This window comes from Bacillus sp. M6-12 (assembly GCF_002860285.1).
Lineage (GTDB): Bacteria > Bacillota > Bacilli > Bacillales > DSM-1321 > Peribacillus.
The window spans coordinates 109,655-157,513 of the sequence record NZ_PGVF01000001.1 but is presented as its reverse complement, the minus strand read 5'-3'; the positions used below and the strand labels follow the sequence as shown (position 1 = coordinate 157,513).

99 protein-coding genes (2 of these 99 only partly in view) are annotated in these 47,859 nt (G+C 32.9%); 29 read left to right on the top strand and 70 right to left on the bottom strand.

All coding sequences use genetic code 11. The features are described 5' to 3' along the window. Positions 1-579, bottom strand: the start of a protein-coding gene (locus tag CVD28_RS01200; protein ID WP_101590432.1) for a ComEC/Rec2 family competence protein. 744 nt of this gene lie to the left of the window's left edge; the window shows 579 of its 1,323 coding nt (coding positions 1-579); it begins with the start codon at positions 577-579; its stop codon lies off the left edge, out of view. A 169-nt stretch (positions 580-748) separates the two neighbouring features. On the opposite strand from CVD28_RS01200, the gene CVD28_RS01195 reads away from it, so the two are divergent. Continuing rightward, on the top strand, positions 749-1,054 hold the full coding sequence (locus tag CVD28_RS01195; protein WP_101590431.1) for a hypothetical protein: 306 nt from the start codon (positions 749-751) through the stop codon (positions 1,052-1,054). Between the two features lie 57 nt (positions 1,055-1,111). Here CVD28_RS01195 and CVD28_RS01190 read toward each other — a convergent pair whose 3' ends face one another. From CVD28_RS01190 to CVD28_RS01155, 8 genes are all read right to left on the bottom strand, one after another. Beyond that, complete coding sequence (locus CVD28_RS01190) at positions 1,112-1,492, bottom strand: hypothetical protein (protein WP_180953831.1); 381 nt, start codon at positions 1,490-1,492, stop codon at positions 1,112-1,114. 155 nt (positions 1,493-1,647) lie between these two features. Beyond that, positions 1,648-1,935 (bottom strand): hypothetical protein, encoded by a 288-nt coding sequence (locus CVD28_RS01185; protein ID WP_101590429.1) that lies wholly within the window; start codon positions 1,933-1,935, stop codon positions 1,648-1,650. Between the two features lie 27 nt (positions 1,936-1,962). Then, positions 1,963-2,328, bottom strand: coding sequence for a hypothetical protein (locus CVD28_RS01180; protein ID WP_142384705.1), 366 nt, complete (start codon positions 2,326-2,328; stop codon positions 1,963-1,965). Continuing rightward, positions 2,297-2,638 carry a hypothetical protein gene (locus CVD28_RS01175; protein WP_101590427.1) on the bottom strand — a complete coding sequence of 114 codons (342 nt, stop codon included), beginning with the start codon at positions 2,636-2,638 and terminating at the stop codon, positions 2,297-2,299. Before CVD28_RS01175 ends, CVD28_RS01180 begins: the two co-directional genes overlap by 32 nt. Before the next feature lie 17 nt (positions 2,639-2,655). Continuing rightward, entirely contained in the window at positions 2,656-3,156 is a 501-nt protein-coding gene (locus tag CVD28_RS01170) for a hypothetical protein (RefSeq protein WP_101590426.1), read from the bottom strand. Between the two features lie 62 nt (positions 3,157-3,218). After that, entirely contained in the window at positions 3,219-3,461 is a 243-nt protein-coding gene (locus tag CVD28_RS01165) for a hypothetical protein (protein WP_257985721.1), read from the bottom strand. 17 nt (positions 3,462-3,478) lie between these two features. Next, on the bottom strand, positions 3,479-4,066 hold the full coding sequence (locus CVD28_RS01160) for a hypothetical protein (protein WP_101590425.1): 588 nt from the start codon (positions 4,064-4,066) through the stop codon (positions 3,479-3,481). A 24-nt stretch (positions 4,067-4,090) separates the two neighbouring features. Continuing rightward, on the bottom strand, positions 4,091-4,291 hold the full coding sequence (locus CVD28_RS01155) for a hypothetical protein (protein ID WP_101590424.1): 201 nt from the start codon (positions 4,289-4,291) through the stop codon (positions 4,091-4,093). A gap of 236 nt (positions 4,292-4,527) precedes the next feature. Between CVD28_RS01155 and spoVG the strand changes: the two genes are divergently transcribed. Both spoVG and CVD28_RS27685 read left to right on the top strand, forming a co-directional pair. Next, entirely contained in the window at positions 4,528-4,776 is a 249-nt protein-coding gene (gene spoVG, locus CVD28_RS01150) for a septation regulator SpoVG (RefSeq protein ID WP_101590423.1), read from the top strand. Positions 4,777-5,024: 248 nt separating this feature from the next. Then, positions 5,025-5,201, top strand: a complete 177-nt coding sequence (locus CVD28_RS27685; RefSeq protein WP_180953830.1) for a hypothetical protein — start codon at positions 5,025-5,027, stop codon at positions 5,199-5,201. Positions 5,202-5,244: 43 nt separating this feature from the next. On the opposite strand, the gene CVD28_RS01145 is transcribed toward CVD28_RS27685, so the two are convergent. Beyond that, a complete protein-coding gene (locus tag CVD28_RS01145; protein WP_101590422.1) occupies positions 5,245-5,559 on the bottom strand; it encodes a single-stranded DNA-binding protein in 315 nt (104 codons plus the stop codon). A 175-nt stretch (positions 5,560-5,734) separates the two neighbouring features. On the opposite strand from CVD28_RS01145, the gene CVD28_RS01140 reads away from it, so the two are divergent. From CVD28_RS01140 to CVD28_RS01130, 3 genes are all read left to right on the top strand, one after another. Continuing rightward, on the top strand, positions 5,735-6,532 hold the full coding sequence (locus tag CVD28_RS01140) for a DUF4652 domain-containing protein (protein WP_101590421.1): 798 nt from the start codon (positions 5,735-5,737) through the stop codon (positions 6,530-6,532). Positions 6,533-6,600: 68 nt separating this feature from the next. Further along, positions 6,601-7,191, top strand: coding sequence for a hypothetical protein (locus tag CVD28_RS01135; protein ID WP_101590420.1), 591 nt, complete (start codon positions 6,601-6,603; stop codon positions 7,189-7,191). Between the two features lie 89 nt (positions 7,192-7,280). Further along, positions 7,281-8,141, top strand: a complete 861-nt coding sequence (locus CVD28_RS01130; protein WP_101590419.1) for a hypothetical protein — start codon at positions 7,281-7,283, stop codon at positions 8,139-8,141. Positions 8,142-8,441: 300 nt separating this feature from the next. Here the strand turns inward: CVD28_RS01130 and CVD28_RS01125 are convergent, their stop codons facing one another. The 4 genes from CVD28_RS01125 to CVD28_RS01115 all read right to left on the bottom strand — a co-directional run bounded on the left by CVD28_RS01125 (position 8,442) and on the right by CVD28_RS01115 (position 10,855). Then, entirely contained in the window at positions 8,442-8,798 is a 357-nt protein-coding gene (locus CVD28_RS01125; RefSeq protein ID WP_180953829.1) for a DUF2085 domain-containing protein, read from the bottom strand. Then, complete coding sequence (locus CVD28_RS27435; protein WP_142384703.1) at positions 8,767-9,135, bottom strand: hypothetical protein; 369 nt, start codon at positions 9,133-9,135, stop codon at positions 8,767-8,769. Before CVD28_RS27435 ends, CVD28_RS01125 begins: the two co-directional genes overlap by 32 nt. 172 nt (positions 9,136-9,307) lie before the next feature. Continuing rightward, positions 9,308-9,691: a hypothetical protein gene (locus CVD28_RS01120; RefSeq protein WP_101590417.1), complete on the bottom strand. Its 384-nt coding sequence runs from the start codon at positions 9,689-9,691 to the stop codon at positions 9,308-9,310. 111 nt (positions 9,692-9,802) lie between these two features. Next, positions 9,803-10,855: an AI-2E family transporter gene (locus CVD28_RS01115; RefSeq protein WP_101590416.1), complete on the bottom strand. Its 1,053-nt coding sequence runs from the start codon at positions 10,853-10,855 to the stop codon at positions 9,803-9,805. Between the two features lie 212 nt (positions 10,856-11,067). Here CVD28_RS01115 and CVD28_RS01110 point away from each other — a divergent pair, with 212 nt between their 5' ends. The 3 genes from CVD28_RS01110 (at position 11,068) to CVD28_RS01100 (ending at position 13,029) form a co-directional block, all read left to right on the top strand. Beyond that, a complete protein-coding gene (locus CVD28_RS01110) occupies positions 11,068-12,027 on the top strand; it encodes a hypothetical protein (protein WP_101590415.1) in 960 nt (319 codons plus the stop codon). A gap of 80 nt (positions 12,028-12,107) precedes the next feature. After that, positions 12,108-12,518 carry a DUF4430 domain-containing protein gene (locus CVD28_RS01105; protein ID WP_180953828.1) on the top strand — a complete coding sequence of 137 codons (411 nt, stop codon included), beginning with the start codon at positions 12,108-12,110 and terminating at the stop codon, positions 12,516-12,518. Between the two features lie 4 nt (positions 12,519-12,522). Then, positions 12,523-13,029 (top strand): ECF transporter S component, encoded by a 507-nt coding sequence (locus CVD28_RS01100; RefSeq protein WP_101590413.1) that lies wholly within the window; start codon positions 12,523-12,525, stop codon positions 13,027-13,029. A gap of 171 nt (positions 13,030-13,200) precedes the next feature. On the opposite strand, the gene CVD28_RS01095 is transcribed toward CVD28_RS01100, so the two are convergent. Continuing rightward, entirely contained in the window at positions 13,201-13,731 is a 531-nt protein-coding gene (locus tag CVD28_RS01095; protein WP_101590412.1) for a hypothetical protein, read from the bottom strand. A gap of 143 nt (positions 13,732-13,874) precedes the next feature. Between CVD28_RS01095 and CVD28_RS01090 the strand changes: the two genes are divergently transcribed. Next, positions 13,875-14,807: a hypothetical protein gene (locus CVD28_RS01090; protein ID WP_101590411.1), complete on the top strand. Its 933-nt coding sequence runs from the start codon at positions 13,875-13,877 to the stop codon at positions 14,805-14,807. Positions 14,808-14,859: 52 nt separating this feature from the next. On the opposite strand, the gene CVD28_RS01085 is transcribed toward CVD28_RS01090, so the two are convergent. The 18 genes from CVD28_RS01085 to CVD28_RS01000 all read right to left on the bottom strand — a co-directional run bounded on the left by CVD28_RS01085 (position 14,860) and on the right by CVD28_RS01000 (position 23,736). After that, on the bottom strand, positions 14,860-15,177 hold the full coding sequence (locus CVD28_RS01085) for a hypothetical protein (RefSeq protein WP_101590410.1): 318 nt from the start codon (positions 15,175-15,177) through the stop codon (positions 14,860-14,862). Between the two features lie 220 nt (positions 15,178-15,397). After that, positions 15,398-15,625, bottom strand: a complete 228-nt coding sequence (locus tag CVD28_RS01080; RefSeq protein ID WP_101590409.1) for a hypothetical protein — start codon at positions 15,623-15,625, stop codon at positions 15,398-15,400. A gap of 8 nt (positions 15,626-15,633) precedes the next feature. Then, the gene (locus tag CVD28_RS01075; protein ID WP_101590408.1) at positions 15,634-16,662 is read right to left on the bottom strand and encodes a 5'-3' exonuclease; all 1,029 of its coding nucleotides are present in this window, start codon (positions 16,660-16,662) and stop codon (positions 15,634-15,636) included. A 98-nt stretch (positions 16,663-16,760) separates the two neighbouring features. Further along, positions 16,761-17,132, bottom strand: a complete 372-nt coding sequence (locus CVD28_RS01070) for a hypothetical protein (RefSeq protein WP_101590407.1) — start codon at positions 17,130-17,132, stop codon at positions 16,761-16,763. Positions 17,133-17,341: 209 nt separating this feature from the next. Next, entirely contained in the window at positions 17,342-17,770 is a 429-nt protein-coding gene (locus CVD28_RS01065) for a hypothetical protein (RefSeq protein ID WP_101590406.1), read from the bottom strand. Positions 17,771-17,904: 134 nt separating this feature from the next. Beyond that, the gene (locus tag CVD28_RS01060; RefSeq protein ID WP_101590405.1) at positions 17,905-18,360 is read right to left on the bottom strand and encodes a nucleotidyltransferase domain-containing protein; all 456 of its coding nucleotides are present in this window, start codon (positions 18,358-18,360) and stop codon (positions 17,905-17,907) included. A 36-nt stretch (positions 18,361-18,396) separates the two neighbouring features. Beyond that, entirely contained in the window at positions 18,397-18,777 is a 381-nt protein-coding gene (locus tag CVD28_RS01055) for a hypothetical protein (RefSeq protein WP_101590404.1), read from the bottom strand. Positions 18,778-18,794: 17 nt separating this feature from the next. Next, complete coding sequence (locus tag CVD28_RS01050) at positions 18,795-19,400, bottom strand: serine/threonine protein kinase (RefSeq protein ID WP_101590403.1); 606 nt, start codon at positions 19,398-19,400, stop codon at positions 18,795-18,797. 181 nt (positions 19,401-19,581) lie between these two features. Continuing rightward, positions 19,582-19,833, bottom strand: a complete 252-nt coding sequence (locus tag CVD28_RS01045; protein ID WP_101590402.1) for a hypothetical protein — start codon at positions 19,831-19,833, stop codon at positions 19,582-19,584. A 39-nt stretch (positions 19,834-19,872) separates the two neighbouring features. Next, entirely contained in the window at positions 19,873-20,118 is a 246-nt protein-coding gene (locus tag CVD28_RS01040) for a hypothetical protein (protein WP_101590401.1), read from the bottom strand. Between the two features lie 239 nt (positions 20,119-20,357). After that, positions 20,358-20,849, bottom strand: coding sequence for a protease complex subunit PrcB family protein (locus tag CVD28_RS01035; RefSeq protein ID WP_101590400.1), 492 nt, complete (start codon positions 20,847-20,849; stop codon positions 20,358-20,360). A gap of 84 nt (positions 20,850-20,933) precedes the next feature. Continuing rightward, positions 20,934-21,518 (bottom strand): hypothetical protein, encoded by a 585-nt coding sequence (locus tag CVD28_RS01030; RefSeq protein WP_101590399.1) that lies wholly within the window; start codon positions 21,516-21,518, stop codon positions 20,934-20,936. Between the two features lie 4 nt (positions 21,519-21,522). Continuing rightward, complete coding sequence (locus tag CVD28_RS01025; RefSeq protein ID WP_101590398.1) at positions 21,523-21,846, bottom strand: hypothetical protein; 324 nt, start codon at positions 21,844-21,846, stop codon at positions 21,523-21,525. Between the two features lie 20 nt (positions 21,847-21,866). Then, positions 21,867-22,115: a hypothetical protein gene (locus CVD28_RS01020; RefSeq protein WP_101590397.1), complete on the bottom strand. Its 249-nt coding sequence runs from the start codon at positions 22,113-22,115 to the stop codon at positions 21,867-21,869. 14 nt (positions 22,116-22,129) lie between these two features. Next, a complete protein-coding gene (locus CVD28_RS01015) occupies positions 22,130-22,447 on the bottom strand; it encodes a hypothetical protein (protein ID WP_101590396.1) in 318 nt (105 codons plus the stop codon). Positions 22,448-22,639: 192 nt separating this feature from the next. Beyond that, positions 22,640-22,840: a hypothetical protein gene (locus tag CVD28_RS01010; RefSeq protein WP_101590395.1), complete on the bottom strand. Its 201-nt coding sequence runs from the start codon at positions 22,838-22,840 to the stop codon at positions 22,640-22,642. Positions 22,841-22,862: 22 nt separating this feature from the next. After that, positions 22,863-23,294 carry a hypothetical protein gene (locus CVD28_RS01005; RefSeq protein ID WP_101590394.1) on the bottom strand — a complete coding sequence of 144 codons (432 nt, stop codon included), beginning with the start codon at positions 23,292-23,294 and terminating at the stop codon, positions 22,863-22,865. Positions 23,295-23,433: 139 nt separating this feature from the next. Beyond that, positions 23,434-23,736 carry a hypothetical protein gene (locus CVD28_RS01000; RefSeq protein WP_101590393.1) on the bottom strand — a complete coding sequence of 101 codons (303 nt, stop codon included), beginning with the start codon at positions 23,734-23,736 and terminating at the stop codon, positions 23,434-23,436. Positions 23,737-23,910: 174 nt separating this feature from the next. Between CVD28_RS01000 and CVD28_RS00995 the strand changes: the two genes are divergently transcribed. The 6 genes from CVD28_RS00995 to CVD28_RS00975 are packed head-to-tail and all read left to right on the top strand — an operon-like array spanning position 23,911 to position 26,512. Further along, complete coding sequence (locus CVD28_RS00995) at positions 23,911-24,741, top strand: hypothetical protein (protein ID WP_101590392.1); 831 nt, start codon at positions 23,911-23,913, stop codon at positions 24,739-24,741. 35 nt (positions 24,742-24,776) lie between these two features. Further along, the gene (locus CVD28_RS00990; protein WP_101590391.1) at positions 24,777-25,574 is read left to right on the top strand and encodes a hypothetical protein; all 798 of its coding nucleotides are present in this window, start codon (positions 24,777-24,779) and stop codon (positions 25,572-25,574) included. A 16-nt stretch (positions 25,575-25,590) separates the two neighbouring features. Continuing rightward, positions 25,591-25,842 carry a hypothetical protein gene (locus CVD28_RS00985; protein ID WP_101590390.1) on the top strand — a complete coding sequence of 84 codons (252 nt, stop codon included), beginning with the start codon at positions 25,591-25,593 and terminating at the stop codon, positions 25,840-25,842. Positions 25,843-25,861: 19 nt separating this feature from the next. Beyond that, on the top strand, positions 25,862-26,035 hold the full coding sequence (locus CVD28_RS27680) for a hypothetical protein (protein ID WP_180953827.1): 174 nt from the start codon (positions 25,862-25,864) through the stop codon (positions 26,033-26,035). 3 nt (positions 26,036-26,038) lie between these two features. After that, positions 26,039-26,281: a hypothetical protein gene (locus tag CVD28_RS00980; RefSeq protein ID WP_101590389.1), complete on the top strand. Its 243-nt coding sequence runs from the start codon at positions 26,039-26,041 to the stop codon at positions 26,279-26,281. 15 nt (positions 26,282-26,296) lie between these two features. Continuing rightward, positions 26,297-26,512, top strand: a complete 216-nt coding sequence (locus CVD28_RS00975; RefSeq protein WP_101590388.1) for a hypothetical protein — start codon at positions 26,297-26,299, stop codon at positions 26,510-26,512. Positions 26,513-26,931: 419 nt separating this feature from the next. On the opposite strand, the gene CVD28_RS00970 is transcribed toward CVD28_RS00975, so the two are convergent. Continuing rightward, complete coding sequence (locus CVD28_RS00970; protein ID WP_101590387.1) at positions 26,932-27,336, bottom strand: hypothetical protein; 405 nt, start codon at positions 27,334-27,336, stop codon at positions 26,932-26,934. 462 nt (positions 27,337-27,798) lie between these two features. Here CVD28_RS00970 and CVD28_RS00965 point away from each other — a divergent pair, with 462 nt between their 5' ends. Then, positions 27,799-28,128: a hypothetical protein gene (locus CVD28_RS00965; protein ID WP_101590386.1), complete on the top strand. Its 330-nt coding sequence runs from the start codon at positions 27,799-27,801 to the stop codon at positions 28,126-28,128. A 36-nt stretch (positions 28,129-28,164) separates the two neighbouring features. Here CVD28_RS00965 and CVD28_RS00960 read toward each other — a convergent pair whose 3' ends face one another. From CVD28_RS00960 to CVD28_RS00925, 11 genes are all read right to left on the bottom strand, one after another. Next, positions 28,165-28,722 (bottom strand): hypothetical protein, encoded by a 558-nt coding sequence (locus CVD28_RS00960; protein WP_101590385.1) that lies wholly within the window; start codon positions 28,720-28,722, stop codon positions 28,165-28,167. A gap of 35 nt (positions 28,723-28,757) precedes the next feature. Then, positions 28,758-28,928: a hypothetical protein gene (locus CVD28_RS27675; RefSeq protein WP_180953826.1), complete on the bottom strand. Its 171-nt coding sequence runs from the start codon at positions 28,926-28,928 to the stop codon at positions 28,758-28,760. Between the two features lie 34 nt (positions 28,929-28,962). After that, positions 28,963-29,121 carry a hypothetical protein gene (locus CVD28_RS27670; protein ID WP_180953825.1) on the bottom strand — a complete coding sequence of 53 codons (159 nt, stop codon included), beginning with the start codon at positions 29,119-29,121 and terminating at the stop codon, positions 28,963-28,965. 1 nt (position 29,122) lies between these two features. Further along, positions 29,123-29,752, bottom strand: coding sequence for a hypothetical protein (locus tag CVD28_RS00955; RefSeq protein ID WP_101590384.1), 630 nt, complete (start codon positions 29,750-29,752; stop codon positions 29,123-29,125). A gap of 30 nt (positions 29,753-29,782) precedes the next feature. Then, on the bottom strand, positions 29,783-30,085 hold the full coding sequence (locus CVD28_RS00950; RefSeq protein WP_101590383.1) for a hypothetical protein: 303 nt from the start codon (positions 30,083-30,085) through the stop codon (positions 29,783-29,785). Positions 30,086-30,099: 14 nt separating this feature from the next. Beyond that, positions 30,100-30,441 carry a hypothetical protein gene (locus tag CVD28_RS00945; RefSeq protein ID WP_101590382.1) on the bottom strand — a complete coding sequence of 114 codons (342 nt, stop codon included), beginning with the start codon at positions 30,439-30,441 and terminating at the stop codon, positions 30,100-30,102. Positions 30,442-30,476: 35 nt separating this feature from the next. Beyond that, positions 30,477-30,815, bottom strand: coding sequence for a beta barrel domain-containing protein (locus CVD28_RS00940; protein ID WP_101590381.1), 339 nt, complete (start codon positions 30,813-30,815; stop codon positions 30,477-30,479). Between the two features lie 74 nt (positions 30,816-30,889). Continuing rightward, entirely contained in the window at positions 30,890-31,030 is a 141-nt protein-coding gene (locus tag CVD28_RS27665; protein ID WP_180953824.1) for a hypothetical protein, read from the bottom strand. Beyond that, a complete protein-coding gene (locus CVD28_RS00935; RefSeq protein WP_101590380.1) occupies positions 31,030-31,434 on the bottom strand; it encodes a BC1872 family protein in 405 nt (134 codons plus the stop codon). The genes CVD28_RS27665 and CVD28_RS00935 overlap by 1 nt, the downstream gene beginning before the upstream one ends. 41 nt (positions 31,435-31,475) lie before the next feature. Then, positions 31,476-31,736, bottom strand: coding sequence for a hypothetical protein (locus CVD28_RS00930; protein ID WP_101590379.1), 261 nt, complete (start codon positions 31,734-31,736; stop codon positions 31,476-31,478). Positions 31,737-31,750: 14 nt separating this feature from the next. Continuing rightward, positions 31,751-32,020 carry a hypothetical protein gene (locus tag CVD28_RS00925; RefSeq protein ID WP_101590378.1) on the bottom strand — a complete coding sequence of 90 codons (270 nt, stop codon included), beginning with the start codon at positions 32,018-32,020 and terminating at the stop codon, positions 31,751-31,753. A gap of 291 nt (positions 32,021-32,311) precedes the next feature. Between CVD28_RS00925 and CVD28_RS00920 the strand changes: the two genes are divergently transcribed. The 9 genes from CVD28_RS00920 to CVD28_RS00890 all read left to right on the top strand — a co-directional run bounded on the left by CVD28_RS00920 (position 32,312) and on the right by CVD28_RS00890 (position 35,631). Beyond that, positions 32,312-32,746: a hypothetical protein gene (locus CVD28_RS00920; RefSeq protein ID WP_101590377.1), complete on the top strand. Its 435-nt coding sequence runs from the start codon at positions 32,312-32,314 to the stop codon at positions 32,744-32,746. A 135-nt stretch (positions 32,747-32,881) separates the two neighbouring features. After that, a complete protein-coding gene (locus CVD28_RS00915) occupies positions 32,882-33,286 on the top strand; it encodes a hypothetical protein (protein WP_101590376.1) in 405 nt (134 codons plus the stop codon). Positions 33,287-33,372: 86 nt separating this feature from the next. After that, complete coding sequence (locus CVD28_RS00910) at positions 33,373-33,633, top strand: hypothetical protein (protein WP_101590375.1); 261 nt, start codon at positions 33,373-33,375, stop codon at positions 33,631-33,633. Between the two features lie 28 nt (positions 33,634-33,661). Further along, positions 33,662-33,859, top strand: a complete 198-nt coding sequence (locus CVD28_RS00905; RefSeq protein WP_101590374.1) for a hypothetical protein — start codon at positions 33,662-33,664, stop codon at positions 33,857-33,859. Between the two features lie 229 nt (positions 33,860-34,088). Further along, entirely contained in the window at positions 34,089-34,256 is a 168-nt protein-coding gene (locus tag CVD28_RS27660) for a hypothetical protein (RefSeq protein ID WP_180953823.1), read from the top strand. A gap of 30 nt (positions 34,257-34,286) precedes the next feature. Further along, positions 34,287-34,451 (top strand): hypothetical protein, encoded by a 165-nt coding sequence (locus CVD28_RS27655; RefSeq protein WP_180953822.1) that lies wholly within the window; start codon positions 34,287-34,289, stop codon positions 34,449-34,451. Between the two features lie 40 nt (positions 34,452-34,491). Further along, positions 34,492-34,722, top strand: coding sequence for a hypothetical protein (locus CVD28_RS00900; RefSeq protein ID WP_101590373.1), 231 nt, complete (start codon positions 34,492-34,494; stop codon positions 34,720-34,722). A 16-nt stretch (positions 34,723-34,738) separates the two neighbouring features. After that, positions 34,739-35,044, top strand: a complete 306-nt coding sequence (locus CVD28_RS00895; RefSeq protein ID WP_101590372.1) for a hypothetical protein — start codon at positions 34,739-34,741, stop codon at positions 35,042-35,044. Between the two features lie 185 nt (positions 35,045-35,229). Continuing rightward, complete coding sequence (locus CVD28_RS00890; RefSeq protein WP_101590371.1) at positions 35,230-35,631, top strand: hypothetical protein; 402 nt, start codon at positions 35,230-35,232, stop codon at positions 35,629-35,631. Between the two features lie 138 nt (positions 35,632-35,769). Here the strand turns inward: CVD28_RS00890 and CVD28_RS00885 are convergent, their stop codons facing one another. The 25 genes from CVD28_RS00885 to CVD28_RS00760 all read right to left on the bottom strand — a co-directional run bounded on the left by CVD28_RS00885 (position 35,770) and on the right by CVD28_RS00760 (position 47,294). Beyond that, complete coding sequence (locus tag CVD28_RS00885) at positions 35,770-36,696, bottom strand: hypothetical protein (protein ID WP_101590370.1); 927 nt, start codon at positions 36,694-36,696, stop codon at positions 35,770-35,772. Between the two features lie 46 nt (positions 36,697-36,742). Beyond that, on the bottom strand, positions 36,743-37,393 hold the full coding sequence (locus CVD28_RS00880) for a dual specificity protein phosphatase family protein (protein WP_180953821.1): 651 nt from the start codon (positions 37,391-37,393) through the stop codon (positions 36,743-36,745). A gap of 5 nt (positions 37,394-37,398) precedes the next feature. After that, the gene (locus tag CVD28_RS00875; protein ID WP_101590368.1) at positions 37,399-38,058 is read right to left on the bottom strand and encodes a suppressor of fused domain protein; all 660 of its coding nucleotides are present in this window, start codon (positions 38,056-38,058) and stop codon (positions 37,399-37,401) included. A 17-nt stretch (positions 38,059-38,075) separates the two neighbouring features. Beyond that, positions 38,076-38,336 (bottom strand): hypothetical protein, encoded by a 261-nt coding sequence (locus CVD28_RS00870; RefSeq protein WP_101590367.1) that lies wholly within the window; start codon positions 38,334-38,336, stop codon positions 38,076-38,078. Further along, positions 38,320-39,078: a metallophosphoesterase family protein gene (locus CVD28_RS00865; RefSeq protein ID WP_257985720.1), complete on the bottom strand. Its 759-nt coding sequence runs from the start codon at positions 39,076-39,078 to the stop codon at positions 38,320-38,322. Before CVD28_RS00865 ends, CVD28_RS00870 begins: the two co-directional genes overlap by 17 nt. A 39-nt stretch (positions 39,079-39,117) precedes the next feature. Further along, entirely contained in the window at positions 39,118-39,297 is a 180-nt protein-coding gene (locus CVD28_RS00860) for a DUF4177 domain-containing protein (RefSeq protein ID WP_101590366.1), read from the bottom strand. 17 nt (positions 39,298-39,314) lie between these two features. Continuing rightward, positions 39,315-39,590, bottom strand: coding sequence for a hypothetical protein (locus CVD28_RS00855; protein WP_101590365.1), 276 nt, complete (start codon positions 39,588-39,590; stop codon positions 39,315-39,317). Between the two features lie 16 nt (positions 39,591-39,606). Further along, positions 39,607-39,978 (bottom strand): ASCH domain-containing protein, encoded by a 372-nt coding sequence (locus CVD28_RS00850; protein ID WP_101590364.1) that lies wholly within the window; start codon positions 39,976-39,978, stop codon positions 39,607-39,609. A gap of 110 nt (positions 39,979-40,088) precedes the next feature. Continuing rightward, positions 40,089-41,009, bottom strand: a complete 921-nt coding sequence (locus tag CVD28_RS00845) for an MYG1 family protein (RefSeq protein ID WP_101590363.1) — start codon at positions 41,007-41,009, stop codon at positions 40,089-40,091. Beyond that, positions 40,996-41,634 (bottom strand): hypothetical protein, encoded by a 639-nt coding sequence (locus tag CVD28_RS00840; RefSeq protein ID WP_101590362.1) that lies wholly within the window; start codon positions 41,632-41,634, stop codon positions 40,996-40,998. The genes CVD28_RS00845 and CVD28_RS00840 overlap by 14 nt, the downstream gene beginning before the upstream one ends. Further along, positions 41,627-42,076 (bottom strand): hypothetical protein, encoded by a 450-nt coding sequence (locus CVD28_RS00835; protein ID WP_101590361.1) that lies wholly within the window; start codon positions 42,074-42,076, stop codon positions 41,627-41,629. The genes CVD28_RS00840 and CVD28_RS00835 overlap by 8 nt, the downstream gene beginning before the upstream one ends. Next, a complete protein-coding gene (locus tag CVD28_RS00830) occupies positions 42,069-42,317 on the bottom strand; it encodes a hypothetical protein (RefSeq protein ID WP_101590360.1) in 249 nt (82 codons plus the stop codon). The genes CVD28_RS00835 and CVD28_RS00830 overlap by 8 nt, the downstream gene beginning before the upstream one ends. A gap of 263 nt (positions 42,318-42,580) precedes the next feature. After that, positions 42,581-42,823: a hypothetical protein gene (locus CVD28_RS00825; RefSeq protein WP_101590359.1), complete on the bottom strand. Its 243-nt coding sequence runs from the start codon at positions 42,821-42,823 to the stop codon at positions 42,581-42,583. A 52-nt stretch (positions 42,824-42,875) separates the two neighbouring features. Next, positions 42,876-43,286 carry a hypothetical protein gene (locus CVD28_RS00820; protein ID WP_101590358.1) on the bottom strand — a complete coding sequence of 137 codons (411 nt, stop codon included), beginning with the start codon at positions 43,284-43,286 and terminating at the stop codon, positions 42,876-42,878. 58 nt (positions 43,287-43,344) lie between these two features. Next, positions 43,345-43,860, bottom strand: a complete 516-nt coding sequence (locus CVD28_RS00815) for a hypothetical protein (protein ID WP_101590357.1) — start codon at positions 43,858-43,860, stop codon at positions 43,345-43,347. A gap of 15 nt (positions 43,861-43,875) precedes the next feature. Then, positions 43,876-44,424, bottom strand: coding sequence for a hypothetical protein (locus CVD28_RS00810; RefSeq protein WP_101590356.1), 549 nt, complete (start codon positions 44,422-44,424; stop codon positions 43,876-43,878). 145 nt (positions 44,425-44,569) lie between these two features. Beyond that, positions 44,570-44,749 (bottom strand): hypothetical protein, encoded by a 180-nt coding sequence (locus tag CVD28_RS00805; protein ID WP_101590355.1) that lies wholly within the window; start codon positions 44,747-44,749, stop codon positions 44,570-44,572. Positions 44,750-44,767: 18 nt separating this feature from the next. After that, positions 44,768-44,971, bottom strand: coding sequence for a hypothetical protein (locus CVD28_RS00800; RefSeq protein WP_101590354.1), 204 nt, complete (start codon positions 44,969-44,971; stop codon positions 44,768-44,770). Positions 44,972-45,001: 30 nt separating this feature from the next. Further along, positions 45,002-45,253 (bottom strand): hypothetical protein, encoded by a 252-nt coding sequence (locus CVD28_RS00795; RefSeq protein WP_101590353.1) that lies wholly within the window; start codon positions 45,251-45,253, stop codon positions 45,002-45,004. A 63-nt stretch (positions 45,254-45,316) separates the two neighbouring features. Further along, a complete protein-coding gene (locus tag CVD28_RS00790; RefSeq protein WP_101590352.1) occupies positions 45,317-45,553 on the bottom strand; it encodes a hypothetical protein in 237 nt (78 codons plus the stop codon). Positions 45,554-45,926: 373 nt separating this feature from the next. After that, the gene (locus CVD28_RS00780; protein WP_101590350.1) at positions 45,927-46,403 is read right to left on the bottom strand and encodes a hypothetical protein; all 477 of its coding nucleotides are present in this window, start codon (positions 46,401-46,403) and stop codon (positions 45,927-45,929) included. Continuing rightward, the gene (locus tag CVD28_RS28525; RefSeq protein WP_101590349.1) at positions 46,403-46,582 is read right to left on the bottom strand and encodes a GTP-binding protein; all 180 of its coding nucleotides are present in this window, start codon (positions 46,580-46,582) and stop codon (positions 46,403-46,405) included. The genes CVD28_RS00780 and CVD28_RS28525 overlap by 1 nt, the downstream gene beginning before the upstream one ends. A 2-nt stretch (positions 46,583-46,584) precedes the next feature. Beyond that, a complete protein-coding gene (locus CVD28_RS00770; protein WP_101590348.1) occupies positions 46,585-46,806 on the bottom strand; it encodes a DUF3797 domain-containing protein in 222 nt (73 codons plus the stop codon). A 17-nt stretch (positions 46,807-46,823) separates the two neighbouring features. Then, complete coding sequence (locus CVD28_RS00765; RefSeq protein ID WP_101590347.1) at positions 46,824-47,021, bottom strand: hypothetical protein; 198 nt, start codon at positions 47,019-47,021, stop codon at positions 46,824-46,826. A 21-nt stretch (positions 47,022-47,042) separates the two neighbouring features. Continuing rightward, a complete protein-coding gene (locus CVD28_RS00760; protein ID WP_101590346.1) occupies positions 47,043-47,294 on the bottom strand; it encodes a hypothetical protein in 252 nt (83 codons plus the stop codon). A gap of 148 nt (positions 47,295-47,442) precedes the next feature. Here CVD28_RS00760 and CVD28_RS27650 point away from each other — a divergent pair, with 148 nt between their 5' ends. The 3 genes in view from CVD28_RS27650 to CVD28_RS00750 are tightly spaced (at most 14 nt apart) and all read left to right on the top strand, a layout consistent with a single transcriptional unit that may run on beyond the window. Further along, on the top strand, positions 47,443-47,586 hold the full coding sequence (locus CVD28_RS27650; RefSeq protein ID WP_180953819.1) for a hypothetical protein: 144 nt from the start codon (positions 47,443-47,445) through the stop codon (positions 47,584-47,586). A gap of 14 nt (positions 47,587-47,600) precedes the next feature. Continuing rightward, the gene (locus CVD28_RS00755) at positions 47,601-47,816 is read left to right on the top strand and encodes a hypothetical protein (protein WP_101590345.1); all 216 of its coding nucleotides are present in this window, start codon (positions 47,601-47,603) and stop codon (positions 47,814-47,816) included. Beyond that, on the top strand, positions 47,813-47,859 hold the beginning of the coding sequence (locus CVD28_RS00750; protein ID WP_101590344.1) for an ATP-grasp domain-containing protein. The gene runs 682 nt beyond the window's last position; only the first 47 of its 729 coding nucleotides appear in the window; its start codon is at positions 47,813-47,815; its stop codon lies beyond the right edge, outside the window. The genes CVD28_RS00755 and CVD28_RS00750 overlap by 4 nt, the downstream gene beginning before the upstream one ends.

The following is a 47,859-nucleotide window of genomic DNA, read 5'->3' as shown; positions in this document are numbered from 1 at the left end:
TGTAACTGGTGCAAGGAAGGTTGCATGGATTCCTTCTACTCCTAAATCTAATCCCGCTTTTGCTTCTTTCAATTTTAAGCCTTCGTTTTTAACTGCTACAACAAAATCCTCAAAGGTTTCTGTTGTATGTGTAATTTTCGGCATATAAACCGATTCTACTTTCATTTTTTCAAGTACAGCATCTAACCCTCCGATATGGTCAGCATCAGGGTGTGTCGCAATCATGATTTCAATATCATCCACACCATAGTTTTTCAAATATTGAACGACTTCATCCCCTTTGTCATTGTTACCCCCATCTATTAGAATATCGTCTCCTCTTGGAGTCTGAATATAGATACTATCACCTTGTCCTATATCTAAGTAATACACCTTTAAATCGCCTGATGATATAAATTTATTGGTTTCCGTTTTACTTTCTTGATTGGATTTTCCACTATCTAATTGTGTTGAAACCTCAGTTTTATTATTTGTCGTTGATTCTTGTATCGTTTCATTAGAAACTTCGCTTTGACAAGCTACTAACGAACTTGAAAGAAACAATGTCGTTAAAAGCCATCCTATTTTTTTCTTTATCATGTTATTTTCTCTCCCTTGTATATCTCTATTATTCATTATCCAACAGATTTATTATTTTGTCAATTATAATTGACATATATAAAGAATATAGAATCTTTTATTATCTAAAATATAGAGAATGTATATACAAAAGGCGTTTATATTCTAACACTTTTAGGAGGTCATGGATATGTTAAAACCAGGTAGTTTAATGAAGATTCAAAAGGGTATTTTTTATATTCTTCCTTATGAGAATATAGAAGTGGATTGGGAGAAAGTCTCAAAAGAGTTTCAATCACAATTTATATTTGCTTATGAAGAAGGGAAAATCTTATTAGAAACAAAAGGTCAGGAAAAAGAAGGTCTGAACCGTTTTGTTTTATTAGACCGTATAGCAGAAATGATAAATCAAAAGAAAATCACTATCCAACATTCTTTTAGTGATATCGTTGACGATATTCTTGAGCCTACTATGGTCGAATTAGAAATTGCGTAAGAAAACAAAGATTTGCTATTGTGTAAACAGAAAAGGCACTACAACCGTAGTGCTTTTTTATATACCTACATATTCAGGGTCATACATAATATCTTCAATGACTTTCCCCATAGGTCGTGTATTTAATTCAAATTTCTCATACGTTTGAAGCAACAGTTCTTGAATATTCATTTCTTTTAATGTTTGAATCAAAACATCAAAGTCACTTTCTTTTACATGAAAGAAGATTTGAATAAACTTGTGATTCTTTTCTACTAACCCCTTTGCTTTTTCAGTTAATTGAAAAGATGATTTTTCTATTAACTCCTTTTGTAGAAGAAAGTGAATATCTTCATGTAACTCTTTGCTGTACGCTCCTAAGTTCCAACGAACAAATTTGTAATTAAATGTTTCTGTACTTCCAATCGTTCGGATAGATTTTTGTAATCTATACACCATACACTGAAGTCGTGTTTCGCTATTCTTACATTCGTTCATAAGGAATAAAAGATACAATAAGAGCATTTTGTTTGAATATTTTCGTGATAACATTTCTTACCACCCTTTTCTACTAAAAAATCGGGAAAGCTGTTCTTTAGGACAACAACAATCCCTTACATTTTACATTCTTTTACTTTGAACTCATTTAAAGAATGATATGTCATCTGACCAGCAAATGACTGTAATAGAGCATCCCTTACAAGTTCTCCCCATTCACTTAATATTTTTTGATATTTTTTTGTATTTGGATTCCCTTTTAGTTTTACACTAAATCCATCTAAAGCATAAGTTACACTATACCCAATCACTTCACGTTTTTGATTGGGAATAGCCATTGAATAGATGGGAGCGTCTATGTTTGTCAATACGGTTAAAACGTCTGATAATTTTGTGTTAGTCATAATCTTACTCCTTATTTACTACTATTCTTATTGTGATTTTGTTAATTCTTCATATGGTGTAGGTGGGTCAAACTCTGTATCCTCTAATCGAACCAACGATACACGTTTTGCATACTGGTTCAATAAATGTTTTAATTCATCCACCGCTTCCTTAATATTTTCCTCTTCTCCATCTACGACTAAACGAATAGTGAAGTTATCTGTTTTACGACCATAATTTTCAGCTAAAATGACACATGATTGTCGTGTAATTAGTTGATGATTTACTAATTCAATAATAGAAGGAATGGTTAAGTTGGATGCATAGTACACCAATAATTCAATTTCTTTCGGGTATTTATTCATGTTATAAATTCTCCTTTTACTCTTCAATGAAGACAATCTGTTCTTCATTTGTAAAATGTAATCCTGGTTTAAATCCAAGCAATTCAGTTAGTAAGTAATTAAAGTTCGGAAAATATACTTTAAATAACTGTCCTTCATAGTCCTCTCTCACTTCATTTACTTCCTCTTGAATTTGCCATTCTGTAAAAATATGAGGAGGCACTTTTTCTAAATCATAAAAACCTACCCACAAGATACAATCTCCTTCAAATCGGTCAACAAATACCTTTTTCAAAAATGATAAGTTTCTCATAAGATGAAAGTGTATATCTGTATTTGCTTCGTTCCAAGTAAAGATAGCACTCTTTTTAATTTTCATGGTTCTTCCTCCTTTTATTAAATGGATACTGGCATTTGTTTTCCAATAACCATAGGGTTTAGAATTAAACAACTTTCACAATCCCAACCAGTGAGTTTGTATTCACGCTTTGAGAATGGATTTCTTGTTTCTTGTTGTCCTTTACTTGTTAGATAAATGACATCATAGTATTCTTTTGCTTTTTCAAATTCAAGAATGGTCGTTGTTTTGATTGGGAAGGGGTTTTCAACACTACCCACTTCATTGATTAATCGGATTAAATCTTCTTGTGAATCAATGCTATACACTCTTGCGTTTCTTTTTAAATAGAAAATAACCGCTTTTTCATTTTTAGTTTTTCCCCATATATATTCACTAAACCCTTGCCATTCGCTGTAATAATCTGTTCCAAAACGAAATGGGGAAGCCCAAAATCCACCGTCTGGTTTTGGAAAAAGAGGTGCATTTCGTATATCTTCGATTAGGTTAATATCTATATGGTTGTTTCCTATATGTAACCATTGTTTTGGTATATCCATTACAATATCTCCTTGACTTAGAAAGAGAGCAGTAACAACTACTCTCCTAATTTCTCTCTCTTTTATGTTCCTGCTTTGAATTTCTTATTCGGGTCAATAGGTTTAACCTCGACATATCCATTCTCTAAGCATATCAATTCATGATTATCACGCAAGTCGATTGCTCCAGAAGCCTCTAAGCGTTGTTCATAACAGCTTTTATCATTACAGAAGGGATTTGCCATAAGTGCTCTATGACTTCCCTTCATTTCTTTTCCACAAAACTTACACGTCATGTTGCTTTGCGTAATCGTTAGTTTTTTCAAATTCTCACTCCTTTCTTTTAATGAACTGTGTTAATATAACCTAACATTAATTCCACGAAATATCGTGCCTTACTTGGCGTTAAGAAAGTCCAATAATCATCTTGGTCATTGTCTGTGTAGCAAATATAGGAAATCTTCCCACCACCGACAGAAATGCTTCTTTCTACTTCGTCAGCAAAGACATTAATTTCTTCATGATACGCTTTATCCTCTGCTGTATATTCCAAACCCCATGCTTTTACATAAGGAATAATAGCGTTAGTTAAAGCCATTGCGTTTTCTTTACCTAAATCAAAACGGAAATGTCCTGATTTTTCTGGAATACGATTTTTTGATTCTAATATAATGGCTTTTCCATCTTCTCTTGCACGAACAATCAATTTGTCATCAGAAGATTGACAGTTAATTTCAACTGGTTCAAAGGCAATTCCGTTTTTCGCCAATCCTTTCTTTCCAGTCAATTTTCCTTTTATCTCCGTTACACCCTGAATGATTTCTTCGATATTTCCTTTAACGGATGGGTCTGCATGTTGAATCAGTTCGTCTGCAGTATCTAATAATACATGTAAAACTTTCTCTTGTTTTTTTGATAAGTATAAGTTCATGAACGCCCTTCCCCTTTTCTCTCTCTATTTTAGTCGTTCGCCTTTTTCATCAAATAAAGCAACTTCTTTTTCTTTCCCTTTTTCTGTTGTTGATACAGATACATAGCAATTGCTTTCTAATGACCAAGATTTTGCTTTTTCTAATGCTTCTTTTAATGTATTAGCAATAGTCCAGCATGGAATATGTCTATGGGAACGGTCTATGTAATAAGCTCCAATTATCATAAAAATCTCTCCTTGTGATTAGATAAAGAGGGAAACACGTCTACTAATATATAACATTATACCTCTGATTCATTAATTTGTCAATTATTTTTTACAATTAATACTGTATGTTTCATATAGTTTAGACTAAAACGGTATTCGACCATATCCCTACCTATAATGAAATATTTAAGAAACTCTTTGTATAAGATAAAAACAGACCATAAGGTTAAATTTTGAAAGAAGAGGTGTTTTAATTGAAAATTACAGAAGTTAGAATTACAAAAGCAGAAGGTCAAGGTACGTTGAAAGCATTCGCATCTGTTACATTAGACGGAGTATTTGCAGTTCATGGTATTCGTGTCGTAGAAGGGAAAAACGGATTGTTCGTTTCTATGCCAAACCGTCAAGTAAAAGAAGGCGAATACAAAGACATCGCTCACCCTGTAACAAAAGAGTTCAAACAAGAACTTTCTGACGCAGTTCTCGCTGAATTTAATAAATAAGAAGAAACAGTCCCTATCATAAGGGACTGTTTTTTTTACTCCTCTAATATACTTCGATTTTATTCGGTCTCCAAGATGCAAATCTTCCATTTATAGTTTTTTATCTCAATTCTGATAATGTACATAGAATGTTCATACTTATGGTTCATACAGTCCTAACCATTTTTAGAAGAGGTTTTTAACGAATCTCTCCCTTTAGACTATCTATAATATAAGGAAAATAAATCCTTTAAGGAGGGAATTTTTTAATGAGTTATGTAATCTTGTTTATTATTGTATTTAGTATCTGTATGTCCTTGTTTAGTATGGAACAAGATGGTTTTGATGACATTCCAAGTGAATTTGATTATATCCCTGAAATCGCTAATCTAAAGTATCAACGACAGACATATTCTTATCCTCTTTATTTAAAATATATGATATAAATAAAAAAAGAAGCTGACATAAAATCAGCTTCTCTTTTTTTGGTTACGCAAGTTTTTCAACGGAAGAAGCAAGAAGCGTTTCGTAAGTTTTACCTTCGTGCTCTCTTGTACCAAACTCACCTTTAACAGCTACTACAGAGCCTTTAGCAAGTTTTTCTACACGTTTTACTTGGTCTCCAATAACAGTTACTTCGTAGAATACAGCTTCAGAAGGAAGATTGTTTGCTACTGTGAAGTAAGCTACATCCTTTTTACCTTCACGACCAGTAAGAAGTTTAGGTTCGTTGACGATACGCCCTGCAACCACTCCTTCTACTTTTTCTACTTCGTTCACCATAGTTTTTGTTGAAAATTTCATAATTAACACACTCCTGTTTAATGTAGTTTATTTTTAAACACCTTTTACATTTCTGTATCTTCTATAATATACAGGTCATACTAAAATAATAACTTCCTTACTACAATTTTTATTGTATATAGTGCGTATAATATGTTATCTTGACTATAAACAAATAAAAGGAGATGACAAAAACGTGAAACATTTAAAAAAGACACTTATGGTTACAGCTTTGGTTTCCAGCACCCTTCTCTTTACAGCTTGTGATGCAACAGAAAACGAAGGAAAAGGAACGGAAACTGCACAAGCTCCTTCTACACAAGAGAAAGATAAGAAGGAATCGACTTCTTCTATTGTTACGGATAACAAAGAAACAGTAGCAAAAGAGGAAGAAACGAATGTTACAAAGGTAGAAGGAAATGCAAAAGAAGCTACTCCTACTCCTACTCCAACCAAAACGGATAATAGTAAACCCCCTACTACTCAAGTAGAAAAAAAGAAAACAGTGGATTTATTTAATGTAGAAGAAAACAAAGAATATGAAGCCAGTTTCCATTCTGGTTGGAAAGCCTCCCCTTCTGCTAAGAAACAAGCAACGATTGACGGAAGAGGTGAAGGTGCTGTAGAAGAAGGTCAAGCTCTTCTTGTTGTTCAGGATAAGGAAAAGGGCTACTCCAATCTCTACTCCATGAAAGAAAGCTCAAATGGTCAAAGCAGTCCTAAATATGTAGAGTGGATTGATGAAAACCGACTATATGTAATCATTGGCTTTGCTTATGGAACAGTATCAAAAGGTGGAGAATTGTATGAATTAAATCTTAGAGACCATTCGCTCACACCTGTTATTACTGGCTTGAAAGATAACGAAGAGGTTGTTTCTATTAAACAAGACAAAAAAGGAAACTTCATTTACGAAAAACACATTTATGATGATGAAAACTTAACCGTTGGACATTTTGAAGAAGGAACACTTCCGATTTCGACTACTAAATAAAAAAGGAAGGGGTATCTCAATGGGGTATCCTTTCTATTTCTTTTCACAAAGGGATAAGGAGAGATAAAATGTTGCCACATAGTTATTACATAGCCAAAAGAAAACGAAAGAAGTTTCGATTAGATAAAAAAATGTATCGTGATATTTGTGATTTAACTAAACAAATTTGGGAATCCCAAGAAGTAGAAAATTGTAAACTATTCATTAACAAAAAAGGAAATTCAGCCCTTGTTCATGGTGGTTTTGATAAAAGCGGTACAAATGCGATTATGATTGGACTTTCCCAAGACTATGAACATTATGAGAAGTTAGTTTTAACTGAACAATTTAAAGGGAGTTTCCTTCAACTGGTAAAGTTTACGATTTATCATGAAATTGGACATCAAAAGGATACTCTTCTTGCTACAATAAAACAAGAACGCTCCAAGATTAGAAGAAGTATGTTTCAAGCTCCTGATAAAGAAACCTGGGAAAAACTACGAGATGAAGTCTGGAAGAAAACGTATGAATTAGAAATGAACGCATGGAATTATGTATTACCTTATCTTTCAATGAATGAAAAAGAAGACTTTAACGCCTATGTTCAATATTGCATAAAAGGTCATAAAGAGGACTGGTATCAACATTCTTGTAAGCATTTTGGTTTTCATTTCTATTAATCTACCTATCTCTTCTTCATTGTAAGGGTTTTTATGAAAAAGGATAATTGCCATATGATATAAAAATCTAAATAAAAAGGAGATGTTTTATGAGAGCAGAAAGGGAAACGATGAAAAGAAAAAGTAAACTCCCCTATCTATTAGTGACCATTGTGATTTTTGGCATTGTGTTCTTTATGTATCATTCCCATAAAGAAAAACAAGAACGTAAGGAAGTCACACAAGCCTTACAACAATTTAAGGATGAACACAAAACCATTGAATTTCCAGAGGCGTATGACTTAAAAGAAGGCAAAGAGTGGGATTCAGGGGTTCTGGAATATGAACTGAAATCTTCTAAGAAAGATTATATTGCTCGTATTGAAAATGGAAAAGTCGTTAAATTTTTGATTAAAAAACCTGAACAACAATTATATCCTGTTGTCGTAGTAGAAAAAGAACCCTCTATTCTTGATAAAATTTTTAACAAGGATATAGATAAAGAAAAAGAGCCTGAAAAAGCCCCTGCTCCTGTTGAGAAGGAAGAACCCATGAGTAAGGTACAATATACTATTGTTATCTCTAAATTGTTAGGAGAAACATTAGTAAATATTGATGATATTCAAGTGTTAGTGGATACACCCAATGTTTCACTCAATCAGGATACACTTGATACTGCTTCTAAGTTATTGAATGAATCAGCAAATCTTTACTATGAAGCAAAACAAATTGTTCCTCCTGTTGAATGGCAACAGCTTCATCAAGATATTTTAGTTACGTGGGAGAAATATATTGTTGGAGAAAAAGGATTCGTAGATAGTATGGAGACCGCCTGGACTGCCACTACTGACGAACGAGCAAAAGCGTTGGAAGTCGTGAAGGAGAAAGGTGAACTAACAGGTGAATATAGCTTAGAATTAGGAAAGTTGATTACACGATTCTTAGGTGAATTAACTGGATTATCGAATTAAGAAAGTAAAAAAGGCATAGTCAACGTATCTTTTACGATTTCTATGCCTTTTCTCTTTAAAAGACTGTTTTTGTATAAGTTGATATAATACGGTTTCGGGAGGCGTTCAACTACCTACCGCATTCTTTTTTGACTTTAATTTTACTACAGCTATTGTTGCAGTAGCTACACTTACTAATAAGCAAAATATTGAACTGAAAATAGCAATCAAAAAATACACCCCCTTTTACCATTATTATACTATTAAATTATATTTGTAAAAACCCTTCATAAAACAACATACTTTACGATAACCAGCCTTTTAAAAGGATATTAATAATCGCACTACTTCTACAATCCCTACGGATAATCCAAATCCACTAATGAGACCTGTCATAGTACGTAAAAAATTATTACTCATTCTCCACCCTTTTAATTGGGTGTATCCGTCTAATACCATAGGAAACTGTAATAGTATCCCTACCCAAAACGGAATATCAACGAAAAACAGGAAAGGAATAAAGAGATACCCTAACAAAATGCTCAAACAACGTGAACAAATTGGCATAGGCTTCCCTTTAATATGATAACATCTTTCTGGTTTTCGATGACAAGGGACATATAAAAATAGTTCTCTTATCGCCTTTTTAAAAACTGCACCCACCACAATCCGCTCCACCACAATCCGCTCCTCCGCAATCACATTCAAAGATTTCAAAGTTTCCACATTCAATGTCAATACAATCCGCACCATCACGCTTATCCATATCAAAACCGAATCGGAAGCAATCACCTACGTCTGGACTTCCGCAATCACACGTTCCAGAATCATCATCTTTCTTTTTCTTCTTCTTTTGGTATCTCTTTTTCTTGTTTTGATAAAAATTAATAGTAAGTAAGGTAAATAGAAGTGCAATCACTCCATAGATAATCGCCATTTTTGTATTCCCATTGTAATAAGACATACCAGTGGCAATATAAAGAGTGAGGTTAATACAAAGCATAATAAAAAACAACCCGATTCCTCCTTTCCACGTATTCATAGTTTACTATATCTTTATTTCATAGACAATAGTCAATGGAAATTGTCGTGTACTTTTCTATCTAAATAATCTATTTTCTCTATCTACATACAATGTTTGTAATAAAAAAGAGACTATCTAAAAAACAGATAGTCCTTTTTTGTGATTATTTTTCAGCGATAAACAAATTACATACATATGCTTCTTGTAGCTTTTTCATTCGCTCTTCCGCTTCTTCTCTTATATCATAAGTTTTACTTTCCACTCTCATTAATCTTCCATTTTCCGCAAAAGCCACAATGCTATATTGCGTATGCTTTACTACTTCTACTTCCCCATTATTTTTTAATAGAATCGTAAACGCATAGCGTGGTGATGTTAATGTAAAACAACGGAGAATTCCTGCTTTTTGTAAAGAACACAATAATGGCTTTACTTCTCCATTAGAATAACCTTCTTTACAAAGACTTAATATCTCTTCTTTTTCATGTTCCTTACGAGTTGTTAAAATCATCACTTCGTCATTTTCTGTCTTTAATAAGTAATACATATTCTTTCCTCCTAAAATCTCTTCCCTATATAAAAATTATTTTTATAAAACACCTGTTTATGTGATTTGTTTTATTCTATGCAGTTTTTCAATATATAAAAAAGACATCTCTTATTGAGATGCCTCTTTCTTCTTCTTCTTTGGTTTTTCTTCATGTTCTGGTGTAATATCTGAAATATCTAAGAAGAACATAAACATTGGAAGCCCTACAAGCAAGCCCCAAATACCGAAAGTATGCTCTCCTACTACTAAGATAACAAACGTAAAGAAAATTGGTAATTCTGTTTTCATAGACATTAATTTAGGATTCAAAATATAGCTTTCCAGTGCATGAAGAATGACAATCATAACAACAACTAAAAGAACTTTCATGATTCCACCAATCGTAAATGCAATAATGGAAATTGGGATAAATGAAATAACTACCCCTGCTACTGGAATCAATCCTAAAATGAAAATCATAAAGCCTAATCCAATGACTTGTGAAAAGCCTAAGAAAGCCAACATGATAATAGATAGAACCGCATTAATGAATGAAATTAAAATTTGTACATTTAATACTTTCCCGAAAGAGTTTAAAAAGCTCATTCCAAATTGCTTATAATATTTGTACATCCAAGCAATCTTACTTTTTTCGATACTTTCACCGAATTTTGCAATCTTATCCTTTTCCAGAATGAAAAAGAAACTTAGTAGGAACGCTATCATAATATTTAAGCTAAATTCTCCAATATGAGGAGCATATTCCATGAACGCTTTTGTTCCTTTTGCCACATATTCATCAACCTTGATTCCTTTTACAATTCCAAATAGTCTTGGGTCAATTTTGTCTGCATAATCTTCTATTTTAAAATTGGAAATTTGTGTTCCAATCGCCATTAATTGTTTTCCTAAAATCGGAATGTACTTCACAATGGCAAGAACCAATCCACCTAAAGCAGAAAGATAAATCAATATTGTCACCAAGCTCTTTTTAATAGGTAAGACTTTACTTACCTTTGTGTAAATAAGATTTTGTAGGCTTGAAAACAGGAAGGTGAAGATAAAAGTTAAAAGCAATAAATTGAACATACTCTTTAGACTAAATAAGAATAGAATCAAAACAACAATGGCTAAAAACTTTTTTGCTCCCTCCGATTTTGCCAATTCTTTAAAAAAATTCATTTCCTACCCCTCTCTTTATTTGGTTTTTCTTCACTTTTGACACAACAAACCCTTTTATCTTTTTATCTTATAAGATTTCAAACTTTTTATAGGACAAAATGAGTTCGATGGTTTTCGAGTTAAATCCTTCCTTTAAATTCTATCATATTCATTGACAATAGTCTATGTTTTAAATATAATTGACTAAGATAAATCAAAGGAGGATATACTATATGCAATTTATACAAGCACATTTAAAAACAGGAAAAACCATTGTTGGGTATGTAACAAATACATACGGAAGCCAAATTCAAATGTTATCTTTTAAAGACGAAACACTTACTTTCACTTCCTTTTCTAAATCAGCATTAGATAAAATGGAGGAACTTCGACCTCTTACAGAGAAAGAAATTTCATTACTGGAATATTACATCTCTTATTCAAAAGAAATTTCCGAAACAGAATATAAGATTCGTAAACTTCAATCTCACAAAGATGAAATAAGTCTTCAACGTGATAAGAAAGTAGAAGAATTACTTGAACAAGCCCTGATTTCTGAACGCAAGGATAATGCTATTCTCTCTGTTTCCGATATTGAAAACTTACTCACAGAAACAGGATATAAAAATCTATTCCTGCTTCAACGCTATGGATTGCTTCTATTAGGTGAATTTGAAGAGGTTATTTATATTGACGAACGGAAAGAACTTGTTCCACTTATGCTTAAACAAGCGAAATTTGTAGCTTCTCTTTTAAATGATACGAACCTGACAAAAGAAGTAGCGTTTGCTTTCTTAAATCGTTTTGGTCAAGAAGCGATTCATGAACGACTATCTTCTGGTCAAAAACAAGAAGAAAAGTCCGAAAAAAAGGTAGAAAAAGAGAAAAAAGCACTAAACTTTGCAGATATTAAAGATAAATTAAATGAACATGGGTATCAGGCTTTGAAAAAACTTCAAGAAACACGCCTTCTTACAATTCATGAAGATGGCACAATGGATTTTGGAGAAATTGGAAAAGTTCCAATGCTTCAAGACATGCTAAATCATCCGAAATTATTGGTAGACGTACTAAATCAACCCCTACCAGCTCTGCCAATTAATATGATTCCATTCCCAATTGGGAAAAATCTTGGTGGAATATTGAAAGAAATAGAAAAGCAATTCCGCAACGATTCACCAGATAAAAAATAACCGTAATAATCATTACGGTTTTTTTTTACAAATATTGAATGGATTTAAATGACAAAAAACTGATAAAAAGGAGAATTTATATGAAGAAACTATTGGTTGGACTATTAACTGCACTTGTGTTAGCTGGTTGTAGTGCTGGTCAAGAAACAACTGATAAAAACAAACAAAATATAACCCCTGTTGCTCAAGAGCAACAAGTTGAACAACATGTACAAGTAACCATTACAAAAGAAAATGGAAAAGAGGAACTTTCCAACAAAAATATCGAATTTAAAGAAGGACAATCTTTAATCGAGGTAATGGAAAAAAACTTTGATTTAGAAACTGCTTATGAAGGTACATTTATTACAGGCATCAACGGTGTAATAGCAGACGAATCACAACAATATGCTTGGATGTATTCTATCAATAGTGAAGAAGCAACTGTAGGAGCGAATGACTACGTTCTTAAAAATGGAGATGTAATTCAATTCGACTTGCATAAGTGGTAAACCTATGAGTACCAAAAAGATAGCGTACTTATCTATCTTAATTGCCCTATCAGTTGTGGGTAGAATTTATTTTGGCTTCGTTCCAAATGTTCAGCCTACAACTGTTATTATTATCATTACTGCCATATTTTTAGGTGCAAGAAATGGCATGACCATTGCAGTCCTAAGTGCAATTCTTAGTAATCTTATTATGGGAATGGGTATATGGACAATAGGACAAGTAATCGCTTGGGCGTTTATTGGTGGAGTAAGTGGACTGATAGGAAAGAAAATAGAGAAGATTCCTTTTCTGATAATGGCTTTCTATGCAGGGCTAACAGGAATGGTATATGGATTTATTTTATCCCTTTTTTATTTCTTCATAGAAAACAATCATTTCATTGCTTACTATATAGCTGGAGTGCCATTTGATTTAGCACATTCCATCGGAAATGTTGTATTTTATATCATTCTTTATCCTATCCTATCCAAATTACTTAAACAATTTAAGGTTAAAGAAAAAGTAACTTAATCAGAATCCCTATGGACTTCCTTTTTCGGGAAGTCTATTTTTATATACATAAATCAGGCAAATGGATAAACAGGGTAATTCTATTTATTAAAAGCAGTTAGGAGTTTTGTTCCTAACTGCTCTTAATGTGATGATGGAATTTAAATATCGGGAAGAAAAAGGTTTTGGGGATTAGAAGGTATAATCTTGAGGCACATATACGGTAATATCATAATATCCTTTTTGTATATCATAACCTAAATCTTGTTCGAGGTATTTATAGCCAACATAAGGTTGTTCTCCTGGTGATAAAGTCGTTTTAACTTCATAAGAACCTTCATATTTTTTTACGCCTTCTCCATCTTTAACAATAATGGTTGCAATATTTCTATATCTTCCAACACCAAAGCTGACCCCCATAATTGCCTTTTTGCTCTCTTCTAAACTTTCAATATAAGGAAGAGCAATTTCATTCTCCCATTTTTCAACCGAATTTGAACGCTGAATCATGCCTGTCATAAACAGAATAATCATCGTGAGCATGGATAGTGCATAAAATCCACCTAAAATACTCACTAACATACTTCTCTCTCCTTGTTTGTTCTTATTAACCATCAAAATAATAAGTACAAGTAAAATGGATAATCCGAAAATAACGAAAGACCATAGAACAAGGGGTGAGGAGATGTTTTCTCCTAAACTAATTACTTCATTTGCTGTCATTTCATTCCTCCTTTTAAAGATAAGGAAATATCCCTTTCCCTTACAATAAACTAATAAAAGTATATCATGGCATTAACGAAAATACCAATAATTATTGACTATAAGCAATATGATATACTATACTTTTATTAAGGAGGAATGTTATGAGCTTACTTATTATTGGATTAGTCGTACTATTTATTGTTTTTACGGTTAAAAAGAAGAAGAAAAATAAAAGAATAACATTTATACAGCAAATGAAAGTTCCAGATTCTTTAGGTTATCGAAAAGAAATTCCTTTAGAAGCTACTGTATGGAAATTAAATCAAGCATTTGATTCTCACTTTGAAGGAAGAGTTAAGCAACGCTATATGGATGAACACCAAAGTAAACTCTTAGTTGACCATGAATACAATCTATTATCCTTAGAATTAAAACGATTCTTTGTGATGTGTTCGCTTTTAAAGAATGTACCTATGTTTAGCGAAAGAGTAGATGACATTTGGCATGAAATGTTGATGTTTACGAAAGAATATGACCAATTTTCTAATCAATTTTACGGTCAATTCCTTCACCATGAACCAGTGGAAAAGAAAGTTCCTCAACCAGACAGTCGTGCATTTTTTGATTTGATTTATAGTCATCTCTTTGAATTTACACCTTATACGTCATTAGCGTGGGGAGGATTTTATCGTAATCCATTAAACAGACAACAAATTGGAGAGATTAACACTTCTTCTGTTGCTGAATTAAAACAACGCTATTTTCGTGAAAATGCGAATGATGAATTGGTTACTGCACTGATTTTAAGTCTTAAAAAGACCATTCGTGATTCTCTTGCACAAAAAAGTGTTAAAATTGAACAAAAACATTATCGAAACATTCAAGAGTATTCTCCTCTATTGGTTTCTGGTATGATTTTTTATTCCGTTTATGCTCCTGATAATTACGACAAATATATGCTTCCAGTCCATGCCTCTGCTTCTTCTAACTGCAGTAGCGGTTGTGGAACTGGAATGGATACAGGCGGTGGAGATAGTAGTAGTTGTGGTAGCAGTTGCGGAAGCAGTTGTGGTGGAGGTTGTGGAGGCTCTTAATAGCCCTAACAAAAAGAAACTGGATAATATATATCCAGTTCTTTTTTATGTCTTAAATCGGATAGACTTTTCCTATATTCATGAACTCATTCATTTGGCACTCTGGAATATCTACGTGACATAGATTTAATCCAGAGTGGTTTGATAAAAAAGATTGTATCCCTTCTTCATAAATAGGAGATAAAGAACTTGATACTAAAATCCCTTTTTGATATTTAGAAAAACAAGTTTCATTCCAAACACTATCTTTTTCAAATAAGAAAATAAACAATTCTTCAATGCCTATTTCTGATTTTTGTTCCTTAAACATTTGAACCATGCGGTCAAAGTTTTGATTATATGTTGGATAGACCAGTGACTTATAATTCATAATAAGATTCTGTCTCCCTTCTTTTATCCTTATAGAGTCAACGATATTCTCGAAATACGTTTTTTATACTATGATATAATTTGTTGGCAATAGATGATAAATTTGTAAATAACCCTCTTATATAGTATATAAAATTAGCAGGGAAATTGATATACAAATAAGAACAAGAGTTTGTTTTTTAAGTAAAAAAACTGCCATGAAAACCATGACAGCTTTTGGATTACGTATTTATCTTTTCCTTTCCCCAAGGTAAGCACCGCTCAACGATAATGGCTAATACAACCACGCTAATATCATGCCATAGATTCATCGTAAGTTCATGATGAACAAAATAATCTATCCCACACCAATAAGATGCAAGAAAAAAAGCAATGACGATAGTACGTTTAAAACGAGTTTTTCCTGTTTGTTTGAAAAACTCATTTCTAACTGATTGTAATAATTTCATATTATCTCCTACTTTTCCTTTGTTTCCAACAAGCTCTTAAACTCGAATTTTTCATAAATTTCTTTTCTTCCCATTTTATCAATGTTTAGTTCTAAATCTTCTAACTTAACATCTTGCAATGCTTCCATTTCACAATGAATCGTGGCTAACTTTTTACTTAATAGAGCCGATTCTTTTCCAACTAATTCTGTATCAGATGTTTTCATCATATACGAATAAGGATTACGAATACCAAGCTCTTTAAAGAAGGCTTTCATTTCTTTATCATTGGTTTCTTCTAAATACTCATAGATTCCTTCTACCGTCTGAAATTCACAAAGAAGCGGTACAACTGATTTATCCCCTACCCCTTTTACACCAGGAATATTATCAGAAGTATCTCCACAAATCCCCTTCAAGTCAATCATTTGTTTGGGTGTAATTCCATAAAAGTGTTTCATATAGTCAGGTGTAAATTCAAATACATTATCAGGAAGACTAAATATACTTGTATTAACACCCACTTCCTCATACATTTTTTGTGCATTTGAAGTCATTAACCAAACACGAGTCTTTTCACTAATAAGCTGTAAGGCATCTTGGTCTTTTGTTAAAATAAACACTGGTATTGTATCTTCAAATTTTTTAGAAAAAGTTCCAAGTATATCATCTGCTTCGTATCCATCTATCACAAATTGTTGAATGTTCATTTTTCTTAATACTTCTTGTGCAATCGGAAATTGTGACTTTAACTCTGGTCTTGTTGCAGAACGATTTGCTTTGTATTGAGGATAAAACTGTCGTCTAAACGTATTTCTGTTTAAATCCCAAGCCACCGCTAAGTAGGTTGGCTTTTGTTTTTCAATGATTTTTTCCAATGTTTTCATCATTGTGAAAACGCCATTTGTATATTGACCATCACTTGTTTGAGCTAATTTTGGTAAAGCTCTATCTCTTTCTTCATCATTTTTTGCAAATTTATACTCTTTCGGTAAAAAACCAAAAAAACTGGTTGTTAATAAACTTGAACCATCAATGATTAGTAATTTTTTCGCCATATTATTAATCTCCTTTTTGTTCCTTATTCAAATTATAACACGAATATAGTCAATGGTAAAACTCTATTTGACAATAAAATACATAGAGGAAAAATCCTCTATGCGATAAGAGATATTAATTGAGTAGATATATCTTCGTCATAAGCAGACTTTCCATTTTCAGGCTCACGATATACTTTCAATTGCTGAATCTCATAACCTAATGACTGAATAGCTTGTATCGCTTTTTTTAGTTGTTGTCTTTGTTTTCCATGCAAAGCATCGTCATCTTCCAAATGAATACGCTTGTCCAGAGAATCCCAATGACAAATTTGATACAAATGTATTCCATCTTTCACATAATTAATGTCTACCATAGCCGAATACCCATCATATTTCATCCAAACATGATAGTTTCCACAAGTATGCTCTGCTACATCAGATTGCCCTTCTAACACCTTTTGTAATGCTGATTGAATATAGTTCGCCATTTCAATTCCCCCTATTAGATACATTCTGCAATAGAAATCCTATTTTTTGTCCTTCTTTTTATTATAGAAATGCTGGTTCTTATCATTCCATTTTAAAAATGTACATGAAAAAAGGACTTAAAAAATAAGTCCCTTTCTCAATCCCCAATTATATAAAAGTTGTTACAAATGTACCTATATAAAAAATGTTTGTCTTGCCTATATAAAAATTAATATACTTTGTTGCTTTTTCTGTCGATATATACTCTTTTTTCATGTTCTTGGTAATTGTTATCCATATACACTTTGCGAATAACTGTAATCAAAATTAACACCGCAACCCCATTTTGCTGATGCATTTTACATACTAACGCAAGAGTGTGTTTGTCATTGACCATAACAAATTCCTCACCATTTTTTACTTTGAAAAGAATATCGCTTTTATCCCAAAGTAAGTTTTGAACTAAACTCCATTCACAATCACGACCTTCTGAATCATTCATACGGTCATTAGAGTGTTTTGTAAGAGCTACTTTTAATACCAGTTCTTCTGGTTCTAACCCATCTTCAATATCTTCTGCTGAAAGAGTTTCCTCAATCAATACATCCTTAACCTCAACAAAATCTCTGTTCAAGTCGTACTCAAATTTCACTGCCACCGTAATTCTCTCCTTTTTGTAAGTAAATTCCCTAATGGAAAACCTGTTTTGTATATAAACTGATATATTATATACGCCATTCTTCAAAGATATAAAAAAAGAGCCTACTCTTTTCGAGTTAAGCCCTTTTCGATTTAAAATAAAGATAATTGATAGAAAATATCTGCTTCAGTAAATACAATACATTCTGACTGACAGAAAGAATCCTGAAAGTCATTTGGCATTGGTTGAACCGTTAATTCTTCATTGCACAATTCAGGTTTTCCAAACGTAATATGGAAAATCGTTTGGGATTCAAAATGATAAAGAGATATATCCATAGGCAGAGAGCAGGTTTCTCCAACGACTTCTCTTAACTTTCGGATTAATTTTTCGGCTTGTTTTGTATTGCTTACAATCACCATATCAATGTCTGAATCATCAAACCGAGTACCCTTGGCACGAGAACCATACAGCATAATTTTCTCTATTTTTTCTTTCTTAATAAACTCTTGTAGACGTTCTGCAGGAACTAATTTTACAAAATCCTGATAAATTTGTTCTACGATGTCTTGTTGCATTTGATATTCTTCACAGATTTTTAGTTCCATGTTTCTTCTCTCTCCTTTTTACAAGTACCTAACCTATTATTCAGAAGGCAATGCCTTGATTTGAAAGCCATGTCCACATTTGCAGTTCCACTTTTCCCAACCGCCATAATTAGCTTCATAGGATAAGTTTTTTATGTCATCTTCTCCACATTCCATACAATAAAGGTCACGATTATACTGTTCTTCTGTATATTCGATTTTTTTATCCAACTCTTTTTGTTGTTTTAAAATGTCTTTGACTAATAAATTTACTGCATCCATTAAGTTTTTCGCTGTATAGCGTTTGAAAGGATTTGTACTTACAACCACATCATTTAAATCATCTTCTGGATTAAATTCAAATTGAATGGTAGCGAAGTTCTCCTGACAAAATACAATAGCTTCCTCTAATGTTGTTACATTCTGACCTTTTTTCATTTTCATTCTCCCCTTATCTATTCTTTTTTCTCTTTTACGCCTAAATAGGTATCCCATAGCTGACAAACACTCTTTAAATGTCTCTCTTTTTGAGAAGGGTCTGTATATGATTGAAATAATCCCATATCCAGCACTTTCACTTTGCCTTCTCTTGTAATGAAAAACTCTATATCAAAAGGAATGTATCCTTTATCAAGAATTGCTTCTGCTGACTCCCTGATTTGTTGTCGGAAATGTTCCAGGTCTTCTGGAACAAAACCTTCTTGCACAATACTTCCTTCCAGCTTCTCCATAATGAGAAAGCGATAAGAGTATCCATACAAAGTAGGAATTTGATTGATTCCTTGAAGTTTTAAATAAATAGAAGCCTCATGTTCTAATTCTTCTTCTTCCCAAGAATATTCCTTAATGTATTTAATGACATAATGTTTGTATTGAAATATGATTCCATAGTTCCCTTCTGCCATAAATTGAAAAGGATACATTCTTGTCGGGTCATATAGACCAAAAGTTAAAGCACCTTGTTCTTCTTCCAATATCTCTTTCAAGTTTTTAATCCCTGTTTGCAACATTTCTTTTTCTTCTTCTGAAATATCCTGAATAAATAAAATCTCTTCCTCCATTTCATATCTCTCCCTGTATCTATGTTTTAAATAAAAACCAGTTTTGTTTATAACCCTATTATTTTATACGAAACAAAAGGTCTTTACGCTATTAAAAAAGAGCTTACCTATTTATCAGAAAAACCCTCTCTACTATAAAAAAAGCCCAAAACATTAAGTTTCGGACTTTAATAGACAGCTATTACATGAATAGCACTGGTATTTGCAATTGTTCTGCCACTTTAAAAGCGGTAGCCCTGATACTTTCATTGCTTTGGTGGAAAAATTCATACGTTGTGTAATTGTTTTGCATAAGCCCTGCATCATCTTTAATCGACTGACAGACTTGACTAAACTCTACTACTTTTTCGTTTGAACCTTGGAAATTTATTCGAGCACCATAAATACCTTCTATTGGTTTTGAAATAACAATAACATCCTTTAATTCCATCATGAATTATCTCTCCTTTTTAATTGTTATACGAATGAAAAGTTACAATACACTTTTCTGTCCCATTAGATTTGTTACGATAATCGTATCTGGTGTTTTTATAAATGTAAGTGTAGGATACCCTACAATAAGAACTTCTTCATTTTCTGGTTCTTGAAGTGCTTTCTCATTGTTTTGAAGAATATTTTTAATATCATCTTCACTAACATTCAGTTGGTTAGCTTTTTTCACTACTTTTTCTTCTAAGACCAATACAAGTTCTTTTTCTCCTACAAATACGTTTGTCATTCTGATGACCTCCTGTGCATTCTCTCTTATCTTTATTATATCTTTGTTAAGGTATATTGTAAATACGTTTTTGTAAAAAATAATTTACAATACGATTTGTTAAAGGATAACACCTATTGTTTTGGATATATGTAGTATGATACTCAGACCATCACTTGATTATCAAGAATGGTCAAAGTATCCAGTTTCTTATTTCAATTCTTTTAGGTCTTCACCAGTCATGTCTTATATCGTATTGATTATTTAATAGCTTCTATCATTTTTACATCTTCATCCGTTACGTCATATACATGAACATTCTCTGTTGTCCCTTTCATTTTCACTGTAACCGAAGGATAACTAATGGCTTGTGTGGTTATCATACCCTTTTCAGGTGTATTTTCTTTTACATAGATAATGGTTTTTCCTTCATTATCTTCTACAGATACCACCTCTACATTAAATCCACCAGTTGTTTTTTCTCCAGAAGCAATATAAACATATAACCCATCTTCACCTCTATGAGCTAAGAATCCTCTTGTTGATTTTCTTTTCTCGATTTGGTTCTTTAAAGTTTGTGGTGCTTTTCCTTGGGATATTGTTTCATATTGAACTTTATTGACGGTAATTCCTTGGTTTGTAGATGGCTTATTCATTTCAGGTGTTGGTTCTGGTGTGTTTGTGCTGGTACATCCCACTAATGCTCCTGCTAATAATGTGATGCTTAGGATTGTTCCTATTTTCTTTTTCATGTCTTTACCCTCCCTTTATGTTTCTATTTTCCTATCATATACAGAAAGTGTTTCAATCATAAAAAATAGCCATCCAATGGATGACTATTCTTGATTAAGATTCATTTCAAATCGGATAACATTTTCTTTATCTTCTGGATTAAAAAGAGCATTACCTACAAGAATTTCTTCTTTTAGTTCCACTTCTTTTAAAATAAAATCTATCATTCTTTCGCTTTCTAATGCCACTTTTATATATTCAGCAACTTTAGTGGCTAAGAATAAGTTTTTTCTTCTTCTTTTAGTAGCAACCTCACTAACAAAGCAGGAATCATAGTCTAATAGAGTAAGAATCTTTGCAATTTCCATTTCCTGGTTCATGACTTTTACTCCATACCAAATCCCTGCAACTGGTAAGTCATCTTCGGAAACCTCTTCTTCTTCCTCTTCATAGGGTTCAACCGTAGTAACCAGTGTAATCTTTCCTATCTTTTGAGAAAGGATAGATTCTATAATGGGAGAAAGATGTTCATTATCAACAAATACGGATAGACCTCTTTCGTATTTTTGTTTTTCTCTTTCCCATTCTTTTTCTTTTCTTTTATATTCATCCAATTCATCACACATTTCTAAATATCTTTCCGTTGGACTTTTATGATTAGCTGTTTCTTTTTTTGTAAAACCAAACAATTGATTATTCTCCTTTCGGCAGGGATTCTATTACTTTTTGATAAAAACTTTCTAAATACCCTACATTATTTAGAATTTTATCTAAAACTTCCGCATCTTTTGGCAAATCCATGACAACCCATGATTCAAATAAATCCGTTTGACCTATCTTACACTTGGCAATAGATTCTTCATAATAGGACATAACAATATCACGATTACCAATCTTTAACAAAGCGAAGAAAGTGGTGTCCAACAACACTGCTGGTTCTGTTACTTCGTATCGGATTTCTTCGGTGTCTTTATCCATAAGATAAATACTTCCCATTTTTTCTTTAAAGGTTAGCATAGCCACTATCCCCTATTCTTTTATATTTCTGTCACATCAAAAGCAATTTTATTATTGGTACAACTAATAAACTCATGATTATTAATCAGTTCTCTTTTTATCATATCCAGCCTCTTTTCAGGTGGAAGATAAAACCCATCATCTTTTAACTCTTTAATCGCTTTTTTTACAACTTTTTTAAATCCTGCTTCTGTATAGTGTTGAGAAGAAAACACTAATTCTGTCTTTTCCTCTCCTTTTACCACTTGTTTTAATGTATATTGATACATACCTTAACCTCTCTTTACGCAATATCGTTTTCTAAAGGGCTATCTTGTTCAAATAAGATTAAATCTCTTGGATGTTTCAATACATGATTAAGGGTCTCTGCATTTTTAGGGAACTCTTTTAAAACCCAATGCTCGTGTAAATTGAGTTTCTTTCGTTTAGAAATATCCATTGCAATGTTGTAATAGTTTAATACATTCTCTTTGTCTCCGACTTGAAGAATTTGTTTCGTCTCACCATCCCAAAGAATTGCTGGTTGATTTACTTCTGATACAAGCTCTCCTTCTTTATACAAAAATAGCATTTCATCTTTCTCTCTAAATTCTACAAACATTTTTCTTTCCTCCTTTTAATTATTTGTGAAGAGATGTTTCTTCACATTTATCCAATTTCCTTTTTTATCCAATATAGAAAACTCCCACCTACAAGCAGAAGAGACGCATACATTAACCAATGTGTATAGAAAAACTCCAACTGTGTCATTCTCAAATTCCAAAACCATTCAAGCATACAAATCAACTTCCTTTTATTTAGATTGTCGTTGTCGTTCTAACAAAATACTGTGAGGCGTATAACCTACAACCATCCATCTATCTCTTGCATAATCATTAAGAACTGAAATTTTATGATTTTGAGAAAGCCATTCACCGCCCAATTTCTCAACTTTATCTTCAGTTACAGCCTCAATCATTCCATTCATACTTCGTAGTTCCATGTATTCTTTCATAAAAATATCATCCCTTCCTGTTTTAAGCGTGTTGCAGTGTGCTTAATAAATGTGGTGAATTTTGTTTTTGAACTTTCATATTGTCATTGAATCGGGTTTTAATCTCCATTTCCCATTCCAGTTCCCACGATACGGTACTAAAATAAACCTTAATGCTTTCAATTGTTCCTTCCATATCTCCACTCAACCAATACGAACGGATTTCATCTCCTATATGGAAAGTTTCATCCCAAATCGTGATTTCATCATAATGCTCTTCAGCATATAGAATGATTCCTTGTTCACTTTGAGATATTTTGTCCGTACAGTATTTTTGAGTAATTTCATTCTTTAATTCAAAGTATTTATCCATGTCTTTTTCCATTGGTTGCATTGTGTCTGGATTCCAACCGTTGAAATATCGTTGTGTAGATTGAAATTCTTTTTTTACTTCATTCATATTAATACTTTTCACGATATGTCTCCTTATGTTGACAATAGTCTATAACAAATATTATACTTTATTTTTTTAACTTTGTAAATTTCGCTTTGTTTTTCGTAATCAAAAAAAGAACCATTCTTTTAAAATGATTCTTCGTTAAGTTATCCGCTTTTTAGTTTTTCCCTCTAAATACTTCAAATTGTAGAGCTTCTTTCGGATTCTCCATGACTAAATATAAAATATTCAGGTCTTTTGGTAATTCCACCATACGCCAATGTTGATAAATATTGAAATCTTGTTTTTTACATAACTCTTTTGCAATTCGGTAGTATGTTTCTACATTTTCTCTATCGCCTACTTGGATAATTTTGTTCATAAAGGTATCTATTAAAACAGTCGGTCTTGAAATAACACCAACCTTTTTCTCGTCTTTATATAAAATCACGCTATCGAAATCTATTTTCCAATCAATCACCTTTATTCCTCCTTCTATGCAATTTATAAATAGTAAGCAAATGGTAATCTTCCTAAAAAATAAGAGTCTTTGCATTTAAGTGCTTACATATAGTATAATATTTATTGACTATAATCAATAATAACTGACCGTTTGTTTGTTTGACATATGAATATGAAAAGGAGTTTTTAATAATTGAAAAGTATATTCAATTCGTTATTTGGAGAAAAAACCAAAGAAGAAAAAAAGAGTTTCAGCTTTACTAACAGAGATTTAACAGAGGAAGAATCTGAAACAATAGAAGAATCATTGAGTATTCGAGAGCAAAGAGAAAAAGAATATGAATCAAAAGGAGAATCTGTACCAGACCATCTTGATTTTACCCAAACATTTATCGTTAATGAAAATGAAATACAGCATGTAGGCGTTTGTAGTATTCGTGATGGCTATATTTATGATAAAGATTTAAAACGTATTGGGATAAAAAGTTTACGAAACCAACCAATTACGAACTTAATATATGATTTACTTCGTTTAGAAAAAAACAAAGCCATCAACCATATTGAAATTCAGCTTCATCCATCATTTGGAACAAACCTTGTCATTACTTTTTATTTAAATGAGGTTCAATCTGTGCCATATGAAATAAAAGATTTATATGAAATCGAAGAAAATGAAGAAGAATTGGAGGAATACCTTCTTGTAAATCCTTTATCTTTAGAAGATTACGACCAATTATACAAAAAATTAAAAGAATTATCCGAGAAAAGTCGTATCATTTTTAATGACTTAAAACACCCCGAAGAATATGTTGGTCGTTTAGCTCTATTGGAAGAAGAAGGTTTACCAATTGATAAAGATACTGTTTACATCATTTATGATTATCAAGAAACAGAAAAAGAAGATTTTGTTACGATTATTAACTTAAACAATACAGCTATTAGACGGAAAATTTGTCTCTTTAGCAGTTGGGTATATGTTTTGAACACTAAGGAAACATTGGATTACTTAACAAGAAAAAAATAACCGTAACGAACCTGAATAGAAAGGAATGAAATGCTATGGCGACACATTGGCATTATCCAGATGTTCTTCCTTTAGAGGATTTTTCATCTTTGATTGAAGAATCGGCATTGGAATTACAAAAAGCACAGCTATTTTTAACCAAATGTATGAAAGAACCTATGTTGCTCTTTAAAGAAGCACATATCTACCTAAAATCCAATCGAAATATTGTCACTGCAGTTATGACGACTTCTTATATGAAACATGACAAAGTGAATCCTCATGCCTTTCAAGTGTATTTGGCTTCTATTTTAGATAAAGCCATCCAAGAGTGGGTACAAGAAAAGGAGATTCCTTACGATGTTCGTGTATTGGTGCGAAATCCAAACAGTTTCCCTTCTATCTTTGCGGTTTATGTAAATGAACAAGAAGTCCTTCAGTTTAATATTTTTGATAAATGGTATGGGACAAGAGACATCATTTTTACGGAAGAAGACATACGAAACAGAGAATCCAAGACTAAAACAATAAATGAAGAATCTCTAAAGGAAATAGACCAGGAACTAAAAAAATGGACAAAGATAAAGGAAAAACCAACTTCTTTAATTCGCACTCCAACTGATATATTTGTCCTTCTATTTAAACGAAAAAAATTAAACAACAGCTTAGACAAAAAAGTATCTTCCTTACAACGTCAAAAAGAAGATTTACTAAAAGATATGAGACGTGAAGAAGAATCAATTCCTGCTCAAATTGAGCATTTCCAAAAGAAACAAGACTATACGGAATGTCTTATCCCCTTCTTTAAAGAACTATCCTATTCTTTAGAAGACGAAAAGTATAACTTATATTAGGAGGTTTCCATACAACATGAGAGCAAGAACAAACGATAAAAATGACCTAACTATTACCTTAGAATGGTTGGAAAAAGAGGTTCAAAACCATCATGAACCCTACTTGGTAATTGAAGGTTTTTACAACACATGGGACTTTGAAAAAGATGAAAAATCCCCTAACTTAGAAACCATTTTAAACTTCATGTATCAAGTGGGCTACAAGTTAGTATCTATTCAACCAATGGGGAATCCCAACTGCAAAGAAATGGTTTTCTTTCAATCTTAAAACGAAAGGAGTAGAAACAGTGTCGGCTTTAGGTAATATGATTCGTGATTATGAACAAACCATAGACAATCAAGACGAGAAATTAAGAGAAATCAAAAAAATGGCGGAGTCCTGCTTTCAAATGGATAATGCTCCAACGATGGAAGAGGCTATTTTGAAAATTTTAGCCATTGTTCATGGAAAAAAGGAGTAGCCAATGTATCTATTAAGTGGTTTACATTATCCAGAAGAATACAAAGGTCGATTAGCAGTTTTGGAGAACTCGGAAGAAAGCACAATTTATGTAATATGGGAAGTCAACCAAGAAAAGAAAAGCGTTATGCTGGTTGAATTAGACCGACCTCAAGACGGTGATACCAAACACTTTCATTTAAAAGATGATAATGTGTATATTCTTGAGCCTATTGAAGTGGTAGAACGTGTGACAACATGGGAATGATAAGGGGATGAAAACGTGAAAAAACATAAAATCATGAAATTTGAAAATGGTAAAGTAACCATTCAAACCAACTCTTTCGGAATACCTGAATTAAAGGTTCGGGTAGGAGAAGAAACACACAAAATCTCCTGTCACTACATGAATACGGAAATCCATAAGATTGAAAACATTATCCAAGCAATTTTGGATTTGAAAGGAACACCAGAGGTTTTACCTATTAAAAACGACTAACAGAAAAAACAGTCATTTATTGACTGGTCTTTTTTATGTATATCCATCCAAAAGGCAATCATAAATTCATTTTTTCTCTTCTATAATAAAAAACAATAATGGCATACAAGGAGGTTGATATTTGTTTCTATGGATATGGATTTTATATATTGGTACTATTTTAATAGCACTTGGGTTTCTCTTGCGGTATTTTTGTTGAACATGATATTCTTTTCCTTTTACTACTGGAAAAAGAAGCGACTGTTTTTGTTTTTAGGATGTGTTTGTATTCTCTTTATTATAGGCTTTGAAGGATACCGTTTATTTCTACCAGATGATATAGGAAACACATTACACTGCCTCTATATCGTGGATTGTAGACCTATTAATTAAAAATAAGACCACAGAGAAAATCTGTGGTCTTTTACTATCTCTTTCTATTAATCTTCTACGACAAATCCTCTATAAGAAATATAATCTTCGTCTTCATTTTTCAATTGTTTGATAAACTTGCGACCTTCAGCTTTATCTAAGTTATCTACGCCTTCTTCTCCTCTTTCAAGAGCAAAACGCTGTTCACTGTTATTCTCTATTCCTAACACAATGTTTTCTGTTGTCACTTCTCCAAATTGTTTTAGGTAGTCATTCATTTTATATTCGCAAACTGAATTAAGAACTGTCACTAAAATATCGTTTGTTCCATAAATCGTTTCTACATCTAAAATACCTGATGTACGGTTGGATGATTTTTGATTAACTAAAAGCAGAACGGTCTCTGCAAATTGACTTACCTCTACTTTTTCTCCACAGTTTACTCGATAAATTGTTCCTTCTTCTAAATACATATATCTCTCTCCCTTTTCCAAAGTAATATACGGAATGAATATCTTATGTATAAAATATCATGGTTTGTAGACTTTAAAACTTGTAAATCATCAAAGACAACCTTCCGTATTCCCTGTAAATCTATTATATCATATCCCGAAAAGCCTGTCAAATCAAGGTTTTTTGAGTTTGTTGGATAAAAGGTAAAATCCTCTTCTACTAAAATGAAATAAATAAATAGATTTATAAATACGTATAAATATACTGTACTATGTATAAAAATGATTAATTAATAGAAAAGTAACTATTTGTCTACATATTGAAAATATAGACTACATTTTTCATATTTAGTAGATTTCTTTCTATTGGTTTTTAACCTGTATGTTTATGCACGATAATAGAGATTAACAGTCTAATAGAAATATCTTTATCTTTCTTTTTCTATAATAAATCATTAAGAAATTTGGAAAGGTGGTGTTGGTTTGAATACAATCTGGTATTTGTTTAATAAACTCGATTATACACAATGGATGATTCTTACTTCCCTTTTATTGGTTATTAGTTTCATACTTCTTAATAATTATCTAAAGGACAAGAAAAGAAATATCTTAATCATTTCTTCTATTTTCTGCTTTCTTTTTTTAATTTCTTCAGGGATTCTTTTTCTCTTAACAAAACAATTAGAAAATGAAAGGGATTGTCGTTCGTTTTATACGTATGAAGCGGTATATACTCCTGAAAAAGATGATTTTTGCCAAAAATTTATTAAAGGAAAAATTCTACCTTATGAGGAATCTCCTTTTAACAAATAAAAAACCAGCCCTTTTAATGGACTGGTCTTTTTTTGCTTAAATCATTGGAGTTCGGTGGAATCCTTTTTCAAGATTTTCTTCGATTTTTTTACTCACCTTGATAAAGAACTCATTTTCCATCGATTCATTCATAACTGTTAGCCAATGGAATACGATTTCAGAGAAAGTTTGTTGAAGTGTCCGATGTGTCCGAGCCATTTTCTCGACAAAGTTTACTTCAAACTCAATTTTCCATTCTTCTGCTTCCTCTTCTTCATTGTAATAAGGGTCTAAGTGGCCTGTATATTCAGGATAGAAACTTTGCAAATCTTCCCCTAAGAATTTACTAATTTGTTGACATGTTTCCACTGAATACTTATTGCGTAAGTCGTACCAGTCTTTTTCCAGATAGTCATTCAATTTCTTGACCCAAAAAAGACTAATCGTAGCAAAACGAATTTTTGTTTCTTCGTCTTCCACTTTCATAGCTTCCACAAATCCTTCTGTATCAGCAGAAAAGTTATTAACGAAATTGTCCATTTGATTTGCTAACGCAATCGCATCTTTTTCCTCTTTGAAGATTGCTACCATTTCTTTTCCTGTTGGCTTTGCCATATAAAATCTCTCCCTTTTTTTAAGTAAAATCCTGTTTACATTTCAAATTTGTTAATCGTTTCTTTCAATGCATCCAAACATTTTTTACAAAGCATGGAATCCATGTTATCATATTTCCCCTTCAGGTGATAAATGGGTTTTTCTTCATTACAGCATTGTTCACAAATGTCAGCACATTTTTCTTCGATTTTTTCAAGTTTGAACATATGATTTCTCTCCTTTTGAATGAATGGAAAGGAATTATAGAGCGAACTTCCATAATTCCACTTCAAATTCTGTATCACCCATATCCTTTAACGTAACATGTTTGTCTGTCACCTTCATTACTTCACAAGCACCAAATGGTGTTTGAATCTCTTTTCCAATTAAATTCGTCATTTTACGTTGTAAAAAAGTCATATTAATTATCCACCTTTACAACACCAAATGGTTTTCCTTTATTTGCAAGAAAGTATTCTTTATTTTGCTTCCAGGCAAATACAAGTTGATAAGCTGTTGGTCTTTCACCATAAACTGCCTTTTGCTCTTCCTCATAGGCACGTATCCATTCCCTATCAATCTCTTCTCTATCTCCTTCATTATTAAGAGTCTCTTCCAGCAATAGAAAAGAACCTTTAAAACGCATCATTAAATGATTCGCTTCTTTTTCAGAGAATAAAGCGTCAATCCAATAAGAACCTGAATCTTGAAATTCATCCCATTGACTTGTATCGTTTTTACGTACTTCGATTTGGTCTTTGGTATCAAAATTGCTAAGTTCCTGAATGAATTGTACATATTGAGAGTCTGTATAGTTATTGTTACTAAACACCATTCTGCCCCATATATTCTTCGGCTCTTTTGAAAGTTGTTCAATCTCATGTTTAGGAATATCAACATACTTGGATAAAATACGTTCTACATTATCCAAAATATCATTTGCTCCTTCATTACAGCCATTTTCAAAATCACTTAGAAACGGTGCATCCTTGTGTAGTCCACGTTCACTTTTTAACATTTCAATCAATTCGGCTATCATTTGTTCATTCATGTTATTTCCTCCTTGATACCGCCTTTTTATTTATGCAAACCAATTCATCACAATTTCATTTGCCTTTTCTTTTCCACCAATATCATCACAATTAATCAGTCCAAATTTAATATAATCCAGGTAGGTTTCTTTTCCTAATGCGTGTACATAGTTTTCAAAAAGAAATGGTGGATTCCCATTCTTATTTCGACTTTCCGAATGATACAACCAGCATTTTAGCTTAATCTTGGTCATATCATTGATACGCCCTTCATTATACATTTCTTGATAACTTTCTCGAACAGATTCAATTGTTATATCCTTTTTCTTTTTATCTAATAAATGTTGAAACATCCTACAGTCAACTCCTATTCGTAATGAACAACTTTTTCTTCTCTTCTTTTCACCAATCCTAAACGAACCATTTCTACCGCCCATTTTTCTTCTGGCTTTTTCCAGCCTTCACTTCGGTCTTTAGAATAACCCCACCACTCATGGTTAAGATGAACCAAATCATCGAATGATTCAATATCATCCTTTTGGTCATAACGACTATGAGCAATAAATGTGCCATCTTCTTTTGGTTCAAGTCGAACTTGTCCAGATTTATAGAAGCCTTCAATAACAAACCCATTTTTTCTTAACTCAACAGGAATGTCCTTTTCAACTAATTGCAAGATGATTTCATTGTTAATGATATTTTTCAACATGTTTATCTGCTCCTTTTTGTACATAATAGAATCTATTATCCTTTTAAAATAGCATGAATCCCACGTAGTTGCTCCAAAGAAAGTTCTTTAAACTTCGTTGCTTCAATGACATTCAATAGCTCCGTTTGCTCAATATGGTCTGAAATCTCTTGTGTAACAGGCTCTATATTGCTTCGTCTGCTCCAAGTGTCTTTCTTTCCATATTCTGTACCATCTGGATTAAAAGTCATTCCATTAGAGGTAGTAAATCTACGTTTTGGTGTGATTTTTGTAATGGTCGCCTTTTTGTATCGGCTATATCCATAACTACCAACATTCATTGCTACTTCGTCTCCAACTTGAAGATTATCCAACCATTCTTGACTCGCTCTCATGTAAATCTCTCCCTTTTAAAAGTTCTGTTTAAATAAAAAGGTGGCTCTGTTACTTTTAGAACCACCTGTATTCATTAAGCATTCAAATCGTGTCTTACCATATACTCACTTAAGAAATTCTGTAACTTTGTTGTTTTTAGATTTTCATTCTTTTTGTGAAGATAATCCACTCTGCCACCTTTTGCTAAAAACATTAGTCGTTCGTAAACTGTCATTAAGCTCTCTCCTTTTTCAGTCCAGTAGTTAATTCCTGTACAGTTGGTTGAATATAGTCTGTTTCAACACCAACATACTTTAATCCCGATATACAAACTGCCAGTTCAGGTGTCCAAGCTGATACTCTGCTAATTCTTTGTTTGCGTTCATTATCAATCATACATTCATGACCAAAACCATTTTTAGAAATGGTATATTGTGTGTCATTGTTTTTTGTAATGGCTGTTACAATCATAAACGCATCATTAAAATTAGCCAGTGGATTGAACTCTCTGCAGATAATAGGGTATTCATTGTCCTTTACATACAAGTCTCCAGAAATGGAATAACCTAAAATCTCCACTGCAATTGTATCGTTTACCTTTTGTACGTCAGATAGTGACAAAATCGTTTGTTGTGTCATTTTTATCTCTCCCTTGAAATTGTTAATGTTGAACTTTTTAATTAAAACCGCTCCACATGCTCTGCCAAATGTTTGTGTTCTTCTTTGAGTTTGCACTCTTCAATATCAAACATTGGATAAGCTCCACCAAATACGGTACAAGCTCCTAAGAGTTTCCCCCACGCATTTTTCTCTCGAATGATAGATTCATACGTTTCTTCTGGTGTTTCACAAGGTTGAACCATAGGCTTCCAGTGTAAACATTGGAAGCATTTCATCGTTTCAAATTTTTGTTCTGGTTTAGTTTCTACTGTATTTGACATATTCAAGTCCTCCCTTATTCTCCGAAATAGTGACTATCACTTAACCAAAGACGTTCTGCTACATCCTCTGCAACTGGTTTAGCTCCTCTTGGAAGTTTTGTCACTTCTGTTGGAAGCGTAGCATCAATGTATCGTGGTTCTCCGTTAATCATTGCACCAGATAATTGCATGTTGCCTGAAATTTTGCGTTGAATAGTCCAAAGTTTGTCGTGCATCTTGCCATCTGTTCCTAAAAATTGTTCAGACTTACCGTTTGTTTTTAAAGTTAAATAAATCGTTGCCATGTAAAATCTCTCCTTTTTAAATAAAATACCTGTTTACAAACTGAACTTACATTCTCCTGTTTTATAAGTTCTTAGTACATTATAGAAATTTTTGCATTCATCCATTCAAAGGTATAAATAAAACCGAAAATCCTTATCAGACCAGCTAATATGTAAAATTCCATTGTATATAGTCTATGTAAATTGTACACTATACCTATAATGAAAACAAGGAAACAAAAGCCAAAAATTAACCTATTTTATAGCTTTTGTAAGACTAATATGATTTTAAAACAGAAAGGAAGTGTTGTTGTGAAAGATTCAGAAATAAGGAAGAAGTGGCTACTTGTTGGATTTGTTTTGTTTTTTATGGATGAACTGTTTTACAGTATATCTGACCTATCTTATTTGACTTTTCTTGTGCCAGAATTGATTGTATTTGTTCCTTTATTCCTTTTAACACGTAGTAAACATCGAAAAAGAAAATTGATTTCACTTTATCTTCTTACCGCTTATTTCACTTTTTATTTAGGACTTTCGATAGCTGGTTTTCTCGTTCCCTATGTAGAGATATGGTCAGGGAATGATGCTTTGTTACAAGGACATAATGTATGGATTGTATTTACCATCAACCTTTTGACTAAAAGTTTAATCTTTATTGCAACCACCCTATTATCCATTTTAGGGATGCAGGAAATATCAGCTACTCATAAACAGAAAAAGCAATCAAATCAAGAAAATCATTAAATAAAAGGCAGTCGTTTTACAGCGATTGTCTTTTTCGTTTGTAAATAAAACCGAAAATCAAACACTATAATAATAGCAGTTCTATAAAAGTAAGGCGTTTTACTTAAACATTTTTTAAATAGGAGTGGTTTATTTATGAAACTAACTAAAAGAGAAGCAGGATTTATTCGTCAGGTTGCGTTTTTTCAAACGGTATTAGAGCAAAACACAGAAGGAAAATTGCGTAAAGCTCTTTCCATGATTCCAGAGAAAAAACATTCTTTATCGATGGGTTACTATGATTACCTTACAACTGCAGATGGTAAAAAGTCGTATGTTGTTGATTTTAAAACAACATCTGGTGCTGGAAATTTAACTTATCATGACTGCACTGCTGAAGAAGCGGAAGCAAAAGCTCTTCACGTTCTTCAAAATGGTGCTTTTGGGAAGTATGAGAAGTTAGAAGACATCACTATTCAAGGTGTTTATCCTGACACGATTTATTACAATCAATTTGAAGATTATCTGAAATGGGAATCTCAAATGGAGCAATTGGCGTAAGTATCCCAAAAGAGAGACGCATGGGAATTTCTCATGCGTTCTTTTTTTAAGAATAATCATATGTAATACAGGAAGGATGAATGTACATGACAGTTAAAGTCAGTGAATGGTCTACATTAAGTCAACCAGTAAAAACGATTTTAGAAAGAGTCGATATTAACCGAAAAGGTTTTACACTTGAAGCAGGACAAGAGTTTGAAATTCCTTATTTTAAAGGGATGATTACAACTGAAATGCTGTCTGAAATCAAACAATATGAAACATCTTCTGAAAATGAAGGGTATTATAAAACCAAATCGGATGGAGATTCACTTCGGATTATTTTTCTAAAAGGTGCTTTTGACTAAACAAAAATAAAAAAGGGAGAACTGGAAAATGGATATGGTACAACACATCATTAATATGAACAATCGGTCTAACAATAGCCACTGGTATTTTATTGATAAAGGAAGCGTGATTGTTGCGGAAAGCAAACAACGTGAAAACAAAACTTTTGAATCAAAAGATGAATTTCTAAGTTGGTTCAAGTCTTACTCTATCAATTCTATTAAAAATAGACTATCGCTTCGTTAATTCGTTTCGGATATAGTAGTAAAAGGAGATAAAAATGGAAAAGTTTAAAGAATTTTTACTAAAGGTTACGCTTTTTTTAAACAAACTTAATAGAAATAGCTTTTTCTATATTTACCAGAAAGATTGTGGTGAAGTTGTTGTTCACAATTGTCGCACGAACAGTATCTCTTTTTATAAGAGAGACGATTTTTTAAGTTGGTATTGGTGATTTTTTAAAGGGAGTGTTTATATGAACTACATTACTTATGTTTTAATGTTGAATAGCACTATGCAAGAAGGTTGGAATTTTAAACAAAATGATGCTGGTCATCTGGTTGCTTTTCATCCTCAACATGGTAGCCGTATTTTTCATAGTGAAGAAGAATTTAAAGAATGGATTGAATTTAACAATAAATAAAAAACCATTCTACACAAAGGAGATAGGATAATGGGTGCAAAAACCATACAGGAAGTTATTGATATGTTAAATAAAGTGGATGATAAAACACAAACACTTTACGTTTGGAACAGATATGGCTACTACGGAACAGATTTAACACTCGAAGTAGCGAAAGACCAAGACGAAAAGCCACTTATCCTTGAAAGTAATTAATAACCAGGTTTATAGACTATTAAAAAAGGGAGAGACAATTATGTTTAGATATGTACTGAAAAAAGAAGATGGATTTTTCCGTTGGATTCAATGGACTGCAGGAGTTGTTCCTTCTGTTCGCACTGCTGAATATGAACAAGCCATGATAGTGAGTGATGAATACCTGAATTATGAGGTTGAAAAAACAGGTAAAACACGCAGAGAGTTGATTGAGGAATACCATCCTGGAACACAATTTGTAAAAGTACAAATCACGATTGTCGAATCGTAAGAAGGAGTTTTGTCAAATGACAGCAAAAGAGGCATTTGAAAAATTAGGCTATGTCCAAAAGTTGTATAAAAATGAAAGTAATCCGTATTCTGATGGGATTCAATATATTAAGAGAGATAAAGACTCTGAAATGGATAGAGTCGGTATGATTTCAACGAAATATATTGAGTTTTATTATCTACACAAGGAACTACTTATCTACAACAAGTATGAGCATAGAGATGGGAAAACAACCAATAGTGATTCTGGAGCATTAAGTTTAGAAGAATTTAATGCAGTACAAAAACAAATTCAAGAATTACAATGGCAAACCCATTCATAAACCATAAAGAGCAGAGGGACTTATCTCCTTCTGTTTTTTTATGTGGATTTTCCCTTTTGATTGACCTACTCCCCATTACTTCCCATCTAATTAAATACAAATAACCGAGTATAATGATATAAGATTCAAACAAAACAGGTATGGCTTATAAAAAGCTATCTTACTTAAAGGGAGAGAATTGACTTATGGAACAAACTTTATTTAATCTAACACCAGATTTGAAAAAACGATTAGCAAACCGTAAAGATGATGTGATGGCATTTATGGCAATTAATTTATTTATGGAATCCAAAATGTCACCATCCGATTTAATTTTGAATCGGCTTTGTCAAAATATTCAAGAGGCTTCAACATGGAATCAGATTAAGGAAAATCAATTAGACTTTGCTGACCAGGTATTAGATATGTTTCCAGAAAATTACGATGAAACAAATGCCTTTATTCAAGAAATCACGCCATTAGAAGGAGAAGAATTAGAGAAATATCTTCGTGAAAAATGTGGATTTTTCTTTTTCCCTTCGTTAAACATTGCCTTTAGCATTGATAACAACGTGGTTGAAGAATTTGAAATTAAGCAAATCGCATAATAACAAAAAAACACAAGGATATTGAAGTCCTTGTGTTTTTTATTTTAACTTGCTGGTAACTTTCAAATATAAGGTATTTATCACAAGAAACCTTAATCTATCAACCTTTTTTAACTTGCTGGTAACTTGCACGTAACTTTATTTGTGTGCTTTATTAACGATTTCAGCCACTTGTTCTGGTGTTAATTTACTTCCTGTTACTCGTGGACTTCCACCAATGGTATTGCTACCGCCCCATAAATCATTTTCTGCCCCTTCTGCATCATTTAAGGCTTTCAAACATTTTGGTAAATCAAAATCAATAAAAGGTGACATTTTACCAATCACATAATCACGATTCCCGTTTTCACGTTCAGCAAGAATGGATACAAAGGCTTTAACTCCATCTCCAAACATACCTGTTCGGCTATCAATTCCGATTTCTTTTACATATGACCAATCAGGGTATCTTTCTAAGACTTCATATCGTGTATCAAGAGGCAATTCTTGACTGTTCCCATTTAGATATTCCATGATACGATTGCAAACGTCTGTAATGACACCCTCATACACCTTTTTGTCTTTTGTTCGTAACAACCCATTAGAACGAGCAATCTTATAAGGTGCAAACACCCACGCCAATTTACGTAACAATGGATAGTCTTTTGGATACGGATAGGCTCCTGCTGTCGTATCTAACTCATTTTCCACATTGACCAACGTGTTTAGTGCTGGATTCATGATATTGCCTGAAATATATCCATATTTTAATAGAAATACAGATAGGCATACATCTTCATCACAATCGTTTACGTAAATATCCATTTTGACTTCTCCATTTTCATCTCTAAAGAAATCAAATAAACCACTGTGTATGGCTAATCGAATTTGGTCACATGTAGCCCTTGAAGCGTAACGATTACAGTCTTCATGGTGATTAAAATTTGCGACTTTCTTTTTTGTATTTAATTTAGTAGCACTTGCTACATATCCATCTAAAGCAATTGAATGGTTATTTACTGAATTGTTGAACTCTCTCCAACCCATCGGGGAAACCGTTGGGTTCACAATTAGATTTATAGACACTAACTTTCTCCTCTTTCCTCATTGTCCTCTTTTGACAAAATATCAATTATAGATAACGTAAATCTATCGTTTCTTTTTCGCCTTTTTCATTTGTAACGGTCATTTCCTGCATCATATCCTCTATTTCTTCATCCGTCATTCCTTCAAATTCACGTACTTCACAAGACACTTTATTTCCGTCTTTATCTACCAGTTCCTTTGTGCCAATCACTTTATACATACTTTCAAATCGCTCCTTAACAGAATAAATTTCTTGTAAATATTCCACAAAAGGATGAAATCCTTTATCTATGAAAACTTTTCGATTCTCTTTTAAATGAGTGATAGCTTTTTCATAATCCATAAACTCTTCGCATAGTAGCCAAAGACACATGACTGCAGACCTTGACACGCCCTCTGAACAGCTTATCAAAATCTTTTGACCTTTGTGTTGTTGAATGAGTTCAAAGGCTCTAAGCCACATTTCTTGCCCTTTTTGAAGGTCTCCATCATCAAATCGCAAAGGATAATAAATGATGTTCGTTTTTCTTTTCTCATGAATTTGTTTCTCTTTCTTTGATTCATGAGAAAAGTTAATCCAGACATCTGCATAAGGCAGAGTTCTCCGAACATTGTTCTCAACCCCACCTATATAGAGCCAATCTAACAAAGGGGTAATTCTATCATTTCCATAAAGAATATTGATATGAAATCCCACCTTTTTTACACATATGATTGTGTTCTTTTCATGTCTGTAATTAGATAAGGATTATCTTTTTTCATTTTTTCTACAAGAATTTTTGTATGTGAATAGTTCTCTTTTAAATATTCCAGTTCACGTTCTGTAATCCCAACTAACTGCATAAAGTCTACTCTACCATGAACAGTATCAATACCTTTTGCTTCAGTATCTTCCACAACAAGCAAGGCTGTAATAGCGGATTCGACTCCGATGTGAAGAGACGTACCATTTCCTGCTATAAATTGCATAGGCTCAAAAAATCTTTCTTTCCTGTTTGTGTAACGAGCAAGATTTCCCAACATGTCAATCGCCCACATACAATCTTCGTTTGTATCTTCTTTTAATTTTATGGTCATTTCATATCCCCAACCGCTCCACTCTTGACCAAACCGTTCTTCGTTTGTGTAAAGTTCAGACATTCCATAGGTCAACAGATGTTTGTATCCGTTTGGAGATTGATAGATACTATAACCATCTAAATATTCGTCTCCACCTAAAATGGCACGACTAATCAAGACAGTACCATAATGTGCTGGTTCTTGATTAGGATAAAGTTGTCCAAACACTGCATCAATGGCATCCCACCCTGGAGACCAATCTTCTTGTTCAGAAGCTCGTTTTTTATATTCTTTTAAATCCAAAACAATTTCCCCTCCTTTTAAACCACTTTTTGTTCTTCTACATAAAGGATAAGGTCTTTTTCTGCAAAAGAATCTCCACCCAATACTGGATACACGTTACACCAGTAGCAAGGAACGCCCAATCGTTGTTCTTCTTCTTCATCGAAGCCGACTACATAAAGAAAATCCTGATTCATTTCCAAACGCTGATAGTATGTTCCGCAATTGTCATGCTGTCTGATACGTGGCGTTTTGTTAATTGGGGTGATTTTTTCTCCGATTTTATATTTTCTTTCCATGTCGTTCCCTCTTCTCTCCATCGCTAATAATGATAGATTCTTTTTCCGTAAACTGACGAATATGGTTATATAGCAAAATTTGTTTATTTGGAAGTTCACAGTCTTCGTGGAAATGTCCAAAGAACCACTCTGAATAGGATACTTTTTGTTCTAATTGATAGAAATACGCATGAGTATCATCAATTCGGTCTACCGCTATTTTGAATCTTCCACGTAGATAATCTAAAGAAGTGCTGGAACAAGTATGAGTAATGATAGTATCTACTTCATAATTTACTTTTTCCAGATTCTTTAATCCCTCTTCATATTCTTCGTTTGAAGGCATTTCACGTTTCCACCAGTTAATCCCTTCTTTTCGGTGAGCTTTATCATGAGAATCCGCTCCACCAAAGGTAAAAATACGTTTTCCCTCAAGTTCAAATACTTGACCACGCATTAAGTGAATAACACTGTCATTGATTTTATGAACCTTTCCCCCATTCCACATTTCAACAGGGTACGAATCCAACAAATCATGATTTTCGTGATTACCGTCAATGAATAAGGTTGTAAAAGGCTTTGTTTTATCTAACCACTTCAACCAAAACTGGTCTTCTTTATCCATGTTCCAAGGAAATCCAAAGTCACCAGCAATAATCACATAATCATTTTTTGTCATTTGCTTTTGTTCGGGGAAGTTTTTTGTGTTTAATCGTTTTCCTAAGTCAATTGCCCCATGTACATCTCCAGTAATATAAATCATTCATACTTCCCCCTTTTCATTAAACTTCTTTCTTTTGATTTAACAAGGTCTTACTACACGTTTACGTGTTTCACGCTGAAAAAGACACTCTCCACTCACAACGGTAACAAATTGCCAACCTTCATTGCCTAATTCATTCAATTTATCTACATCTAATTCTTGATAATGTCCTTTTGTCATTTGGTGAAATGGAACAGTTTTATACTCAAATGTTTTCATGTGTTTTCTCCTTTTGATTATTCAATCATTTTTTCTACGTTTATTTTGACTACTTTATTTCCGTACAACCGATTAAAGTCTTCTTCTGTTGTGAAGGTAAATCCTTTTACCACATATTTTGTTAAAACGCCTTGACCTTCTTTGTGGTTTTGATTAAACGTCATATATTCAATGATTGAGCCGACAGGTGGTAGCATATCCAGCGGATTGCTCCAACCCCATTTCCCACCATCACTATGTTTATTGACCAATTCTCCATTACAAATCAGTTCCATTTTCATTGCTTTACTCAACTCTATCACTCTCTCCCTATTTTTCTCGTAAATTGACCCAAATGACTGCTCCTTGTGGATGCTGATAAGGAATAGGTTCATGGAATCGTTTGGGATTTTGCAATACCCACGCATGTATCTTTTTATAAGGAGCAACCTTTGTCATTTCTTCTGGAATACAATGAAAGGCTTCACTGGATTGATATTGCTCTAACGAAAGTTCTTTACTCTCTATTAGCTCAACTGTTCCGAATACTTTTCCTGTACCACTTTGAATCAAAGCAATTTCTCCACGAATTTTTGCATTTGACCCTCTGATTTCCCATGTTTTCTTTCCTTCTAAAATCAGGTTAATCCAGGGTTTTTTAATAATTAATCCCTTTTTGGGAAGTTGAATACTTTCCTTCATGTCTGTTTACCTCTGTTGTTTTATATATCCATTATACAACATTTTAACGAATTTGTAAATTTTATTTTACACAAAAAAGGCACTGTTTTTAGTAAACAGTACCTCACTTTTTATTCAGCCAATGCGATTTCAGCCATTTTTAGAATACTTTCTTTCGATTTTGCTCCTGCTAAGAATCGTGCAGGATGACAAAAGATAGCGTCTGGTATTCCGATAATTCCACTTAATTCTTCGTCTCTTTTTCCAGCCCATTCTTCAGGAAGGTCTTTACGTGCATTAAATGTGTTTCTATCTTTACGCATAACCTGAATGTAATGTCCGTCAGGTTTTGGATACACTACAAAAAGAACCTCTTCATTTTTATCCAATTCCCATAAAGCATCTTCCCACGAACAACCTTCACTCAAAACGACAAGAGCTTTATTTGTTCGTTCTTCAAATGCCTTTTGAACGGTTTTCTTCGCACGAAATTGATTGGCTATACCCCAAATTTCATTTTCTAATAGCTGTTTGGCTACTTTTGTTGCTTCTACAAAATATTGGTCTTGATAGAAGGAAATCATATCAGGTGTTGACCCTGCAAAAGCGTCTACAAGGTTATTGAAAGAACCAACAATGTCTGAAACGGTATGAACCTTAACAGGCGTGTTTTCGATTAGATTTACTCCATTATCAAAAGCATCAATTGCTTGTACAAAGAACTCGTCAATTTGTTTATGAGCTTCTTCTACCTGGTCTTCTGAAAACCACTTTGTAAGGTATTCTTTACCGTATTTACGCCAAATCAGCCCAAAGGAAGCATAAGGAATACCATTATCACGATAGATTTTATCTACGCTATGATGGTCAAACTCTCCACCACCCACATCAAAGACAATATCGCCTTTCTCCCAATCTTCTTTATTCCGACTACGAATCAATTCATGTTCAGAAAACAACTCCATTAGGACTGCGTAAGCAAAGACATCATCTGCATGAAATGAACCGCTATGTGTAACTAAAATCATGTTCTTTTTATCATTCATAACCATTTGTATAGTTGCTCCATTCTTTTTCAATATAGTCTTCAATCATACGTATTTCATCTTTAAAGCAATAAAGATTCTTTTCGTGAGACTTCTTCATGGCATTGTATAGGGCGTTCATAAACAAATACCCTTCTTCCATTAACAAGGAAAGCAATACTTGATAATGTTCATGGTTTTTGTTGCCTTTCATACTATCCATGATTTCTCCTGCTTTTTTACTTGTGTGAAGGATGAAAAACATATTCAAGGAGTTATCTGTCTGTTTTCTTGAAAGTAATAGTACCAAAAATAACTGCAAACGAACCCATTCTTCTATAAAACCTACCAACTCTTCTTTAGCCCATGAACCTTTACGTGGCTCTGCTTTTTGGTTGATATGTTCATAAAAATACTCACGTATTTCTTCTAACGGATTCTCTTTTTTCTTTTCCTTACTCAATCTATCCGTTTTTCGTTGAGAGACTTCAACAGGTGATAGCTTGAAATGCTCCTCACATACTACATAGCCGAATCGTGGTTCGGATTGGTTATTACCCTCTGCTCCACATACGTCACAAGGATTGGTGGTTGCATACCCAAACCGTTCAAACGCTAAATTCGGAGTCTTTTCTTTCGTCTTTCTAATCATCTATTGTCCAATTCCCTTCAATCAATTCATATAAGCAAAGATTATCATTCGATAAATCTTTAAATTGACCTGTTTCCAATTCATGCTTAAACGTATAGGTTAAATCTTTACTCTGATGATACGTAATGGTCTTCTTTTCTTCTTCATGTGCTTTCATTGCATCATAAAAGGATATAAATTTTCGATACACTGTCCAGCTATTCTCTAATACCGCAGGATTTATTTGCAATGCTCTCTCAACAGATTCTTCGTTTGTTGCATTTTCTATGACGATAATTGCTCCATAAAGGATTTTCTCTACCCAAATAGGAGAATCGGTTGTTTCTGTTTTTGCTCTATCTCCTACTTTCAATACATCAATCATTTGTCCAGTTGTTAATCCTGTTTGGATTAGAACTTTATCGTTATCTATGAGTTCTTGAAAGCTGTTTTCTTTATTCATTATCTTCTCCTGCTTCTTTCATTAATTTTGCATAAACAGGCGAAAATACTTCTGTTGCTTTAGCATCCATGACTACCCAATGGTCAGAGAAAAAGCCTATTTCAGTACATAGTTCCCTTGCTTTGTTTAAGCTGATTTGCTCATGATACAGCATATCTAAAATCAAAAAGAGTTTGATTTCTTTGTCTACATTTTTGTCTTGAACCAATTGATAATTGGCTTCAAATTGTTTGTCTTTCAAACAGATTCCTCCTTTATAGGTAATCAAGTTATCTTTTTTTATCACGTTTATGGAAGTATTCAGTAATTGGTAGAACACAAGCCAGTAATGCGTAACCAATCAACTTTTGCCAAAAAGGAATATCAGTATTAAAATTCGTAGCCACTCCAATAACAAACATTTGCGTTAGAAAAAGATATAAATAATAATTCACTATCATTTCATTCACTCCATTATTTAAAAATAGAGAAAGCTATTCAAATTGAAAGAATAGCTCTCTATCATCATTTCTTTAATTGATGGATAAGCTCCTCAAAACTGTTAAATTCAAAGGTTTCTTGACCATTTCCAATAACAATCTTCGCTTCTTTGCGTGGGCGATAGTTTTCTCCTCTGCCCTCATACCCATCTACTGCAATAAATTGTTTATCGTAAATATTCCCTGAAAAATCAACCCGAACAAATCCTTTATCACCAATCGTTTTAACGCCATTCCCTCTTTTAGCTTCTGCTTGTAATTGAATCATGAAAACCTCTCCCTTTTACACTATTGATACGTTCTTTGTACGCTATTTCGGATTAATGTCCGTTTTTCTTCATGTACTCCTCACACTCTTCAAACGAATGGAAGTACGTTTCTACCCAATCATAGGCATCGTCTTTTTTATTGAGCTTGTATAGGACAAAGAACCCATCAGGTCGAATGTTTAAGCTATATTCTTCGTCTCCTGTCTTGTAAAAGAGGAGATTATCTTCTGTTCCGTCAAACATAAATCCATGACTGCTCAATGGAATCCAATCTGTCGGTTCAAATTCGATATAAACAATATCCTGCATATCTGTAATACTTTCATTGCCTTCGTCTACAAAGCGATTCGATTCTTTATGAAAAGAAACAGACATTTCGGGATTTCTTTCAACCCACTGTTTTGTTGTTAAAGTAGCCCCTTCTTCTAAAGCCTTAAATACTTCCCATTTATGTTTGAACATACTTATCACCTTCTTAGATATTTATTTTCTACTTCCATAACTACTAACAACATTCGATTTAGATATGAACTGTTGAAAGTGCTTTTTCAAAGTAATTAAGATAATCTTCAATCGTTGGATTTTCTTTATTCCACAATGGAGTAATATAGAATTTATCACTATTAACATAGCGTTGACACAATGAATCATTATCTTTGTAAAAGTAATTAGAAAAATCCTTTAAATTATTCGGTTCATGCGTCTTCTGTTTATCGAAAAATACAACAATTTCATCATTTTCGACAGAGACTTTATATTTCATGTTATACGTTTTAAATTTATCCAGGCATTCCAGTAAACAAAGAAATTCTGAATAAGACAATATGAAATTTTTTTCAATCTGTTGAATCATTTTATCCAGTTCATCCTTAATATTTAAACCTTCTTTTTTAAGAGTAAACCCTTCTCTTGGGATAAACTGTTTTAGCGAACGGTCTCCAATTGTGTAATTGAAAATATAAAAATAAACACTTTCTTTAGAATTCGATACACTTAAATGCTCAATAGAATTTAAATACTTCAAACGATTTCTCATTTCTCTCTAACTCCTTTATAGATATTTCTTTACTGTTTCATCTACAAGTTGCAGAGAAATTTGCTTTGTTTTTTCGTATTTTTGCCATTCTTTCTTTTTATCATCAATCGTTCGATTCGTGTTTTCAATTCGGTTTTGCTTTTTACGCATAGCCTTTGATAGCTCTCTGATATTTTTTGCACGATTTTCCGAGAACTCCACTTTATTTTTCTCTTCGATAACCGCAATGGTTTCTTGAAGTTCATTTACTTTTGCTTGTCTTTCCTTATTTTCAGCCATAAGTTCTTCTATTTTTTCCTGAACACCTTTTTTCTTTCTTTCATAACTCTCCTCAATCAGCTTTTTAAAATGCTGAACATTCGCATGATTAAGAGGGAAAATCTTATCTGGTGCATCTTGCAGTAAAGAACCGTCTACCTCAACAACGATTTGGTTGTTGTCTGGTCGTTGAAAGATAAATTTCCCTATACGAAGGGTTGTTAAATCCAAATATCGACCATCTACTCTTCGATAATCACTCCACAAGCTAAAACGTACACTTAATACCAATGTTCCAAATTCCATGTTTTCCACTCCTATGCAAGTATTACCCGAACTTATTTATAAAACCATTATATCACATTTATACGAAAAAGTAAATTATTTTTTACAAACAAAAATAACCTGAAAGGAAATTCCTTCAGGCTTTTCGTTGTTATTTGGTTAGGAGTTATACCGCTCTCCCATTATCTGTTCTGGTTAATGTATGTATCAATTGAAGGCGTTCTTCTTCTGTTAAATTCTTTGATATATACGTAATCCCTTGTTCATTGACCATTTCTACATGAATACCGTCTTTAGAATTTCCGTAGAAGTCAACTCTCCGATTGTTTCCCATTGGAATCTGCATAATTATATCCCTACCTTGTTATAACATTTTGAGTTGCAGAGTTATTAATTCAATGTTCTTTTCAAACACCTTTTCTAATTTACCTTTGGAATTTTCAATCCAGTACACAAATTCCTCTTCTTTTTCATTCCAAAAGACTTCTTTAACAGTCCATATAGAACGATTGTATTTCACTTTTTTATTTTTATATTTATTGATTTCTTCTTTTATCCACCAGTGCATAATTACTCCCCCAACACATTATCCTTTAAATTAGATATTCTGCAATTTATTGATTACGTGATTGTATTCACTGACCTCTATTGTGTTATCTCCACTTGAAAGACGTAAAAAATAGTTTAAATCCACATTCAATAATTCGGCTGTTTGTTCTTCTGTCATGCAATTCTTCACCATTATTTCAATGATTTTTTCTGATAGTTGATATTGTTCCGAATCATAAAAATCATGTAATTCTGGTCGAGAAGTCAATAGCTCTTTTAAGAAATCTTTTACACTACTCAATTAACTACCCCTCTTTTACAACATAATTCAAATACACTGAACTTCATGTTAAGTAATTTTTAGTTACTTCCGATTGTTTTTCAGCCATTCCAAAGCCATAGAAAAACCTTCTTCTAAGGTATCTACACTGTAATCCCAAATTTCTTCTTCCATTTCTTCAATGAAAAATGAATAGGTGAAGTTTGGCATGTCACCTGCTAACACCTCGGCTTGATAACCATTTTCAACTTGATTCGTTATCAAATATCGAATATCATAACCTTTTTGAACCCACTCATTTATTTCTTTTAATAAATCCATATCCAGACCTCCCTATGTTTCACATTTTGTTTCTGTGCCTCATTATCTACGAATTGTGAAGCATAAACTAACATTCTATCTTTTCGATATCGCCTTCATCCGTATAACAAACTTCCAAACAATTAGGACAATCGTAACCATGTGCGTTATGCTCTAAATCGTCAAAATTAATATTACTAAGTGGCTCGATATCATCTTCCGTTGTCCCTATTGATTTCATACTTTGTTCAATCCATGTTTTTTCATCTGATACTGTATTACATTTCGTGCATTTATATTTAAATATACTTATCACCCTCTTTCTCTTTGTCGAAATATCTGACTAAACCATCTTTAAACGGATATGAATTAGTCTTATCACCCTTTAATTACTTCATTTCTTTACTGATTTAGCCTTTATTACTTGTTCTAATAATCCAGCAGAAACCTCTTCTACGGTATCTCCAACAGCGTGAAAATGATTGTATATCGTTGATAATACATAATCTTTATATTCTTCATCTTCTTGCTGAATACGAGTGGCAGTTGCTTCAAAACTCATTTCGTAAACTCTGCCTTTCCCCTTACATTCAATCCCTACGTTATAGCCCATTTCCATCAACTTTTTAAGGCTTTCACTTTCAATCTCTGGATTCGACAGAGAACCTTCTTCAATAGTGTTTCCTTTCAAACCAGATAGAGATAAACGGTTTATATCTCGACTTTTGTCTTTTTTAGACCTTTGATTGATTAAAGTCAATGCTTCGTGTTGATGTTTGAACACCAATTCAAATGCAACCAGCATAAGGTCTTTTGGATACGCCTCATTATAACGATTTTCAATAATTTCATAAGCTCTTTTCAAATCCATCATGATTCTCCATTTCTTTTATTTAATACGATACGTATAGCCTCTGTTAAAGTGGTTTTCCCATGTTCGACATGACCCATTGAACCTACATTGACGTTCTTATGACAATGAGGGCATACAATATGCTGGTGAGTCTGTTTACAGGTTTCACAAACCCTGCTTTTAAATTTTTCTTTCAAATCTACTCAACCCCTTGTAATGCCTGTTCAACCGCCTTTTTTACTTTGGCTCTGGTTGTGCCATTGTTCATGTCGTATTCCAAATGGAAACCGCACTTACATGTCCGTTTAACCAGATTATCCTTCACTTCCATTGTTCCATTATCCTCACTAACATCGTCACTTCCGCATTTCGGACAATCATTAATATAAGGGGCAACTCTTAAAAAATTTCTTACATCCATGTTTTTTATCTTCCTTTCTATTCTTCTTCATCTACGTTGTCTAAACAATCGTCTAACTTTTTCTGGATTTTCCCTAACACGTCTTTCGCCTGTGTCCATAATTCTTTCAATTCTTCATCTTCAATATGTTCAGGGCTTATGTAATGCTGAATCACATAGTCTAACCCTTCATTTTCCACTTTATTTGCAATTTGTTCTATACTCATTTTTTTCATCGTTTTATCTCTTTCCTTGTTTTATGCTTCTGTAACTAATTCACCTTCATAAAAACAGAAATAAGCCGAACAGTAATCCTGTTCAACGCCTCTATCGTCAATCACATGAATACAATCATGGAATGTACCGTCACCTTGATTTTTTATTGCTACGTAAATACGCCCTGCAGTTAAATCAAAATCCGCTCCTTCATGATTGGCGATTAATAAATCACCCTTTTTAATCATTTTTCCTGTTTCATCACAATTTTGTTTACGAATACTAACTATCACGTATTTTCCCCCTGTTCTTTTTCTTTATTATTTTACCGAACAACAGTATAAATTTATTGTATCATCAATTTATTTTTATGTAAATTATAATTTACTTATCTATAAAAAAATGGTATAATTGATGTACAGAAAAGGAGCGGATACCTATATGGAAAATAGATATAACGATTATATTGCTTCGGTTGATAAAGATAAGTGTATGGATTGTGGAAGTACAGACATTCACTATGACGAGGATGAAAAAGGAAAATTCAAAGAATGTAAAAGATGCGGTAAAGCCTATTACATATAAGGAGGGATATTTCTATGTGTGCCATTTGTGAAAATAAAGACATTATCTCAAGAACAATCGAATTAAGCGAAAATAGAGAAATGACCACTTCTGTTCGTTTTGATGGGGAGCAGGAAGATATTCTAAAGGTTCGTGTGCAATTAGGTTCTCTTGGATATACCCTCCCCATAAAGGCGAACTACTGTTTTATTTGTGGTAAAGATTTAAGAAAGGAAGTGAAATCTGAATGACACATTTCTTGATACAGACGGTGAATGGAAGAGTGGTTCATGA

What these genes read in the sequence shown, in the direction of transcription:
- CVD28_RS01195 (WP_101590431.1), top strand. Translation starts at nt 749, where the DNA reads ATGTTAAAACCAGGTAGTTTAATGAAGATTCAAAAGGGTATTTTTTAT.
- CVD28_RS01190 (WP_180953831.1), bottom strand. Translation starts at nt 1,492, where the DNA reads ATGGTGTATAGATTACAAAAATCTATCCGAACGATTGGAAGTACAGAA.
- CVD28_RS01185 (WP_101590429.1), bottom strand. Translation starts at nt 1,935, where the DNA reads ATGACTAACACAAAATTATCAGACGTTTTAACCGTATTGACAAACATA.
- CVD28_RS01180 (WP_142384705.1), bottom strand. Translation starts at nt 2,328, where the DNA reads ATGAAGAACAGATTGTCTTCATTGAAGAGTAAAAGGAGAATTTATAAC.
- CVD28_RS01175 (WP_101590427.1), bottom strand. Translation starts at nt 2,638, where the DNA reads ATGAAAATTAAAAAGAGTGCTATCTTTACTTGGAACGAAGCAAATACA.
- CVD28_RS01170 (WP_101590426.1), bottom strand. Translation starts at nt 3,156, where the DNA reads ATGGATATACCAAAACAATGGTTACATATAGGAAACAACCATATAGAT.
- CVD28_RS01160 (WP_101590425.1), bottom strand. Translation starts at nt 4,066, where the DNA reads ATGAACTTATACTTATCAAAAAAACAAGAGAAAGTTTTACATGTATTA.
- CVD28_RS01155 (WP_101590424.1), bottom strand. Translation starts at nt 4,291, where the DNA reads ATGATAATTGGAGCTTATTACATAGACCGTTCCCATAGACATATTCCA.
- CVD28_RS27685 (WP_180953830.1), top strand. Translation starts at nt 5,025, where the DNA reads ATGAGTTATGTAATCTTGTTTATTATTGTATTTAGTATCTGTATGTCC.
- CVD28_RS01145 (WP_101590422.1), bottom strand. Translation starts at nt 5,559, where the DNA reads ATGAAATTTTCAACAAAAACTATGGTGAACGAAGTAGAAAAAGTAGAA.
- CVD28_RS01135 (WP_101590420.1), top strand. Translation starts at nt 6,601, where the DNA reads ATGTTGCCACATAGTTATTACATAGCCAAAAGAAAACGAAAGAAGTTT.
- CVD28_RS01130 (WP_101590419.1), top strand. Translation starts at nt 7,281, where the DNA reads ATGAGAGCAGAAAGGGAAACGATGAAAAGAAAAAGTAAACTCCCCTAT.
- CVD28_RS01120 (WP_101590417.1), bottom strand. Translation starts at nt 9,691, where the DNA reads ATGTATTACTTATTAAAGACAGAAAATGACGAAGTGATGATTTTAACA.
- CVD28_RS01115 (WP_101590416.1), bottom strand. Translation starts at nt 10,855, where the DNA reads ATGAATTTTTTTAAAGAATTGGCAAAATCGGAGGGAGCAAAAAAGTTT.
- CVD28_RS01110 (WP_101590415.1), top strand. Translation starts at nt 11,068, where the DNA reads ATGCAATTTATACAAGCACATTTAAAAACAGGAAAAACCATTGTTGGG.
- CVD28_RS01105 (WP_180953828.1), top strand. Translation starts at nt 12,108, where the DNA reads ATGAAGAAACTATTGGTTGGACTATTAACTGCACTTGTGTTAGCTGGT.
- CVD28_RS01100 (WP_101590413.1), top strand. Translation starts at nt 12,523, where the DNA reads ATGAGTACCAAAAAGATAGCGTACTTATCTATCTTAATTGCCCTATCA.
- CVD28_RS01095 (WP_101590412.1), bottom strand. Translation starts at nt 13,731, where the DNA reads ATGACAGCAAATGAAGTAATTAGTTTAGGAGAAAACATCTCCTCACCC.
- CVD28_RS01090 (WP_101590411.1), top strand. Translation starts at nt 13,875, where the DNA reads ATGAGCTTACTTATTATTGGATTAGTCGTACTATTTATTGTTTTTACG.
- CVD28_RS01085 (WP_101590410.1), bottom strand. Translation starts at nt 15,177, where the DNA reads ATGAATTATAAGTCACTGGTCTATCCAACATATAATCAAAACTTTGAC.
- CVD28_RS01080 (WP_101590409.1), bottom strand. Translation starts at nt 15,625, where the DNA reads ATGAAATTATTACAATCAGTTAGAAATGAGTTTTTCAAACAAACAGGA.
- CVD28_RS01075 (WP_101590408.1), bottom strand. Translation starts at nt 16,662, where the DNA reads ATGGCGAAAAAATTACTAATCATTGATGGTTCAAGTTTATTAACAACC.
- CVD28_RS01070 (WP_101590407.1), bottom strand. Translation starts at nt 17,132, where the DNA reads ATGGCGAACTATATTCAATCAGCATTACAAAAGGTGTTAGAAGGGCAA.
- CVD28_RS01060 (WP_101590405.1), bottom strand. Translation starts at nt 18,360, where the DNA reads ATGGAACTAAAAATCTGTGAAGAATATCAAATGCAACAAGACATCGTA.
- CVD28_RS01055 (WP_101590404.1), bottom strand. Translation starts at nt 18,777, where the DNA reads ATGAAAAAAGGTCAGAATGTAACAACATTAGAGGAAGCTATTGTATTT.
- CVD28_RS01050 (WP_101590403.1), bottom strand. Translation starts at nt 19,400, where the DNA reads ATGGAGGAAGAGATTTTATTTATTCAGGATATTTCAGAAGAAGAAAAA.
- CVD28_RS01045 (WP_101590402.1), bottom strand. Translation starts at nt 19,833, where the DNA reads ATGATGGAATTAAAGGATGTTATTGTTATTTCAAAACCAATAGAAGGT.
- CVD28_RS01040 (WP_101590401.1), bottom strand. Translation starts at nt 20,118, where the DNA reads ATGACAAACGTATTTGTAGGAGAAAAAGAACTTGTATTGGTCTTAGAA.
- CVD28_RS01035 (WP_101590400.1), bottom strand. Translation starts at nt 20,849, where the DNA reads ATGAAAAAGAAAATAGGAACAATCCTAAGCATCACATTATTAGCAGGA.
- CVD28_RS01025 (WP_101590398.1), bottom strand. Translation starts at nt 21,846, where the DNA reads ATGCTAACCTTTAAAGAAAAAATGGGAAGTATTTATCTTATGGATAAA.
- CVD28_RS01020 (WP_101590397.1), bottom strand. Translation starts at nt 22,115, where the DNA reads ATGTATCAATATACATTAAAACAAGTGGTAAAAGGAGAGGAAAAGACA.
- CVD28_RS01015 (WP_101590396.1), bottom strand. Translation starts at nt 22,447, where the DNA reads ATGTTTGTAGAATTTAGAGAGAAAGATGAAATGCTATTTTTGTATAAA.
- CVD28_RS01010 (WP_101590395.1), bottom strand. Translation starts at nt 22,840, where the DNA reads ATGAAAGAATACATGGAACTACGAAGTATGAATGGAATGATTGAGGCT.
- CVD28_RS00990 (WP_101590391.1), top strand. Translation starts at nt 24,777, where the DNA reads ATGGCGACACATTGGCATTATCCAGATGTTCTTCCTTTAGAGGATTTT.
- CVD28_RS00985 (WP_101590390.1), top strand. Translation starts at nt 25,591, where the DNA reads ATGAGAGCAAGAACAAACGATAAAAATGACCTAACTATTACCTTAGAA.
- CVD28_RS00980 (WP_101590389.1), top strand. Translation starts at nt 26,039, where the DNA reads ATGTATCTATTAAGTGGTTTACATTATCCAGAAGAATACAAAGGTCGA.
- CVD28_RS00970 (WP_101590387.1), bottom strand. Translation starts at nt 27,336, where the DNA reads ATGTATTTAGAAGAAGGAACAATTTATCGAGTAAACTGTGGAGAAAAA.
- CVD28_RS00960 (WP_101590385.1), bottom strand. Translation starts at nt 28,722, where the DNA reads ATGGCAAAGCCAACAGGAAAAGAAATGGTAGCAATCTTCAAAGAGGAA.
- CVD28_RS27675 (WP_180953826.1), bottom strand. Translation starts at nt 28,928, where the DNA reads ATGTTCAAACTTGAAAAAATCGAAGAAAAATGTGCTGACATTTGTGAA.
- CVD28_RS27670 (WP_180953825.1), bottom strand. Translation starts at nt 29,121, where the DNA reads ATGACTTTTTTACAACGTAAAATGACGAATTTAATTGGAAAAGAGATT.
- CVD28_RS00955 (WP_101590384.1), bottom strand. Translation starts at nt 29,752, where the DNA reads ATGAATGAACAAATGATAGCCGAATTGATTGAAATGTTAAAAAGTGAA.
- CVD28_RS00950 (WP_101590383.1), bottom strand. Translation starts at nt 30,085, where the DNA reads ATGTTTCAACATTTATTAGATAAAAAGAAAAAGGATATAACAATTGAA.
- CVD28_RS00945 (WP_101590382.1), bottom strand. Translation starts at nt 30,441, where the DNA reads ATGTTGAAAAATATCATTAACAATGAAATCATCTTGCAATTAGTTGAA.
- CVD28_RS00940 (WP_101590381.1), bottom strand. Translation starts at nt 30,815, where the DNA reads ATGAGAGCGAGTCAAGAATGGTTGGATAATCTTCAAGTTGGAGACGAA.
- CVD28_RS27665 (WP_180953824.1), bottom strand. Translation starts at nt 31,030, where the DNA reads ATGACAGTTTACGAACGACTAATGTTTTTAGCAAAAGGTGGCAGAGTG.
- CVD28_RS00935 (WP_101590380.1), bottom strand. Translation starts at nt 31,434, where the DNA reads ATGACACAACAAACGATTTTGTCACTATCTGACGTACAAAAGGTAAAC.
- CVD28_RS00930 (WP_101590379.1), bottom strand. Translation starts at nt 31,736, where the DNA reads ATGTCAAATACAGTAGAAACTAAACCAGAACAAAAATTTGAAACGATG.
- CVD28_RS00925 (WP_101590378.1), bottom strand. Translation starts at nt 32,020, where the DNA reads ATGGCAACGATTTATTTAACTTTAAAAACAAACGGTAAGTCTGAACAA.
- CVD28_RS00915 (WP_101590376.1), top strand. Translation starts at nt 32,882, where the DNA reads ATGAAACTAACTAAAAGAGAAGCAGGATTTATTCGTCAGGTTGCGTTT.
- CVD28_RS00910 (WP_101590375.1), top strand. Translation starts at nt 33,373, where the DNA reads ATGACAGTTAAAGTCAGTGAATGGTCTACATTAAGTCAACCAGTAAAA.
- CVD28_RS00905 (WP_101590374.1), top strand. Translation starts at nt 33,662, where the DNA reads ATGGATATGGTACAACACATCATTAATATGAACAATCGGTCTAACAAT.
- CVD28_RS27660 (WP_180953823.1), top strand. Translation starts at nt 34,089, where the DNA reads ATGAACTACATTACTTATGTTTTAATGTTGAATAGCACTATGCAAGAA.
- CVD28_RS27655 (WP_180953822.1), top strand. Translation starts at nt 34,287, where the DNA reads ATGGGTGCAAAAACCATACAGGAAGTTATTGATATGTTAAATAAAGTG.
- CVD28_RS00900 (WP_101590373.1), top strand. Translation starts at nt 34,492, where the DNA reads ATGTTTAGATATGTACTGAAAAAAGAAGATGGATTTTTCCGTTGGATT.
- CVD28_RS00895 (WP_101590372.1), top strand. Translation starts at nt 34,739, where the DNA reads ATGACAGCAAAAGAGGCATTTGAAAAATTAGGCTATGTCCAAAAGTTG.
- CVD28_RS00890 (WP_101590371.1), top strand. Translation starts at nt 35,230, where the DNA reads ATGGAACAAACTTTATTTAATCTAACACCAGATTTGAAAAAACGATTA.
- CVD28_RS00870 (WP_101590367.1), bottom strand. Translation starts at nt 38,336, where the DNA reads ATGGAAAGAAAATATAAAATCGGAGAAAAAATCACCCCAATTAACAAA.
- CVD28_RS00865 (WP_257985720.1), bottom strand. Translation starts at nt 39,078, where the DNA reads ATGATTTATATTACTGGAGATGTACATGGGGCAATTGACTTAGGAAAA.
- CVD28_RS00860 (WP_101590366.1), bottom strand. Translation starts at nt 39,297, where the DNA reads ATGAAAACATTTGAGTATAAAACTGTTCCATTTCACCAAATGACAAAA.
- CVD28_RS00850 (WP_101590364.1), bottom strand. Translation starts at nt 39,978, where the DNA reads ATGAAGGAAAGTATTCAACTTCCCAAAAAGGGATTAATTATTAAAAAA.
- CVD28_RS00845 (WP_101590363.1), bottom strand. Translation starts at nt 41,009, where the DNA reads ATGGTTATGAATGATAAAAAGAACATGATTTTAGTTACACATAGCGGT.
- CVD28_RS00840 (WP_101590362.1), bottom strand. Translation starts at nt 41,634, where the DNA reads ATGATTAGAAAGACGAAAGAAAAGACTCCGAATTTAGCGTTTGAACGG.
- CVD28_RS00835 (WP_101590361.1), bottom strand. Translation starts at nt 42,076, where the DNA reads ATGAATAAAGAAAACAGCTTTCAAGAACTCATAGATAACGATAAAGTT.
- CVD28_RS00825 (WP_101590359.1), bottom strand. Translation starts at nt 42,823, where the DNA reads ATGATTCAATTACAAGCAGAAGCTAAAAGAGGGAATGGCGTTAAAACG.
- CVD28_RS00820 (WP_101590358.1), bottom strand. Translation starts at nt 43,286, where the DNA reads ATGTTCAAACATAAATGGGAAGTATTTAAGGCTTTAGAAGAAGGGGCT.
- CVD28_RS00815 (WP_101590357.1), bottom strand. Translation starts at nt 43,860, where the DNA reads ATGAGAAATCGTTTGAAGTATTTAAATTCTATTGAGCATTTAAGTGTA.
- CVD28_RS00810 (WP_101590356.1), bottom strand. Translation starts at nt 44,424, where the DNA reads ATGGAATTTGGAACATTGGTATTAAGTGTACGTTTTAGCTTGTGGAGT.
- CVD28_RS00805 (WP_101590355.1), bottom strand. Translation starts at nt 44,749, where the DNA reads ATGCAGATTCCAATGGGAAACAATCGGAGAGTTGACTTCTACGGAAAT.
- CVD28_RS00800 (WP_101590354.1), bottom strand. Translation starts at nt 44,971, where the DNA reads ATGCACTGGTGGATAAAAGAAGAAATCAATAAATATAAAAATAAAAAA.
- CVD28_RS00790 (WP_101590352.1), bottom strand. Translation starts at nt 45,553, where the DNA reads ATGGATTTATTAAAAGAAATAAATGAGTGGGTTCAAAAAGGTTATGAT.
- CVD28_RS00780 (WP_101590350.1), bottom strand. Translation starts at nt 46,403, where the DNA reads ATGGATTTGAAAAGAGCTTATGAAATTATTGAAAATCGTTATAATGAG.
- CVD28_RS00770 (WP_101590348.1), bottom strand. Translation starts at nt 46,806, where the DNA reads ATGGATGTAAGAAATTTTTTAAGAGTTGCCCCTTATATTAATGATTGT.
- CVD28_RS00765 (WP_101590347.1), bottom strand. Translation starts at nt 47,021, where the DNA reads ATGAAAAAAATGAGTATAGAACAAATTGCAAATAAAGTGGAAAATGAA.
- CVD28_RS27650 (WP_180953819.1), top strand. Translation starts at nt 47,443, where the DNA reads ATGGAAAATAGATATAACGATTATATTGCTTCGGTTGATAAAGATAAG.
- CVD28_RS00755 (WP_101590345.1), top strand. Translation starts at nt 47,601, where the DNA reads ATGTGTGCCATTTGTGAAAATAAAGACATTATCTCAAGAACAATCGAA.